This is a genomic window from Methylopila jiangsuensis (assembly GCF_027922305.1).
GTDB lineage: Bacteria > Pseudomonadota > Alphaproteobacteria > Rhizobiales > Methylopilaceae > Methylopila > Methylopila jiangsuensis.
The window spans coordinates 1-56931 of record NZ_BSFK01000013.1 but is presented as its reverse complement, the minus strand read 5'-3'; the positions used below and the strand labels follow the sequence as shown (position 1 = coordinate 56931).

The 56931-nt window shown below is 71.1% G+C and carries 47 protein-coding genes and 1 pseudogene; 31 read left to right on the top strand and 17 right to left on the bottom strand.

Annotation, left to right across the window (positions count from 1 at the left end; translation table 11 throughout):
* The first annotated feature begins 65 nt into the window (after positions 1-65).
* The 4 genes from PKE85_RS12300 (at position 66) to recG (ending at position 4491) form a co-directional block, all read left to right on the top strand.
* Complete coding sequence (locus PKE85_RS12300) at positions 66-386, top strand: hypothetical protein (protein WP_271205053.1); 321 nt, start codon at positions 66-68, stop codon at positions 384-386.
* A gap of 26 nt (positions 387-412) precedes the next feature.
* Positions 413-1357, top strand: a complete 945-nt coding sequence (locus PKE85_RS12295) for a phenylacetate--CoA ligase family protein (RefSeq protein WP_271205052.1) — start codon at positions 413-415, stop codon at positions 1355-1357.
* A gap of 127 nt (positions 1358-1484) precedes the next feature.
* On the top strand, positions 1485-2285 hold the full coding sequence (locus tag PKE85_RS12290; protein WP_271205051.1) for an outer membrane protein: 801 nt from the start codon (positions 1485-1487) through the stop codon (positions 2283-2285).
* 103 nt (positions 2286-2388) lie between these two features.
* Positions 2389-4491, top strand: coding sequence for an ATP-dependent DNA helicase RecG (gene recG, locus PKE85_RS12285; protein WP_271205050.1), 2103 nt, complete (start codon positions 2389-2391; stop codon positions 4489-4491).
* 24 nt (positions 4492-4515) lie between these two features.
* On the opposite strand, the gene PKE85_RS12280 is transcribed toward recG, so the two are convergent.
* The 3 genes from PKE85_RS12280 to PKE85_RS12270 all read right to left on the bottom strand — a co-directional run bounded on the left by PKE85_RS12280 (position 4516) and on the right by PKE85_RS12270 (position 9091).
* Positions 4516-7479, bottom strand: a complete 2964-nt coding sequence (locus PKE85_RS12280) for a bifunctional [glutamine synthetase] adenylyltransferase/[glutamine synthetase]-adenylyl-L-tyrosine phosphorylase (protein WP_271205049.1) — start codon at positions 7477-7479, stop codon at positions 4516-4518.
* Positions 7480-7550: 71 nt separating this feature from the next.
* Positions 7551-8078 carry a hypothetical protein gene (locus PKE85_RS12275; protein WP_271205048.1) on the bottom strand — a complete coding sequence of 176 codons (528 nt, stop codon included), beginning with the start codon at positions 8076-8078 and terminating at the stop codon, positions 7551-7553.
* A gap of 104 nt (positions 8079-8182) precedes the next feature.
* Positions 8183-9091, bottom strand: coding sequence for an NAD(P)-dependent oxidoreductase (locus tag PKE85_RS12270; RefSeq protein ID WP_271205047.1), 909 nt, complete (start codon positions 9089-9091; stop codon positions 8183-8185).
* Between the two features lie 157 nt (positions 9092-9248).
* On the opposite strand from PKE85_RS12270, the gene bglX reads away from it, so the two are divergent.
* On the top strand, positions 9249-11465 hold the full coding sequence (bglX, locus tag PKE85_RS12265; RefSeq protein ID WP_271205046.1) for a beta-glucosidase BglX: 2217 nt from the start codon (positions 9249-9251) through the stop codon (positions 11463-11465).
* Between the two features lie 96 nt (positions 11466-11561).
* On the opposite strand, the gene PKE85_RS12260 is transcribed toward bglX, so the two are convergent.
* The 3 genes from PKE85_RS12260 to PKE85_RS12250 form a co-directional block, all read right to left on the bottom strand.
* A complete protein-coding gene (locus PKE85_RS12260; RefSeq protein WP_271205045.1) occupies positions 11562-11906 on the bottom strand; it encodes a hypothetical protein in 345 nt (114 codons plus the stop codon).
* The gene (locus PKE85_RS12255; protein ID WP_271205044.1) at positions 11903-12589 is read right to left on the bottom strand and encodes a hypothetical protein; all 687 of its coding nucleotides are present in this window, start codon (positions 12587-12589) and stop codon (positions 11903-11905) included. Before PKE85_RS12255 ends, PKE85_RS12260 begins: the two co-directional genes overlap by 4 nt.
* A gap of 194 nt (positions 12590-12783) precedes the next feature.
* The gene (locus PKE85_RS12250; RefSeq protein WP_271205043.1) at positions 12784-13527 is read right to left on the bottom strand and encodes a DUF502 domain-containing protein; all 744 of its coding nucleotides are present in this window, start codon (positions 13525-13527) and stop codon (positions 12784-12786) included.
* An 86-nt stretch (positions 13528-13613) separates the two neighbouring features.
* Here PKE85_RS12250 and PKE85_RS12245 point away from each other — a divergent pair, with 86 nt between their 5' ends.
* Positions 13614-14045, top strand: coding sequence for a YbaN family protein (locus PKE85_RS12245; protein WP_271205042.1), 432 nt, complete (start codon positions 13614-13616; stop codon positions 14043-14045).
* Here PKE85_RS12245 and miaA read toward each other — a convergent pair.
* A complete protein-coding gene (gene miaA / locus PKE85_RS12240) occupies positions 14009-14986 on the bottom strand; it encodes a tRNA (adenosine(37)-N6)-dimethylallyltransferase MiaA (protein WP_271205041.1) in 978 nt (325 codons plus the stop codon). The two genes, PKE85_RS12245 and miaA, sit on opposite strands and share 37 nt — an antisense overlap.
* 99 nt (positions 14987-15085) lie before the next feature.
* Here miaA and serB point away from each other — a divergent pair, with 99 nt between their 5' ends.
* Together serB and PKE85_RS12230 are read left to right on the top strand one after the other, a co-directional pair.
* Complete coding sequence (gene serB, locus PKE85_RS12235; RefSeq protein WP_271205040.1) at positions 15086-15988, top strand: phosphoserine phosphatase SerB; 903 nt, start codon at positions 15086-15088, stop codon at positions 15986-15988.
* Positions 15989-16156: 168 nt separating this feature from the next.
* Positions 16157-16813, top strand: a complete 657-nt coding sequence (locus PKE85_RS12230; RefSeq protein WP_271205039.1) for a PAS domain-containing protein — start codon at positions 16157-16159, stop codon at positions 16811-16813.
* A gap of 16 nt (positions 16814-16829) precedes the next feature.
* On the opposite strand, the gene PKE85_RS12225 is transcribed toward PKE85_RS12230, so the two are convergent.
* Genes PKE85_RS12225 through PKE85_RS12215 form a run of 3 tightly spaced genes read right to left on the bottom strand, consistent with a single transcriptional unit; the run spans position 16830 to position 25128 of the window.
* Positions 16830-17786 carry a ChuX/HutX family heme-like substrate-binding protein gene (locus PKE85_RS12225; protein ID WP_271205038.1) on the bottom strand — a complete coding sequence of 319 codons (957 nt, stop codon included), beginning with the start codon at positions 17784-17786 and terminating at the stop codon, positions 16830-16832.
* A gap of 37 nt (positions 17787-17823) precedes the next feature.
* Entirely contained in the window at positions 17824-19593 is a 1770-nt protein-coding gene (locus PKE85_RS12220) for a sulfite reductase subunit alpha (protein WP_271205037.1), read from the bottom strand.
* Positions 19594-19635: 42 nt separating this feature from the next.
* Positions 19636-25128, bottom strand: coding sequence for a glutamate synthase-related protein (locus PKE85_RS12215; RefSeq protein ID WP_271205036.1), 5493 nt, complete (start codon positions 25126-25128; stop codon positions 19636-19638).
* A 353-nt stretch (positions 25129-25481) separates the two neighbouring features.
* On the opposite strand from PKE85_RS12215, the gene PKE85_RS12210 reads away from it, so the two are divergent.
* The 18 genes and pseudogenes from PKE85_RS12210 to PKE85_RS12125 all read left to right on the top strand — a co-directional run bounded on the left by PKE85_RS12210 (position 25482) and on the right by PKE85_RS12125 (position 40965).
* Entirely contained in the window at positions 25482-25931 is a 450-nt protein-coding gene (locus PKE85_RS12210; RefSeq protein ID WP_271205035.1) for an RrF2 family transcriptional regulator, read from the top strand.
* Between the two features lie 87 nt (positions 25932-26018).
* Complete coding sequence (locus tag PKE85_RS12205; RefSeq protein ID WP_271205034.1) at positions 26019-26591, top strand: carboxymuconolactone decarboxylase family protein; 573 nt, start codon at positions 26019-26021, stop codon at positions 26589-26591.
* A gap of 19 nt (positions 26592-26610) precedes the next feature.
* The gene (locus PKE85_RS12200; protein WP_271205033.1) at positions 26611-27687 is read left to right on the top strand and encodes an acyl-CoA dehydrogenase family protein; all 1077 of its coding nucleotides are present in this window, start codon (positions 26611-26613) and stop codon (positions 27685-27687) included.
* Positions 27684-28451, top strand: a complete 768-nt coding sequence (locus PKE85_RS12195) for an ABC transporter ATP-binding protein (protein WP_271205032.1) — start codon at positions 27684-27686, stop codon at positions 28449-28451. Before PKE85_RS12200 ends, PKE85_RS12195 begins: the two co-directional genes overlap by 4 nt.
* 13 nt (positions 28452-28464) lie before the next feature.
* Positions 28465-29664, top strand: a complete 1200-nt coding sequence (locus PKE85_RS12190) for an ABC transporter substrate-binding protein (protein WP_271205031.1) — start codon at positions 28465-28467, stop codon at positions 29662-29664.
* Complete coding sequence (locus PKE85_RS12185; RefSeq protein ID WP_271205030.1) at positions 29661-30449, top strand: ABC transporter permease; 789 nt, start codon at positions 29661-29663, stop codon at positions 30447-30449. Before PKE85_RS12190 ends, PKE85_RS12185 begins: the two co-directional genes overlap by 4 nt.
* Before the next feature lie 287 nt (positions 30450-30736).
* Positions 30737-31030, top strand: coding sequence for a hypothetical protein (locus tag PKE85_RS12180; protein ID WP_271205029.1), 294 nt, complete (start codon positions 30737-30739; stop codon positions 31028-31030).
* Positions 31027-31428 carry a hypothetical protein gene (locus tag PKE85_RS12175; protein ID WP_271205028.1) on the top strand — a complete coding sequence of 134 codons (402 nt, stop codon included), beginning with the start codon at positions 31027-31029 and terminating at the stop codon, positions 31426-31428. Before PKE85_RS12180 ends, PKE85_RS12175 begins: the two co-directional genes overlap by 4 nt.
* Positions 31429-31489: 61 nt before the next feature.
* Positions 31490-31660, top strand: coding sequence for a hypothetical protein (locus PKE85_RS12170; protein WP_271205027.1), 171 nt, complete (start codon positions 31490-31492; stop codon positions 31658-31660).
* Positions 31660-33087: an APC family permease gene (locus PKE85_RS12165; RefSeq protein ID WP_271205026.1), complete on the top strand. Its 1428-nt coding sequence runs from the start codon at positions 31660-31662 to the stop codon at positions 33085-33087. The genes PKE85_RS12170 and PKE85_RS12165 overlap by 1 nt, the downstream gene beginning before the upstream one ends.
* A 21-nt stretch (positions 33088-33108) precedes the next feature.
* A complete protein-coding gene (locus PKE85_RS12160) occupies positions 33109-33798 on the top strand; it encodes a hypothetical protein (RefSeq protein WP_271205025.1) in 690 nt (229 codons plus the stop codon).
* On the top strand, positions 33782-34045 hold the full coding sequence (locus tag PKE85_RS12155) for a hypothetical protein (protein WP_271205024.1): 264 nt from the start codon (positions 33782-33784) through the stop codon (positions 34043-34045). Before PKE85_RS12160 ends, PKE85_RS12155 begins: the two co-directional genes overlap by 17 nt.
* A 271-nt stretch (positions 34046-34316) precedes the next feature.
* Positions 34317-35939 (top strand): annotated as a pseudogene (locus PKE85_RS12150) (trimethylamine N-oxide permease).
* 73 nt (positions 35940-36012) lie between these two features.
* Positions 36013-36615 (top strand): dimethylamine monooxygenase subunit DmmA family protein, encoded by a 603-nt coding sequence (locus tag PKE85_RS12145; RefSeq protein WP_271205023.1) that lies wholly within the window; start codon positions 36013-36015, stop codon positions 36613-36615.
* Positions 36612-37574, top strand: a complete 963-nt coding sequence (locus tag PKE85_RS12140) for a PDR/VanB family oxidoreductase (protein ID WP_271205022.1) — start codon at positions 36612-36614, stop codon at positions 37572-37574. The genes PKE85_RS12145 and PKE85_RS12140 overlap by 4 nt, the downstream gene beginning before the upstream one ends.
* Before the next feature lie 62 nt (positions 37575-37636).
* Positions 37637-38683, top strand: coding sequence for a heme-dependent oxidative N-demethylase family protein (locus tag PKE85_RS12135; protein WP_271205021.1), 1047 nt, complete (start codon positions 37637-37639; stop codon positions 38681-38683).
* A gap of 127 nt (positions 38684-38810) precedes the next feature.
* Complete coding sequence (locus PKE85_RS12130) at positions 38811-39950, top strand: aminomethyl transferase family protein (RefSeq protein WP_271205020.1); 1140 nt, start codon at positions 38811-38813, stop codon at positions 39948-39950.
* 151 nt (positions 39951-40101) lie between these two features.
* Positions 40102-40965, top strand: coding sequence for a TorF family putative porin (locus PKE85_RS12125; protein ID WP_271205019.1), 864 nt, complete (start codon positions 40102-40104; stop codon positions 40963-40965).
* 207 nt (positions 40966-41172) lie between these two features.
* Here PKE85_RS12125 and PKE85_RS12120 read toward each other — a convergent pair whose 3' ends face one another.
* Positions 41173-41697 (bottom strand): cupin domain-containing protein, encoded by a 525-nt coding sequence (locus tag PKE85_RS12120; RefSeq protein ID WP_271205018.1) that lies wholly within the window; start codon positions 41695-41697, stop codon positions 41173-41175.
* Between the two features lie 295 nt (positions 41698-41992).
* Here PKE85_RS12120 and PKE85_RS12115 point away from each other — a divergent pair, with 295 nt between their 5' ends.
* Together PKE85_RS12115 and PKE85_RS12110 are read left to right on the top strand one after the other, a co-directional pair.
* Entirely contained in the window at positions 41993-42196 is a 204-nt protein-coding gene (locus PKE85_RS12115; RefSeq protein WP_271205017.1) for a cold-shock protein, read from the top strand.
* 680 nt (positions 42197-42876) lie between these two features.
* On the top strand, positions 42877-44229 hold the full coding sequence (locus PKE85_RS12110; RefSeq protein ID WP_428981351.1) for an Nramp family divalent metal transporter: 1353 nt from the start codon (positions 42877-42879) through the stop codon (positions 44227-44229).
* Here PKE85_RS12110 and PKE85_RS12105 read toward each other — a convergent pair.
* Together PKE85_RS12105 and PKE85_RS12100 are read right to left on the bottom strand one after the other, a co-directional pair.
* A complete protein-coding gene (locus PKE85_RS12105) occupies positions 44216-45070 on the bottom strand; it encodes a polysaccharide deacetylase family protein (RefSeq protein WP_309299080.1) in 855 nt (284 codons plus the stop codon). The two genes, PKE85_RS12110 and PKE85_RS12105, sit on opposite strands and share 14 nt — an antisense overlap.
* 146 nt (positions 45071-45216) lie before the next feature.
* Positions 45217-46695 (bottom strand): protein adenylyltransferase SelO, encoded by a 1479-nt coding sequence (locus tag PKE85_RS12100; RefSeq protein ID WP_271205016.1) that lies wholly within the window; start codon positions 46693-46695, stop codon positions 45217-45219.
* 178 nt (positions 46696-46873) lie between these two features.
* On the opposite strand from PKE85_RS12100, the gene PKE85_RS12095 reads away from it, so the two are divergent.
* Positions 46874-48043, top strand: coding sequence for an efflux RND transporter periplasmic adaptor subunit (locus PKE85_RS12095; RefSeq protein ID WP_271205015.1), 1170 nt, complete (start codon positions 46874-46876; stop codon positions 48041-48043).
* A 13-nt stretch (positions 48044-48056) separates the two neighbouring features.
* A complete protein-coding gene (locus PKE85_RS12090; RefSeq protein WP_271205014.1) occupies positions 48057-51233 on the top strand; it encodes an efflux RND transporter permease subunit in 3177 nt (1058 codons plus the stop codon).
* A 268-nt stretch (positions 51234-51501) separates the two neighbouring features.
* Here PKE85_RS12090 and PKE85_RS12085 read toward each other — a convergent pair whose 3' ends face one another.
* The gene (locus tag PKE85_RS12085) at positions 51502-51939 is read right to left on the bottom strand and encodes a cupin domain-containing protein (protein WP_271205013.1); all 438 of its coding nucleotides are present in this window, start codon (positions 51937-51939) and stop codon (positions 51502-51504) included.
* Positions 51936-52703: a hydroxyacylglutathione hydrolase gene (gloB, locus tag PKE85_RS12080; RefSeq protein WP_271205012.1), complete on the bottom strand. Its 768-nt coding sequence runs from the start codon at positions 52701-52703 to the stop codon at positions 51936-51938. The genes PKE85_RS12085 and gloB overlap by 4 nt, the downstream gene beginning before the upstream one ends.
* A 101-nt stretch (positions 52704-52804) precedes the next feature.
* Between gloB and PKE85_RS12075 the strand changes: the two genes are divergently transcribed.
* A complete protein-coding gene (locus PKE85_RS12075; RefSeq protein WP_271205011.1) occupies positions 52805-53962 on the top strand; it encodes an AAA family ATPase in 1158 nt (385 codons plus the stop codon).
* A 61-nt stretch (positions 53963-54023) separates the two neighbouring features.
* On the opposite strand, the gene PKE85_RS12070 is transcribed toward PKE85_RS12075, so the two are convergent.
* Entirely contained in the window at positions 54024-56150 is a 2127-nt protein-coding gene (locus PKE85_RS12070) for a calcium-binding protein (RefSeq protein WP_271205010.1), read from the bottom strand.
* A 313-nt stretch (positions 56151-56463) separates the two neighbouring features.
* Positions 56464-56931 (bottom strand): M10 family metallopeptidase C-terminal domain-containing protein (locus PKE85_RS12065; RefSeq protein WP_271205009.1); only part of this gene is annotated, 468 nt, incomplete at its 5' end.

Sequence of the window (56931 nt, the reverse complement as noted above, 5' to 3'; positions counted from 1 at the left end):
TCCCTTGCGCGCGGCGGCGGCGCGCCGTGATCTGGCGGCCGTCGAGTTCAGCGAGCCCGCGCGCCATGGCGATCGAAGATCTGGTCCTCAAGTTTCGCGCCGCGCTCGACGCCACCGAACGCCTGCCGCGCGCGGAGCTCGCCGCCTATCAGGGCGGGCTCGCGGCGAAGCTTCTGGCCCATGCGGCGGCCCACACCCGCGCCTATGGCGCGCGGCTGCGCGGACGCCGCCTGTCCGGGGCCTGCGACGCCGACTGGCTCAGGCTGCCGCTCCTCACGTGGGCCGACCTGCAAGACGCTCCCGAGGCCGTGTTCGCGGACGCCGTTCCGCCGTTCTGCGGCCCGGTGGAGACCGGCTCCACGTCCGGCTCCACGGCCGCCCGCTGACCTACCGGCACGAACGCCTGCTGGACGTGGCCTCCGCCGCCCAGAGCGACCGGGCCTATGACTGGTGGCGCCTCGACGGCGCGAAGAGCCTCGCCAGCTTCATGTCCACCTACGAGCCGTCCATGCGGGAGCGCGGGTCGACGCGGGGCGGCTGGCGCATCGGTCGCCCGGATTCCACCCGCCACGTTCTGGAGCTGATCGCCGACATCGGCGCCCAGGTGGACTGGCTGGCGCGGGTCCGCCCGGCCTATCTGTTCGCCCGCGGCGGCGCGCATCTTCAGGCGCTGGCGGAGGAGGCCGCGCGCCGCGACGCGCCGCTGCGCTTCGAGCGCATCCTCTCCACCGGCACGGCCATGACGCCCGAGGCGCGGGCGGCGGCGCGGCGCGCGTTCCGCTGCGACGTCCTCGACCTCTACGGCGCCTCGGAGACCGGGCTGATCGCCGCGCAGTGCCCGGATTGCGGGCTGATGCACAGCTGCGACGAGACCATGCGGGTGGAGGTGCTGCGGGACGACGGAGCGCCCGCCGCCGAAGGCGAGCTCGGCCGCGTGGTCGTCACCCCGCTCTACGCCTACGCCATGCCCATGATCCGCTACGCCATCGGCGACTACGCGATCCGCGGCCCGGAGACGGCGCCCTGCGGCCGGTCGCTGGGCTCGCTGCGCGCCGTGGTCGGGCGCGCGCGCAACCTGTTCCACCTCGCCGACGGCCGCGTGCTCGCGCCCTACGCCAACGCCTCCGGCTTCCGCGCCTTCATCGACTACCGCCAGATCCAGCTCGTCCAGACCGCCCTCGACCGGATCGAAATCCGCTACGTGGCCGCGTCCGACCGGCCAGTGGACGCCGAGGGCGCCGCAGCCTTCGTGCGGGAGCGCTTCGACCCCTCGCTGGAGGCCGAACTGGTGCGCGTGGACCATATACCAGCCGGACACGGCAAATTCGAGGAAACGCTCTCGATTTTGGCGCCATAACTGAAGCCCAATACTGTCACAAGACTCGCACTTCACCCGCCGACGCCTTGTCGTTAACCTTTGATTAAGCACGTTCGTCGATCGTTACTCCGCGCCGCCGCATCCGGCGCTTGGGGAACGACCGGACATGACCAGAACAACCGCAGCCGTCGCCGCGCTTGCGACGCTCACTCTTTTCGACATCGCGTCGGCCTCCGCCGCCGACCTCGGCGCCGCTTACGCCGAAGCCCCGAGCTGGACCGGGTTCCATGTGGGCGTGCAGGGCGGCTACCGCTGGGGCGACGTGAACGGCGAGGCCCGCTTCGACAGGGTTCCGCTGACGCCGACCACGCCGGTGAGCACGGTCACCGCGGCGGCCGTGGCGTTCAATCCAGGCTCGGCCGGCCACTCCTTCGACGTCGACAGCTTCACCGGCGGCGTGCGCCTCGGCTACGACTATCAGGCCTCGTCCTCGATCGTGGTCGGCGTCCTCGCCGACGCGGCGTGGGGCAAGGACAGCTCATCCTACGCCGTGTCCTCGCCCGTCGCCATTCCGACGCTCGCCGGCTTCGACGGCTCCTTCATCGCCTCCGGCGGCGCGCGGGTGAAGCACACCTGGGACGGCACGATCCGCGCCCGCGTCGGCTATCTCGCCACCGATTCCGTGCTGCTTTACGCCACCGGCGGCCTGGCGCTGCTGCGCGAGCAGGTCTCCGGCTTCTACGACAACGGCGGCGTCTCCGGCTCGGTCTCCAAATCCAAGACCCGCGTCGGCTGGACGGTGGGCGGCGGCGTCGAGGCCGCGCTCACCGACAACTGGCGCGTCCACGCCGAATACCGCTACGCCGACTTCGGCTCCAAGACCTACGGCTGGGACGCCGCCGGCATGAAGGCCAGGGTGGACACCAAGACCCACACCGTGCTCACCGGCGTCAGCTACCGGTTCTGACGCTCGCCCGACCCGCCGCGACGGCCCGGCGTTTCCACGACGCGGGGCCGTCGCGCGCATCCAGCCTCTTGCCTCCGGGCGGCGCGGCGCCTCCATTAGCGCCATGCGCGACTCCCGCCTCGATCCCCTGTTCGCGGAAGCGACCGCCCTGCCCGGCGTCGGCCCCAAGGTCGCGAAGGCGCTGACGCGCCTGCTCGGCGCGCCCCCCGGCGGCGACGTCCCGCGGGTGATCGACGTGCTGTTCCATGCGCCGACCGGCGGCGTGGACCGGCGCACGCGCTCGACCATCGCCGACATGCGCCCCGGCGAGACCACGCTGGTGGAGGCGGTGGTGGAGCGCCACCAGCCGCCGCGCAGCCCGCGCGCGCCCTACCGGGTGGTGGTGGCGGACGGCACCGGCGCCATGACGCTGGTGTTCTTCCGCGCCAAGGCGCCTCTCCTCGAGCATCTGCTGCCCGTGGGCGCCACCCGCTGGATCGCCGGCGCGCCCGAGATGTTCGACGGCATGCCGCAGATGGTCCATCCCGCCCATGTGCTCGACGCGGACGGGCTCGCCCGGCTGCCGCCGGTGGAGCCGACCTATCCGCTGGTGGAAGGGCTGACGCACAACCTGATCAGCCGCCTCGCCCGCGCGGCGCTGGAGCGGCTGCCCGCCCTGCCCGAATGGCTGGACGGCGCCTTCCTCGCCCAGCGCGGCTTCGCGGGCTTCGCCGCCAGCCTCAACGCCCTGCACCGGCCGGCCCGGCCGGAGGAGCTTGCGCCCGAAGGCCCGGCTCTGACCCGCCTCGCCTACGACGAGCTGTTCGCGAACCAGCTCGCGCTGCAGCTGGTGCGCGCCCACATGAAGCGCGCCAGGGGCCGCGCCAGCGTCGGCGACGACCGGGTGACGCGCGCCGTGCTCGCCGCGCTGCCGTTCCAGCTCACGGGCGCGCAGGAGCGGGCGCTAGACGCCATCCGCGCCGACCTCGCCGCCGACGCCCGCATGCTGCGGCTGCTGCAGGGCGACGTGGGCTCGGGCAAGACGGTGGTGGCGCTGCTGGCCGCCGCGGTGGTGATCGAAGCCGGGCGGCAGGCCGCGCTGATGGCGCCGACCGAAATCCTCGCCCGCCAGCATCTCGCCACGCTGGAGCCGCTGGCGGAGAAGGCGGGCGTGCGGCTCGGCCTGCTTACGGGGCGCGAGAAGGGCCGCGAGCGCGCCGCCGTGCTGGAGCGCCTCGCGGCCGGCCAGATCGACCTGCTGATCGGCACCCACGCGCTGTTCCAGGACGACGTGGCCTTCCGGGATCTGGCGCTCGCGGTGATGGACGAGCAGCACAAGTTCGGCGTGCGGCAGCGGCTGGCGCTGGCCGCCAAGGGCGCCGCCGTGGACGTGCTGGTGATGACCGCGACGCCCATTCCCCGAACGCTGGCGCTCACCGCCTTTGGCGACATGGACCAGTCCGCGCTCGACGAGAAGCCGCCGGGCCGCACGCCCATCGACACCCGGCTCGTCAGCCTCGACCGGCTGGAGGAGACGATCGCCGCCATCGGCCGGGCGATCGACGCCGGCGCGCGGGTCTACTGGGTCTGCCCGCTGGTGGAGCAGTCGGAGACGCTGGACGTGGCGGCGGCGCAGGACCGTTTCGCCGAGCTGTCTGACGCCTTCCCCGGACGCGTCGGGCTGGTGCACGGCAAGATGAAGGCGGCGGAAAAGGACTCCGCCGTCGCGGCCTTCGTGGAGGGCCGCTCCTCCATTCTGGTCGCGACCACCGTGATCGAGGTGGGCGTCAACGTGCCCGAAGCCACCATCATGGTGATAGAGCACGCCGAGCGCTTCGGCCTCGCGCAGCTGCACCAGCTTCGCGGCCGGGTCGGGCGCGGCGCGGAACGCTCCACCTGCCTGCTGCTGTGGAAGGGGCCGCTGGGCGAGACCGCGAAGGCGCGGCTCGAGACCCTGCGCGACACCGACGACGGCTTCGTCATCGCCGAGAAGGATCTTGAGCTGCGCGGCGAGGGCGAGGTGCTGGGCGCGCGCCAGAGTGGCATGGCCGTGTTCCGCTTCGCCCGCATGGAGGTCCATGGCGAGCTGGCGCGCATCGCCCATCAGGACGCGGGGCTGATCCTCGCCACCGACCCCAACCTCGCCGGCGAACGGGGCGAGGCCCTGCGGCTGCTGCTCCACCTGTTCGAGCGCGACGCCGCCGTGCGCCTGCTGCGGGCGGGGTGACGGCGGCGCGCACGCGCCCGGCGGTCAGGCGGCCTTGCCGGCCTCCGCCTTCAGCCGCGCGATCACGCGCCTGAAGGCGGCGCGGGCGGCCTTCTGGACGTCGGACAGCTCCGCCTCCAGCACCTTGAAATCGGGCGCGTTGGCCGTGCGGGCCAGAAGCTGCTTCAGACCCGCCGGCGCGTCCTGCGGGGCGAAGGTCTTGCCGACGGCGAGCCTGATGGCCTGCGTCAGATCGAGCTGCAGCTTGGCCGCGGCCTCCAGCGGTTCGAAATCGTCGGCGGGCAGCAGCTCCGCCTGCTTCAGCCGCGACAGGGCCGGCAGCACGGAGGTGTGCAGGATCTCCGGCCGCGCCGCGGCGTAAGCGAGCTGCAGCGCCTGAACCACGAACTCCACGTCCACCACGCCGCCCGGCGCGTGTTTCAGGTTCCAGACCCCGCCCGCGCCCTTTTCCCGGTCCAGCAGCGCGCGCATGGCGGCGACGTCCTTCGCCACCTTCGCGGGATCGCGCCTGGCCTGCAGCACGGCGCCGAGCGCCCGGCCCACCCGGCGGCGGAACGCCTTCGGGCCGGCGATCACCCGGGCGCGGGTCAGCGCCATGTGCTCCCAGGTCTCGGCCTCCTCCGCCTGATAGGTTTCGAAGGCCCGCAGCCGGGTCGCCAGCGGCCCGGCGCGGCCCGAAGGGCGCAGCCGCACGTCCGCCTCGTAGAGCACGCCCTCGCTGGTGGGCGCCGACAGCGCCGAGACCAGCCGCTGGGTCAGCCGGGCGTAGTACTGGCTGGGCGCGATCGGCCGGCGGCCGTCGCTCTCCTGCACGTCGTCGGGATGCTCGTAGAGCAGGATCAGGTCGAGGTCGGAGGCGGCGGTCATCTCCTCGCCGCCGAGCTTGCCGAGCGCCACCACCGCCGCGGCCCCGCCGGGCACTTCGCCATGGGCGGCGCGCAGCTCCGCCGTCACCGCCTCGAACAGCGCCGTCACCAGCACGTCGGCGATGCGGGCGAAGGCGGCGCCCGCCTCCGCGGTCTCCGCGGTGCCGCTCGCGATCCGGAGCGCGATCAGCGTGTTGAGCTCCTGCCCCACGATGCGGGCGCGGTCGAGCGTGTCCTCGTAGGAGCGGGCGTCGCCCAGCGCATGCGCCACCCGCTCCTCGATCTCGCGCCGGTCGGGCAGATGGCCGAAGAAGGCCGGGTCCAGCAGCGCGTCCAGCACCCGGGGACGGCGCGCCAGCGTCTCGCCGAGGCGCGGCGCGGCGCCCAGCACGTCGGCGAGCAGCGCGAGGATCTGCGGGTTGGCCCGGATCAGCGCCAGCAGCGCCACGCCCGCCTGGGTGCGCTCCAGCACCTTGTCGAAGGCGAACAGCGCCTCGTCCGGCCGGCCGGAGCCGGCGAAGGCGGCGAGCAGCGCCGGCCCGAGCTCGGTCAGCAGCTCCCGCGCCCGCGCGGTGCGCATGGAGGCGTAGCGGCCGTGATGCCAGCCGCGCACCATGGCCGACACCGACGACGGCTCGCGATAGCCGAGCGCGGCGATGGTCTTCAGCGTCTCCGGGTCGTCCTGCTCGCCGGTGAACACCAGATTGCCCACCTCCGCCGCAAGCGGCGGCGCGTCCTCGAACAGATGGGCGTAATGGGCCTGCACCAGCCGCAGGCGGCGGGTCAGCGCCTCGCCGAAGGTTCCGGCGCCGTCGAACCCCGCGAAGCGGGCGAAGGCCTCCATTTCCTCGGCGCTCTCGGGCAGCGAATGGGTCTGCTCGTCGTTGCGCATCTGCAGCCGGTGCTCGGCGCCGCGCAGGAAGGCGTAGGCCTCGGTCAGCTCGTCGCGGGCCTGCGCCGTGATCCAGCCCGCCTCCACCAGATGGTTCAGCCCCTCCACGGTCTTGCGCACCCGCAAGGCCGGATCGCGGCCGCCGGCCACGAGCTGCTGCGTCTGCACGAAGAACTCGATCTCGCGGATGCCGCCCCGGCCGAGCTTGAGATTGTGGCCGGCGACCGCGATCTCGCCGTGGCCCTTGTGGGCGTGGATCTGCCGCTTCATGGCGTGGATGTCGGAGATGGCCGCATGGTCCAGCGACCGGCGCCAGATGAAGGGGCGCAGCTCGCTCAGGAACGCCTCGCCCGCCGTGACGTCGCCCGCCACCACGCGCGCCTTGATCATGGCGGCGCGCTCCCAGTTCTGGCCCACCGTCTCATAGTAGATCATGGCCGCGTCGCGGGAGAGCGCGACCGGCGTCGCGCCGGGGTCGGGGCGAAGGCGCAGGTCGACGCGGGCCACATAGCCCTCCGCGGTGCGCTCCTGCAGCAGCTTGGTGAGAGTCTGGGTCACGCGCACGAAGGCGGCGGTGGATTCGGCCGGATCGGCCACCGGCGCCGTCTGCCCGTCGTAGAAGCAGACCAGGTCCACGTCGGACGAATAGTTCAGCTCGCCGGCGCCGAGCTTGCCCATGCCCAGCACGAAGAAGCCGGAGCCGGCCTCCGGATCGGCGGGGTCGGGCAGCCGCAGCCTGCCGGCGTCATGGGCCTCGCGCAGAGCGAAGCGGGTCGCGGCGCGGATCGCGGCGTCGGCGAAGGCGGAGAGCGCGGCGGTGGCCTGAAACGCATCCCACACGCCGCCCAGATCCGCCAGCGCCACCAGCAGCGCCGCCTCCGCCCGGCCGCGCCGGAGAACGGACGCGAGCTTCGCCCGGTCGCCCTCCCGCGACGCCGCCGCCAGCCGGGCGAGAACATCGCCGAGCGCCGCGTCCGGATCGTCGGAGAGAAGCCGCGCCGCGCGGGCCGGATCGCGCTCGATCAGCCCCCACAGGAAGGGCGAGCCCTCCGCCACGCGGGAAAGCAGACCGCGCGCGGGCGCCAGCGCGGCGAGGTCGGGCGCCTCGGCGAGCAGCGCGTCGAGGCGTGGCAACGGGCGCGCGGGCTCCGCCGCCAGCCGTGCGGCGAGCGCCTGCGGGTGGAGCGGCGCGGGGTCCGTCTTGAGCGCGGACAGGTCGCGTGCGGTCATGGGTTCGGTCCTCCCAAGGCCGCTTGTAGAGGGCCGGACCGCCGCGACCAAGGTTGCGAAAGGATGAGCCCTCAGCCGGCCCGGTTGTCCTTGCGCGCCTGCGCCGCCTTGGTGCGCTGGGACACTCGGCCGACGGTGGCCGGATGCACCCGCGTCTTGCGGCGCTCGCTGGTCACGGGGCGCATGCCCTTGTCCGCGGTCGGGTCGTTCTCGGGCCGACGGGCCTTGCTCGCCTGACGCTTCAGATTGAGCGCCTTGCGGGCGGCGCTCTGCAGGTCTTCGCGGGCCTTCAGCTCGTGGCGGCGGGAGATCTCGCCGTTCAGCCGCTTGATCGCCGCGCCGAACACCGCCTTGCGCCGGGCGGTCTTGCCCGCCTCGCCCGGAAAGCTGCCGCCGCGCGCCTCGGCCGAACCCTTGGACTGGCGGCGCAGCTGGCGGTGGAACGTGCGCTCCTTGCCCTGCGCCTCGCGCAACCGCTTGTTCAGGTCGATCAGCTCCTGAAAGCCGATGTCGTAGGCCTTCGGGAAATGGGACTGGGCGACGAGGTCGAACTCGTCCTTGGAGAGAACCGCGCGCTCGCTCTTGGCGGACTGGGACATGGGCGTCGTCTCCTCAACGGTTTGTTGCTGTTGAGACGGACATCTGGCGCAAGCGGCGGGGACGGCGACCCCCGTCCCCGGTCACGCTTTCGCAGGGGCCGCCGTTATCCGGGAAGCCGGTCCGGCCCCGGCGCGAGGCGCTTGCCCGTGCGCGCCTCCAGCTCCAGCAGCAGGGCGGAGTGGTCGTATTCGGCGCCGCCCATGGCGCCGATCAGCTCCGCATAGCGGGCGCGCACGTTCTCGGACAGGGGCAGCGCGGCGCCGCTCTCGGCGGCCGCGGCGAGCGCCGTGTCCAGATCCTTGAGCTGCACCCGCGACGGCGCGCCGGGCAGGAAATCACGCTCCACCATGCGCAGGCCGTGCTCCGCCAGCACCCGGCTCTCCGCGAAGCCGCCCCGGATGGCCTCGCGCACCGCGGCCGGGTCCGCGCCGCCCGCCGCGGCGAGCAGCAGCGCCTCCGACACCGCGCCGATGGTGACGCCGACGATGACCTGGTTGGCGAGCTTGGCGAGCTGGCCCGAACCGCTGGGGCCGACCCGGAGCGCCCGGCCGAGCGGCGCGAACACCGGCGCGAGACCCGCGATGGTCTCCTCCGCCCCGCCGGCCATGATGGCGAGCGTTCCCGCCGCCGCGCCGCGCGTGCCGCCGGAGACCGGCGCGTCCACATGGGCCGCGCCCAGCGCCTGAAGCCGCAAGGCGTGCTCCCGCGCGGCGGCGGGCGGGATGGAGCTCATGTCCAGCACGACCGCGCCGGGCCTCAGGCCCTCCGCCGCGCCGTCGGGCCCGAACAGCACGGCGCCGACCGCCTCGCCGTTCTCCAGCATGGTGAGGACCACGTCCGCCTCGCGCGCGGCGTCGCGGGGCGCGTCGGCCACCGTCGCGCCGGCCTCGATCAGGGCCTCGGCCTTGGCGCGGGTGCGGTTCCACGCCGTCACCGCGAAGCCGGCCCCCAGCAGCCGCCGCGCCATGGGCGCGCCCATCAGGCCGGTTCCGAGCACGGCGATGCGGGTCATGGCGGGCTCCTTGAAAAGGACGGGAGGTCACGGGCCCGCGGTTATGGGCGGGCGCGGCCGGGACCACAAGCCGGGCGCCCGGAGGGGGTTTCCAAGCGCGGCGTTCGCGGCGAGAGTGCCGCCGCCTCGAAACCGGAACAGGAGCGCGAACCGCCCCATGCCCGTCACTCCCCGTCCGCTCGCCGCGCTGGTCGCCCTCGGCCTCGTCGCCGCCCCCGCCCCGGTCTTCGCCGCCGAGCGGCGTGAACGGGTGGAGACGCTGATCTCGGAGATGACGCTGGAGGAAAAGGCCGGACAGCTCAACTTCGTCTCCATCGTGCCGGTGCTGGAGCCGGCCTATGAGGACGTGACCCGCCGCATCGCGGAGGGCTCGGTCGGCGCCCTGTTCAACGTCTACGGCGCGGAGCAGACCCGGACCCTGCAGGAGATCGCGGTCACGAAGACCCGGCTCAAGATCCCCATGATCCTCGCCATGGACGTGATCCACGGCTACCGAACCGTGTTCCCGACCCCGCTGGCCCAGGCCGCGAGCTGGGACATGGCGGCGATCGAGAACGCCGAGCGGGTGGCGACGGTGGAGTCGACCGCCGCCGGCGTGAACATGATCTTCACCCCCATGCTGGACGTGGCGCGCGATCCGCGCTGGGGCCGCGTGGTGGAAGGCGCCGGCGAAAGCCCGTGGCTCGGCGCCCGCATCGGCGAGGCGCGGGTGCGCGGCATCCAGGGCGCGGACCTGAAAAAGCCGGACAACGCCGCTTCCTGCGTCAAGCATTTCGGCGCCAACGGCGCGGTGGAGGGCGGGCGCGACTACTCGGCTCAGGACCTCTCGCCCCGCGCGCTGAAAGCCGCCTACCTGCCGCCGTTCGAGGCCGCGTCCCGCGCCGGCGTGCGCTGCTTCATGGCCGCCTTCAACGCCACCGACGGCCGGCCCACCATCACCAACCGCCATCTGCTCACTGACGTGCTGCGCGGCGAATGGGGCTTCACCGGCGTCGTCACCAGCGACTTCCAGGCCATCAAGGAGCTGCCCGAGCACGGCACCGCCGCCGACCTCGAGGATTCCGCCCGGCAGGCGCTCACCGCCGGCGCCGACCTCGACATGGAGTCCCGGGCCTATGTGAAGGAGATCCCGAAGCTGGTGCAGGCGGGCAAACTCGACGTGGCGGTGGTGGACGAGGCCGTGCGCCGGGTGCTGACGCTGAAGGACGATCTCGGCCTGTTCGAAGACCCCTATCGCGGGACGACCCCGGACCGCGAGAAGCGCGAGATCTTCACCGACGCCCAGAAGGCGGCGGCGCAGGACATGGCGGAGAAGTCGTTCGTTCTGCTCAAGAACGACGGCGTTCTCCCCTTCGGCCCGGACGTGAAGCGCGTGGCGCTGATCGGCCCGCTCGGCGACGCGCGCGCCGACGCGCTCGGCCCCTGGGCCGCCCGCGGCGAGCCGAATGAGACCGTCACGCTGAAGGAGGGCCTGGAGCGCCGCCTCGGCGAGGGCGGGGAGGTGCTCGCCACCCATGGCGGGGCGGTGGAGGATTCCACCGACGAGGAGATCGCCGCCGCGGTCGAGACCGCGCGCCGGTCGCAGGCCGTGGTGCTGGCGGTGGGCGAGCGCTTCAACCAGTCCGGCGAGAGCGCCGCGCGCTCGGAGCTCGGCCTGCCCGGCCATCAGGAAAAGCTGGTGCGCGCGGTGCTCGCCGCCGGCAAGCCCACCGTGGTGGTGGTGTTCGCCGGCCGCCCGCTGGCGCTGAGCTCGCTTGCGGAGCGGGCGCCCGCGATCCTCTACGCCTGGCAGCCGGGCACCATGGGCGGCCCCGCGCTCGCCCGCGTGCTGATGGGCGACGTGGACCCGAAGGGCCGCCTGCCCATGAGCTTCCCGCGCTCGGTGGGGCAGATCCCGATCCATCACGACGCGCTGCCCACGGGCCGCCCGGCGGAGACGCCGACCAAGCCCTTCACCACCGGCTATGGCGATTCGACCTACGCGGCGCTCTACCCGTTCGGCTATGGGCTGACCTACACCTCCTTCACCTTCGGCCCGCCGAAGCTCGACCGCGAGCGCCTGGCCAAGGGCGAAAGCGCCACCGTGTCGATCTCCGTGCGCAACAACGGCCGTCGCGACGGCGAGGCGGTGGCGCAGCTCTATCTGCGCCCGAGGGTCGCCGAGGTGTCCCAGCCCCTGCGCGCCCTGCGCGGCTTCGCCCGGGTGGCGCTGAAGGCCGGCGAGACGAAGACGGTGGAGCTGCCGGTCACGGAGGCGGATTTCAGCTACTGGAAGAGCGCGACCGAGTTCGGCGCCAGCCCGGGCCCGATCGACGTCATGACCGGCCCCGACGCCGCCAACGTCCAGACCACGACGCTGACCTACGCGCCGTAAGCCCTCAGGCCTCGGAGGCCGTCAGGTCCCGTGACCCGGCGGCCTGTCCGGGGAACGGCGCGCCGGGGCGCCCACGTCATGCAAACCGGGACCGCTTCACGGAAAGCATTTGATCTCGGCCTCGGCCTGGGCGCGGCGCATGTTGGCGACGATGTCCCGGAACATCCCCGTGTTGCGGAACACCTCCGAGGACTGGCCGGCGATCTTGTTCATGCGCAGGATCGTCTCGGCCTCCTCATACTCCTTGTAGGGCAGGATCTCGGCGATGGTGTCGATGGAGCAGGCGCAGTGCTCCAGCGCCTGCCGGGTCTGCCCGTTCGCGGCCATGCAGCCGATGATGTAGTCGGCCTTGTCGACCGTGGAGTAGTCGTCGCCGACGCCGGCGAGCGCGGGACAGGCGCCGACGCCAAGCGCCGCGACGATCAGAAGCAGCCGGCTCACTTCGCGTCCTCCCCGGAGGTCACGCCTGAAAAGGTCAGGTTCTCCACCAGCAGCGGGGTCTCCGCGCTCTTGCGCGGCGTCACCGTCACCAGGCTGTAGAGGCCGCCCGGCACCGCGTCCGAGAAGGTGAGCTCGTAGGAGCGGTCGGCGAAATCCTTCAGCTTGTCGCGCTGGGCGTCGCGGGCGAAGGGCTTCAGCGTCACCTTCCACCCGTCCACGGGCTTTCCGGCGAGCTCGAACCGCACCGGCTCCACCCGTTCGCCGGCGTTGATGGCGTCGCGCATGCGGTTGCGGATGTAATAGGGACTGCCGCCGAGCAGCTTCTGCATCTCGCGCACGTCCTGCTCCAGCACGGCGATGATCACCGGATTGCCGTCCGCCGACAGCGGCCCGTAGCTCTGGGCGCGCGCGCCGGTGAACATGGCGACGGTCGCCGCTTTCCCGCCGCCCTCCGCCGCCGTCACCACCAGCTTCACCTCGTCCTGAAACGCCGGCGCCAGCGTTTTGTCGTCCGTCTCGCGCGCGAAGCGGTAGGACAGCGTGGCGCCGGGCGCGAGCGTCTTGAGCCCGCCGCTCTCGAACACGAGCTGGACGGCGGTCGGCGCGGCGAAGGCCGCTCCGACGCCGAGAACGCTTAAGGTGACAGCGCCGGCGGCGGCCAGCCGGCGAACGAACATGGTCATAACGACGCCTTCCTCGCAAAACGGGCTTCTTGGGACGCGCGGGGCGTCCGCCCGCATCTGCGGGCGACCCTTATGAAACCATTATGCAGGCCTCGTCCGCCCACGCCAAGACGGCGCAGCCCGCGCCCTTCCGAAGGGCGCCGGACAAGCGCGCCGCGACCATGCGTGCGGGCCGCGCGGGGGTGGAAGCCGGCTCAGGCGCCCGCCGTCTCCACCTCCGGCCGCGCCGGCAGGTTGGGCGCGGGGAGCGGCGCCGCCACGGGGGCGGAGGCCGGCTGGATGATGCCCATGGACATGATCAGCTTGAACGCCTCGTCGGTGGTGACGCCCACCTCCGTGATCTTCGCGGCCTCCATCATCACCAGATAGCCGGTGGTGGGGTTCGGCGTGCAGGGCACGAACACGCAGACATGCTCGCCCTCCGGCAGGCCGGCGGCGAGAGCGCCCCGCGCCGGCTCGGTGATGAAGCACAGCGACCACAGGCCCGGCCCCGGCCACTCGATCACGCCCACGCGGCGGAAGCTGGTGCCGTCCTGCTTGAACACGGTCTCGAAGATCTGCTTCACGCCCTTGTAGAGGCTGCGCACGATCGGCATCCGGTTCAGAACCTGCTCGCCGGACTGCACGATGGTGCGGCCGACGAGATTGGCGGCCAGGAAGCCGAGGATGGTGAGGCCGATGAAGGCCGCCAGCACGCCGAAGCCGGGCACCGCCACCGGCAGGTAGCTGTCCGGGTTCCAGGCCGGCGGAATGAGCGGCTTCACCCAGCCGTCGATCAGCCCGATCAGCCACAGCGTGAGCCAGATGGTGATCGCGACCGGCCCCGCCACCACGAGGCCGGTGAGGAAGTAGGTGCGGATGCGCGCCGAGGCGCTGGGTTTGGGGGCGGGCTGGGGCTGGCCGAGGGAGCCGAGCGTGGAGTCGAACTGATCCGTCATCGCGCGGGCGGCGCTCCATGGCAGCGGGCCGGCTTGCCGCAAACCTTTTCGCGGCGCACAACCCGACCATAGCATGTGGAGCGACGATGCGGCGAAACGAGGGAGACGGAACCGGGCCGACCGATGAAACCGGCGAAACGCGCCCCGGCCGGTTCGCCCGCGCGCTCTGGCTCGCCGCCGGCCTCGCGGCGCTCGGGCTCGGGATCGTCGGCGTCATCCTGCCGGTGATGCCCGGCACCGTGTTCCTGATCCTCGCCGCCGCCTGCTTCGCCCGCGGCTCGCCGCGGCTGGAGCGCTGGCTGCTCGCGCATCCGACGCTCGGCCCCGCGGTGGCGGCGTGGCGGCGGGACGGCGTGATCCCGCCCCGCGCCAAGCTGTTCGCCTTCGCCGGCATGGCCGCCTCGATCGTGATCGTGGCGCTGTCCGACGCGCCGCCGGTGGCGCTTGCCGCAACCGTCGCGCTGGTGGCGGCCGGCGCGCTCTACGTGGGCACGCGCCCGTCGCGGCCGAAGGGCTGAGCCGCCGGGACGTCGAGCCCCCGCCGGCCGATCTCCGCCAGCGCCAGCGCCTCGGCGTCCTCCGGCGCCACGTGAAGCCAGTCCGGCATCCGGTTCCGGAACCAGGTGGACTGCCGCTTGGCGTATTGCCGCGTGCCGATGCGCGCCCGCTCCAGCGCCGCCTCGCGGGACAGGTCGCCGCGGGCGTAGGCCGAAAACGCCGCGACGCCGATCGCCTTCAGCACCGGCTGGTCGGGGGCGAGGCCGCGCCGCTCCAGCGCCACCGCCTCCTCCGCCGCGCCGGACGCGAGCATCGTCTCCAGCCGGCGGACGATGCGGGCGTCGAGAGCCGCCCGGTCCGGGGCGAGCGCGATGCGCAGCGCGCGGGAGGCGTCCAGTTTTCCCCTGGCGGGCGCCTTGCGCCAGTGGGCCAGCGAGCGGCCCGTGCTCTCAATCACCTCCAGCGCCCGCATCAGCCGCTGGGGGTCCGACGGCCGGAGCTCCGCCGCCATCACGGGATCGCGCCGGGCGAGCTCCGCATGAAGGTCGGTCTCCGGCCCGGCGCCCCGCCAGCGGGCGCGGATCGCCGGGTCCACCTCCGGCACGGTGGAAAGCCCCTTGAGCAGCGAATCGAAATAGAGCCCCGTGCCGCCGACGATCACCGGCAGGCCGCGCGCGCCGGCGAGCAGCGGCTCCACGTCGTCCAGCCAGCGGCTGACCGCATAGGGCGCCGCGCCGTCCACATGGCCGTAGAGGGCGTGCGGCGCGGCGGCGAGATCGACTGCAGGCGGCCGCGCGGTGAGCACGTCGAGGTCGGCGTAGACCTGCAGCGCGTCGGCGTTCGTCACCACCCCGCCGAAGCGCCGCGCCAGCGCCAGCGCCAGCGCCGATTTCCCCGAGGCGGTGGGCCCGGCGATCAGGATGGCGGCGATGGGCGCCTCGCCTTCGGCGCGCTCGGTCATAGTTTCGGTCCGTCCGTTCGTTCGCGCTTCTGTCGCGCGCCCGCCCGTTATAGACGGGAGCGCGCCGCGCGGGAGCGGCCCTCGCCGATGGAGTGTCCCATGCCGCCCGTGCTCGCCGCCGTGCTGATCGCCAACCCGCTGGAGCCGGCGGTGGACTCCGCGCTGGTCATGACGGCGGCCCAGGCGGTGATCGGGGCCGAGGTGCGCATGCTCCACGGCGGCGTCGCGGCCGAATTCCTCGTCAGCGGCGAGACCGACCCTCAGGCCCTGCGCCGCCGGCTGCAGAGCGCCATCGGCCGCGCGCCGGTGGACGTGGCCGTGCTGCCGGCGGAGGGCCGCCGCAAGCGCCTGCTGCTGGCGGACATGGATTCGACCCTGATCGCCCAGGAATGCATCGACGAGCTGGCGGACGCGGTCGGCCTCAAGCCGCAGGTGGCCGAAATCACCGAGCGGGCCATGCGCGGCGAGATCGCGTTCGAGCCGGCGCTGAAGGAGCGCGCGGCGCTGCTGAAGGGCCTGCCGGCCGCCGAGACCATCGCCAAGGTGCTCGACGAACGCATCACCCTCACCCCAGGCGGCCAGACGCTGGTCGCCACCATGCGCGCCAACGGCGCCCGCGCCGCGCTGGTCTCGGGCGGCTTCACCGCGTTCGCCGACGACATCGGCCGCCGGCTCGGCTTCGACGAGGCGCGCGCCAACACGCTGGAGATCGACGGGGCCGGCCTGCTCACCGGCCTCGTCTCCGAGCCGATTCTGGGCCGCGAGGCCAAGCTCGCGGCGCTGAAGGAGCTGGCGGACGCGCAGGGCCTCGCGCTTGAGGACACGCTGGCGGTGGGCGACGGCGCCAACGACCTCGCCATGGTGCAGGCGGCGGGCCTCGGCGTCGCCTTCCACGCTAAGCCGGCGGTGGCCTCCGCAGCCCAGGTCCGCATCGACCACGGCGACCTGACCGCCCTGCTCTACCTGCAGGGCTACGCGGAGCAGGATCTGGTCGAGGGCTGAAAGCCGGTTTGAAACGCCAGCACGCTTCGGCGACGTCCGGGCGGAACGGAACCTGAGCGTATTCTTTCGGCATGCCCGGAAACGAGGCGTTAACCCTGTTCGCGGTCTGATCGGAGCGCGGCGGCGTCTCCGCGCCGCTCTCCCCTTGCGCGAAAGGGCCTTCCGCCGATGTCGTCCTCCTCCGGCGCGCCGATCGACCTCGGCGACTACGCGCTCAGCATCGGCGCGCGCATCGACGGCTTCCTCTATCGCGGGCTCAACAGCGACGACTACGCCATGGTCTGGGTCTCGAACGGCTTCGAGGCGCTGACCGGACTTGACGCCCGGCGCTTCGTCGACACCCGCGCGGCCTTCAGCGACCTGATCCACCCCGAGGACGTGGCCGCCGTGAACGCGGCGGTCGCGGAGGCGCTGGCCACGCAGGGCCGCTGGCAGATCTCCTACCGCCTGAAGACGCCCGGCGGCTGGCGCTTCGTGCACGAGACCGGCGGCGGCTGCGCGGCCGATCCGGACACCGGCGAGGTTCAGTATCTCGACGGAATCATCCTCGATTCCAGCCGCCTGACCGACCTCGCCGAGCGGCTCGATTCCGGCCGGGAATCGGTCACGCTGATGCATGCCGCGATCACGGAGATCTTCGCCACGCTGAAGACGCTGCGGCTGCTGGCGCTGAACGCCCGCATCGAGGCCGCCCGCGCCGCCGAACACGGCGCCGGCTTCAATGTGGTGGCGCAGGAGATGAGCGCGCTGTCGGCGACCGGCGAAAGCGTGATGAAGCGGATCGAGACCGAGCTTTCCCGCCTGACCGACGTGGTCAAGATCTGACGTCGACCTGCACGTCTCACACCTGCAGCGGCGGCAGGTCCTCCACCGCGCGGCGCCAGAAGCGGGCGAGGCGCGGGTCGTCGCCGGTCTCGGTGATCTGCGCCACGCACTGGAAGCCCCAGTCGTAGAACTCCACCATCAGCCCCGCGCGGCCGCGCTCGTCGTAGCGCGAGACCCAGACCTCCTCGACCTCGGCCATGTCGAGCGAGACCGAGCACTCGCCGGCGCAGAGCCGCAGCCGGTCGCCGGAGCGCCGCACGTCGTCGAACGCGCCCACATGCATCTGCGCGAAGGCTTCGTTCGGCACCACCAGCGTGACCGGCATGCGCGCCTCGGTCAGCAGGCCGAGCAGATGGACCGCGATCTCCGGGTCGATCCGCCACGCCTCGTCCCGGCCCCATCGGGGCAGCAGCGCGCGGCGGCGAAGCCCGCCGTCGCCGAACAGGCTGTCGATGTGGAAGGCGAGCCCCCGGCGGCTCCAGCCCTGGGCGTCGGGCGTCCGCGGCTCGCCGGAGGCGGCGCTCTCCGGCTCAGCCTCCTCCGGCGCGACCCAGTCCGAGGCCAGCTCGGCGAAGGCGTAGTCGTCGATCAGCGCGGACAGGAACACCTTGTGCAGCGCACCGCCCTCGGCGGTGAAGAACCGCACCGAGCACGGCGCCCGCCCGCAGGCGGCGCGCTCCACCGCCAGCGCCGCGTCGACGCTCTCAGGGCGCAGGCGCAGCGCGGCCCCGGATTTGGGCGGCGCGAACCGCCCGCCTGCGCGCGACGCCGGCGGCAGTTCGCCGATCTGCGTCATCACCGCGGCCGGGTTCGACGTGACGGCCACCAGCCCGTCCATGCCGCGCAGGTCCCGCGCGACGCGCTCGAACGAGGCCGCGATGGTGGTGGCGAAGACTCCCGGCTCCGCGAGCAGGATGTCGCGTTCGCTGAACCTGCGGTTCTGACAGCCGCCGCCGCGGCAGGGCTGGGGCATGGCGCGTCGATCCCTTGGCGCGGTTTCGGGGGGCGGTTCAGTACACGTCGCGCAGGTAGCGCTTGGCCTTGCGCAGATCGTCCACGTAATCCGCCGCCGCCTCCGGCGAACGGGCGCCGTGGACGCGGATCACGTCGTGCAGCGCGTCGTCCACGTCCTTGGCCATGCGGCTGGCGTCGCCGCAGACATAGACCGAGGCGCCGTCCTCCAACCACGCGAACAGGTCGGGGCCGTTTTCGCGCATGCGGGTCTGCACATAGATCTTCTCGGCCTGGTCGCGGGAGAAGGCGAGATCGAGCCGGGTCAGCACCCCGTCGCGGCTCATGGCGCCGAGTTCGTCTTCATAGGAGAAGTCGTGGGCGCGATGCTGGTCGCCGAAGAACAGCCAGTTGCGGCCCCTGGCGCCGGTAGCCTGCCGCTGCTGCAGGAAGGCGCGGAACGGCGCGACGCCGGTGCCCGGCCCGATCATGACCATGGGCGCGTTCGGGTCCGCCGGCGGACGGAACGCCTTGTTGGGCGACACGAACACCCCGACGCGGCCGTCCGCGTCGACGCGATCGGCGAGGAAGGTGGAGCAGACGCCGCCGTGATCGCGGTGCTCGGAGCGCCAGCGCACCGCGGCGACCGTGAGATGCACGCTGTCAGGATAGACCAGCGGGCTCGACGAGATCGAATAGGCCCGGTGCTGCAGCGGGCGCAGCAGCGCCGCGAAGCCTTCGGCGTCGAAGCCAACCGACGGGTTGATGGCGAGCAGGTCCAGCACGTCCTTGCCCCACAGGAAGGCGTCCAGAGCCTCCTTGTCGCCGTGGCGCAGCACATGGGTCAGCGCCTCGTCGCCGGCGCGGGCCTCCACCGCCGCCACCAGATCCCGCGACGGCGTGCGGATTTCGAACGCGGCCCCCAGCAGCTCGCCGAGCGGGCGGTCGTGGCCCGGAACCGGGGCGTCCGGCTTCAGGCCGAGCCGGGTCAGCAGCGCCGTGACGAGCGCCGGGTCGTTGGCGGGGACCACGCCCAGCGCGTCGCCGGCCTCGTAGGTGAGGCCGCTGTCGCCGAGCGCGAACTCCAGATGGCGGATGTCCTTGGCGGAGGCCGGAGAAGACAGCCGGCGGTTGACCGAGAGCGCCGCCGGATAGGGGTTGCGGCGGCTCCAGGCGGCCCTGGCCGCCAGCGCCGCGGCGGGCGCGGGCGCCGGCGCGGCCGCCGCGACCCCGGCGCCCTGGGGCAGCGCCGGCACGGCCTCGTCGATCCAGCTTGCCGCCGGCGTCTCGTAGTCCACGTCGCAGTCCACCCGCGCCGCGACCCGCTTGGCGCCGAGCTGCTCGAGCCGCGTGTCGATCAGCTTGCCCGCCTGGCAGAAGCCGTCATAGCCGGTGTCGCCCAACGCCAGCACCGAGAAGCTCATGTGTTCGAGCCGGGGCGCGGTCTCCGCGGACAGCGCCTTCCAGAACAGATGGGCGTTGTCGGGCATTTCGCCCTCGCCATAGGTGGAGCAGACGATCAGGACCCGCTCCGCGCCCGTGAAGCGCGCCATGTCCACGTCGTCGAGCCCGAGCACCTCGGGCGCAAGGCCCAGCGTCCGCGCCTTGGCGGCGGCGTCGTTCGCCACCGCCTCGGCGTTGCCGGTCTGGGTGCCGTAGAGCACCAGCAGCGGCGCGCCCTGCGCCTCGACCGCGGCCGAGACGGCGGCGCCGGCGACCGGCGCCGCGCTCTCCAGCAGGCGGGAGTTCAGGCCCGCGAGGAAGCCGGCGAGCCAGACGCGCTGCTCGCCGGAAAAGGGCGCGTCGTCGGGAATGTGCGGAATGGACATGGGCGTGGGCGACCGGATCGGCGAGGGGTTGGCGTTTCGGGCTCAGGCCCGACCGGCGAAGGCGGCGACGTCCCGCACCGAGGCGCGGGCGAACAGCTCCTCGTAGCTCGGCAGGCGCCCGAGCGCGGCGCGGTTCTTCGCGCTCTGCTGCAGGATCCAGCCATAGACGCCGGGGCTGTCCATGGAGAGCACGTTGCGCAGGCTCAGCGCCGCCCGGTAGTCGGACAGCCGCTTGTCCGCCACCAGCGCCGCGAGCTCCTCGTCGCCATAGGCGGACAGGGCCTCGCGGGCGTGGCGCTGGATTTTCTGCATCAGCGCGAAGTCCTCGGTCAGCAGCAGCTTGCGCACCGCGGCGGCGACCGCCGGATGGGCGACGTCGCCGACGCCCGGCAGCCGGGCGAGCGCCAGCTGCTGCGCCATGGCGAGCACCGCGTATTCGTTCAGCAGCCGCAGGCCCGCCTCGGCGCCCACGTCGCCCTCGGACGGGATCGCCCCGCCGGCCACCACGCGGCGGTCGCGATAGGCCAGCTTGAACTTGCGCACCTGCCAGGAGGCGGAGGCGAGGCTCAGCTCCTCCAGCAGGTCCTTGCGCGGCTTCGCCTTCAGGATGGCGTCCGCGTCCTGGTACTGCAGCAGCGCGGCGGGCAGGCCGTAGACGAAGTTGGAGCGCTCGGTCTCCCAGTTGTCCAGCAGCCAGCGGGCCTTGGGCGATCCGGTCTCCTCCAGGTGCCACTCCAGCATCAGCCGCACCGCGTCGGCGTGGAAGCCGGCGTCCGGCCCCGTGACCGGGAACAGCAGGATCGAGTCGTGGCTCGCCTTGGCGGGCAGGTCGCCATAGGGATCGTACTGGTAGACGAAGCCCCCGCTCATGCCGTTGCCGAAGCCCTTGCCGAAGGCCCCGAGGTTCAGCACCGCGCCGTTGGTCATGTATTCGCAGCAGAAGTCGCCGACGCCCTCCACCACCGCGGTGGCGCCGGAGTTGCGCACCGCGAAGCGGTCGCCGGCCTGGCCCCCGATGAAGGCGCGGCCGCCGGTGGCGCCGAACAGCGCGAAGTTGCCGACCAGCACGTTGCCCCCGGCCTCGTCCGAGCCGCCGCCCGGGCTCGTCACCGCGATCACGCCGCCGGACTGGCCCTTGCCGACGCCGTCGTTGCACACGCCCACATGGCGCATGGCCATGCCGTCGTTGCAGAACGCGCCGTAGGACTGGCCGGCCGAGCCCCAGGTGGAGACGGTGAGCGCGCCGGGGCGCAGGTAGCGCCGGCCGCGATCGTCCTCCAGCACCGCGGGAAGCGCGCGGGCGACTTCGGGCGCGAGCGTGTGGTTGAGCAGGCGCTCGATGTCGACGCCGAGCCGTCCGCCCACGCTCTTGTCCCGGTTGCCGATGCGGCGCCCGGCTTCGAGCGCGAGCTCGGCCCGACCCTCGGCGACGAAGGCCTGTTCGGCGGCGACGCTCCAGGCGTCGTCGAGCTCGTACTCGGCCTCCATGTAGACCGGCGCGTCGACGATGACCTCGTCCGCCGGGGTCAGCATGGCGCGCAGGTCGAGCCGGCCGACGCTCGCCGGATGGTCGAGCAGGTGCAGCAGGTCGGAGCGGCCCCGCGCCTCGCGCAGCGACCTGAGCCCGAGCACCGCGAGGATCTCCCGCGTCTCGTGGGCGATGTTCATCAGGTATTGGGCGAGCGCGCGCGGATCGCCGTCGAACAGTTCGGAGTTGGTGGTGAGGCCGGCCGGGCACTTGATGTTGCAGTTCTTGGCCATGACGCATTTCAGCATCATCAGCGCCGTGGTGCCGAACTCGAAGCTGTCGCCGCCGAGCAGCGCGGACTTCACCACGTCGCTCGCGGTCTGGTGCGCGCCGGAGCAGCGCAGCGTCACCTTCTGGCGCAGGCCGTTGGCGGCGAGGGCCTGATGCACCTCCGCGACGCCGATCTCCGCCGCGCGGCCGGTGTACTTCAGGCTGGTGACGGCGGCGGCGCCGGTGCCGCCGGTGGCGCCCGCGATGTTGATCACGTCCGCGCCGGCCTTGGCCACGCCGACCGCGATGACGCCGACGCCTTCGGAGGACACCAGCTTCACGATCACCCGCACCCGCGCCGCCTTGCAGTCGTGGATGAGCTGGGCGAGATCCTCAATCGAATAGGTGTCGTGGTGCGGCGGCGGCGAGACCAGCTCCACCCCCGGCGTGCCGCCGCGGGCGGCCGCGATCTCCACCGTCACCTTGGCGGCGGGAAGCTGGCCGCCCTCGCCGGGCTTGGCGCCCTGCCCGATCTTGATCTCCAGCTCCTCCAGCATCGGATCGGCCAGATAGCCGGCCCAGACGCCGAAGCGGCCCGAGGCGAGCTGCTTGATGCGCGACGCCCGGATGGTGCCGTAGCGCGACATGTGCTCGCCGCCCTCGCCGGAGTTCGACAGGCCGCCGACCATGTTGGTGCCGTGCGCGACCGCCTCGTGAGCGGGCGCGTTCAGCGCGCCGTGGCTCATGGCGCCGGAGGTGAGCAGGGCCGTGATCTCGTGCGCGGGCTGCACCTCCTCCAGCTCCACGCTGTCCGGCGCGGCCTGCAGCAGCGACAGCCAGGCCAGCGCCTCGCCCTTCGCCTTGAGCGCGAGCCGCCCGCCCTCGACCCAGTGGCCGAGGATGTCGGCCTTGAACCGCTGCACCAGCGACTGGCCGAGCGCGGTCAGGCGCCCCGGATCGGCGCCGAGCGGCCCGGTGAGGTCGAGCCGGAACTCGTCCGCCCCGACCCGCTCCGGGGTCAGGCCGCGGGCGAGGACGCTCACATTGCCGAAGCGGGCGAAGCGGCCGAGCTCGCGGCGGAAATCGTCCGCGTGGGTCAGGAAGGTGACGTCCGCCGGCATGGCCAGCACGTCGCGGAGCGCGGCCGGGCGGCGCATGCGCTCCTCCGCCATCATGCGGCTGAAGGCGCGATAGCCGGGCGTGATGCGGAAGGCGTCGATTTCCTGCGGGCTGCGGCGCTCGAAGCTGGTGCGCTTGTAGGCCTCCTCGTCGAGGCCGAAGGCGTCGGCGAGCCGCGTCAGCGGCAGCAGGCGCAGCGCGTCCGCATCCGACCCGGCGTCCGGCGCCTCGAAGGCGATCGGCTCCTCGGTCATGTCCACGAAGCCGCGCACGGCGGCGACGCCGAAGGAGTGGCCCGCGCCTTCCGCGCGCTCCTTGAACAGGCCGAGCAGCGGGATGTCGTCCTCGCCGCGCACGTCGAGCGCCTTCCGGTGCCAGTCGGCCGCCGCCTGGGCGATGACCTCGAAGGTCACGCCGCCGACCGGCGTCTTCACGTTGGGGAACCAGCGCTTCAGCGGGCCGTCGTTGGTGTCGAGGAAGTTGGGCTCGAAGAACTCGCCGCCGATGTAGCTCTCGGCGGTGCAGAGGCCGACCTTGCCCATGGTCTTCATCAGCGACTTCTCCGCCGCCTTTGCGAAGCGCTTGAAGGCCTTGTCGGCGTCGGCGCCGTACTTCTCCTCGGCCCGGAACTGGACGCCGAGCGGATAGACCGCCGACGCCCCGAAGCCGAGCGCGGTCGCCACATGGTGCGAGGAGGCGATCTGCCCGCTCTCCGCGATCAGCGACACCCGGAGCCGCAGCCCCTGCTCGATCAGGCGCTGGTTCACCGCCGAGATCACGATGATCAGCGGCAGCGCCGCGCGGTCGCGCGCCACGTGCCGGTCGGTCAGCACCGCGACGCCGCCCTTCTCGCGCGCGAAGGCCTCGACCTGATCGCACACCGCCTCGACCGCCGCCTCGATGGCGCGGGCGGCGCCGGCCGGGTCGCCGAACACGGGGACGTAGAGGATGTCGAACCGCTGCTTCGGCGTGGCGCCCTGCTCGCGGATCTTCAGCATGTCGAGATGGCTGAGCACCGGCGAGCGGATCACGATCTGCGGCGCCGAGGGCGCGCCGATGTTGGGCTTGGCGCCCAGCGCCACCCGCAGCGTCATGCCGTCCGCTTCGCGCAAGCTGTCCAGCGGCGGGTTGGTCACCTGCGCGAAGCGCTGGGAGAAATACTTGGCGACGCCGCCTTCCTGATCGGAGAGCGCGTTGATGGCGAGGCCGTAGCCCATGGCCGCGATCTTCTCGGACCCGGTCTGCAGCATCGGGTCCATCAGGAACTTGAAGCTTTCCTGATTGTGCGAATAGGCGACGTAGCGCTGGTGGCGCTCCAGATCGCCGTTGTAGCGCAGCGGCGACCCCTGAGCCTCCGCCGGGATGTCCGGCAGGGCCTCCAGCGTGACGCGGGCGGCGTCCAGCAGGGTCTTGTAGTCGCGGGCGCCGGCGAGCTTCTCCAGCGCGTCGGCCGTGCCGTAGGACCGCGCCTCGCGGTGGTCCCAGTACAGCATGCCGCCGGCCTCGATGCGGCCGCGGCGCAGGACCGTCTCGGCCGGAAAGCGGATCTGCCCCGCCTCCGACATGACGCACAGGTACTCCGCCGTCTCCACCGAGCGCAGCGGGCGCAGGCCAAGCCGGTCGAGGCGCGCGCCGATGATCTCGCCGTCGCCGAAGACGAGGGCCGCCGGGCCGTCGTTCTTCTCCTCGTAGAGCGAGAAATACTCGAACATCGCCCGCACCTGGGGGGAGAGCGTCGCGTCGTTCTCCCAGGCCGGCGGCATCATGGAGACCACCGCGGTCACGAGGTCGAGCCCGTCCTCCATCACCCGGCTCTGCAACGTCTGGTCGAGGCGGCAGGAGTCCGACTGGCCTTCCGGCGACACGATGCGGCCGTTGCGGGCTCGGGCGATCGCGGCCTCCGACAGGCGGTTCTTCTTGTCGGTGTTGAGCTCGCCGTTGTGCGCCATCAGCCGGAACGGCTGGGCCATGGAGGTGCGCGGGTCGGTGTTGGTGGAGAACCGCGTGTGGAAGAACAGGGTGTGGACCGCGTGGGCCGGGTCCGTCAGGTCGCGGAAGTAGGGCAGCACCTCGTTGGAGTTCAGCCGGCCCTTCAGCACCTGGGTGCGGGCCGAGAACGACAGCGGATAGAAGCCCTTCAGCGCGGGATCGGAATAGGCGTCGGCCTCGATCGCCAGCAGCGCGCGGTTGATGGCGCGGTCGAAGGCGGCGAGGTCCGGGGCGCCGTCCGGCGCGGCGAACACCCACTGGCGGATCGGAAGCTGGCGGCGCACCGCGGCGGGCCGCAGCACGCTCGGGTCGACCGGCACGTCGCGCGTGAGCAGCACGGCCATGCCCTCGTCGGCGAGCGCCGCCGCGATGATGCGGCCGGCGCGCTCGTGCTCGGCGGGATCGCGCGGCAAAAACACGTTGCCCACGCCGAAGCGGCCGGGCGTCAGGTCGGCGCGGCCGGTGAGGCTGCGGAAGAAGCCGAGCGAAAGGTCCACGGACACGCCGGCGCCGTCGCCCACGCCCTCCGCCGACATGCCGCCGCGATGGGGCACGGCGCAGAGCGCTTCATGGGCCTTCGCCAGCACGTCGTGGGTCTGGACGCCGTCCTTGCGGGTGATGAAGCCGACGCCGCAGCTCGAACGTTCTTCGGCGTCGTCGAAAAGACGGTAAGTCTCGGCAGCGGACAACGGCGTCGGACCTGAATTCGCGAGGGGCCAAGACCCGGCGGACTCACTGTTTTTAACGCTTAAAAACGGTCAAAGCTCCGGGACAGAAGGGTCGCTTAGCGCCATCGCCGCCGATGTTCAATATAGACTCTCAACATTGAACTTTGAACAATTTCAAGAACTACGCCTGCGCCTTGAAGATCAGGCTCCGACGCCGCGGGGGAAGCGGACGTCATCGCGCATCGCATGGCCGCCCGGCGTCGGCTCGGCGCCTTGACCATAAAATCTATTCAATCTATGTAATTAAAAAATCGCGCACCGCTCGGGGCCGTCGATTCCTGACGCCCCGCGCCCCTCGCCGGCCCGAGTTCCGCATGCTGACGAAGAAAGCCAAATACGGCCTCAAGGCCATGATCGACCTGGCCTCGCTGCCGCCGGGCCGCTCGACTTTCGTGGCCGAGATCGCGGAGCGCAACGGCATCCCCAAGAAGTTTCTCGACGCGATCCTCGGCGACCTGCGCAACGCCGGACTGCTCTCCAGCAAGAAGGGACGTCTCGGCGGTTACATGCTGGCCCGCCCCTCCGACGAGATCAGCGTGGGCGAGATCGTGCGCACGCTCGACGGGCCGCTGGCGCCCCTGCCCTGCGCCAGCCGCTCGGCCTATGCGCCGTGTCAGGACTGCGAGGACATCACGCGCTGCGAGGTGCGGATGATGATGCTCGACGTGCGGGAGGCGATCGCCGACGTTCTGGACCACCGCACGTTGACGGAAATGCGGGATCTGGGCGGCGACGGCATGGCGAGCTTCGTCTACCAGATTTGACGTCCAGCGCCGGAACGCCATCCTTCCTCCGCTGAGGCGCGGCCTTCGACTGCGGCCTCAACCACCAGAGCATGAAAGGGCCCGCTCATGTCCCGTCTCCCGCTCCGCGCCGTCGACGACGCTCCCGAAGCCGCGAAGCCGTTCCTGACCGCGGCGGAGAAGGCCAACGGCTTCCTGCCGAACCTGCTTCGGGTGCTGGCTAACGCGCCGGTGGCGCTTGAGACCTATCTCACCGTGGGCGGGCTGAACGGCCGGGCGTCGCTGCCGCTCGCCGAGCGCGAGGTGGTGCAGCTCACCGCCGCCGCCACCCATGGCTGCGGCTTCTGCGTCGCCGGACATACGGCGGTGGCGTTCAAGAAGGCCGGACTCGACGAGGCCAGGGTGGACGCGCTACGCGCGCTGCGGCCCACCGGCGACGCCCGCTTCGACGCGGTGCAGACCTTCACCAGCGCCGTGATCGCCACCCGCGGCCGGGTGTCGGACGCGGAGCTCGCGGCGTTCAAGGCGGCCGGCTTCGACGACCAGGCGGCGCTGGAGGTGGTGCTGGGCGTCAGCCTCGCCACGCTCTGCAACTTCGCCAACAATCTCGGCCAGCCGCCGCTGAACCCCCAGCTTGAGGCCTACCGCTGGGACGGGCCGCAGGCTGCGGCCGCGGAATGACGGCGCGCGCCTGACCGCCATGGCCCTCTCCCCCATCCTCGCCGGCTGGCTCGATGCGTCCGCCGCCGGCCTCGACGCCGGCGCCGTCGCGCCGTCGGAGCTGCTGCCGCGCCTCGCCGCAGCGGACCTGTTCCGCATCGGCGCGCCCGCGTCGCTCGGCGGCGCCGGCGGCGGAACCTTCGACGTGGTGGAGACGATCGCCGCCGTGTCCGAGCGCTCGCTCGCGGCGGGCTTCGTGTTCTGGGGCCATCGCGCCTATGTGGAGTATCTGCTCCAGAGCCCGAACGCCGCCCTGCGCGACCGCCTGCTGCCGGACCTGTTCGCTGGCCGCGTCGCCGGCGCCACCGGCCTGTCCAACGCCATGAAGTTCCTCGCCGGACTGGAGGAGCTTCAGGTCTCCGCCCGCGCCGAGGGCGGCCGCTTGCGGCTGGACGGCAAGCTGCCCTGGGTGACCAATCTCCGGGCCGAGGGCTTCCATGTGGCGGCTGCGGTTTCGGGCCCGGACGGGCGCCCGTTCGTGGCTTCCGTCGCCCATGACCGGGCCGGCGTGATCCGGTCGCCCGATCTCGACCTGATGGCGCTGCGCTCCACCAGCACGGCGGCGCTGCGCTTCGAGGACGTGAACGTCGGCCCCGACGAGGTGATCGCGCCCGACGCGCTGGACTGGTGCCCGAAGGTGCGCCCGGCCTTTCTCGGCTTCCAGATCGGGATGTCCATCGGCCTCGCCCGTCGGTCGCTCGCCGAGGCGCGCTCAGCCGCCGGCGCGGGGCGCCACGCGCTCGGGACCGAACTGGACGCGACCGCCGAGCGGCTTCAGGCGGGAACGGACGCCCTGCGCAAGGGTCTCGCCGAGGGCGCCTTCGTGGCCCGCCCCGCCGAGCTGTTCCGCATCCGCATCGCGCTGGCGGAGGCCGCCAACGACGCGGTCGGGCTCGAACTGCAGGCGAGCGGCGGCAAGTGCTATCTCGCCGGCCCCGGCGAGGGCTTCGCCCGGCGCTGGCGCGAGGCGGCGTTCCTGCCGGTGATCACCCCGAGCCTTGTCCAGCTCAAGGCCGCGCTCGCCGCGCAGGGCGAGCCCACAGGGCGCGCCGCATGAGCCAGCCCGCGCTGGAGGCGAAGAACGTCGCCATCCGCTATCCGGGCGCCGCCGCCCCGGTGCTGCGCGGCTTCGACCTCAGCGTCGCCCCCGGCGAGGTGGTGGCGGTGCTCGGCCCGAGCGGGGTCGGCAAGTCCAGCCTGCTGCGGGTGCTGGCCGGCCTGCAGCCGCCGAGCGAGGGCCATGTGGCGGCCGGCGGCGTGACGCTCAACGCCCCCCACCCCCGCGTCGCCATGGCGTTCCAGGACCCGAGCCTGCTGCCCTGGCTGTCGCTGGAGGACAACGTGGCCTTCGGGCTCGACTTCAAACGCCAGCCCCGGCGCGCCCGCGCCGAGCGGCAGGCGCTGGTGGACGCGGCCATCGCCGAGGTCGGGCTCGACGCCGCGCGGCGGCTGAAGCCGGCGGCGCTCTCCGGCGGCATGGCCCAGCGCGCGGCGCTCGCCCGCTGCCTCGCCCGCCGGCCCGACGCGCTGCTGCTGGACGAGCCGTTCGGCGCGCTGGACGAGGTGACCCGCGCCGGCATGCAGCGCCTGCTGCTGAAGATCGTGGCCGACCACGGAACCGCCGCGGTGCTGATCACCCACGACATCGACGAAGCGCTTGGCCTCGCGGACCGGGTGGTCCTGCTCGGGGGCCGGCCGGCGCAGGCCATCGGCGTCTGGACCGTCGCCCTCGCCCACCCCCGGGACGACGCCCTCGCCGAACTGGGCGCGCTGCGCCTCGACATCCTCACGGCGCTGCGCGCCGCCCTCCGCCCGCACTGATAAGGCCCCCGCCATGCCGACCGACGATTTCGTGTTCTCCCGCCGCGACGCGGTGAAGCTCGCCGGCCTGTTCACCGCCGCTGGCGCCGCGCCGCTGCTGCGGGCCGCGGAGGCCCGGGCGCAAGCCGCGGGCGCGGACCAGCCGGTGCGGATCGGCTATCTCCCCATCACCGACGCCACGCCGCTGCTGGTGGCCCACGGCAAGGGCTTCTTCGACCGGGAGGGCCTGAAGGCCGAGAAACCGGTGCTGTTCCGAAGCTGGGCCCAGATCGTGGAGGCCTTCATCTCCGGCCAGGTCAACGTGGTGCATCTGCTGTCGCCCATCACCATCTGGGCGCGCTACGGCTCCAAGGCGCCGGCCAAGGTGGTGGCCTGGAACCACACCGGCGGCTCGGGGCTCACCGTCGGTCCGGATGTCACCGACGTGAAGCAGCTCGGCGGCAAGACGGTGGCGGTGCCGTTCTGGTACTCGATCCACAACGTGGTGCTGCAGGCGCTGCTGAAGGAGAACGGCCTCACCCCCGTCACCAAGAAGACCGGCGCTCCCGGTCCGAACGAGGTGCAGCTCGTGATCATGGCGCCGTCCGACATGGTGCCGGCCCTCGCCGCCAAACAGATAGCCGGCTACATCGTGGCCGAGCCGTTCAACGCCGCGGCGGAGGCGCTCGGCGTCGGCAAGGTGCTGCGCTTCACCGGCGACGTGTGGAAGGACCACGCCTGCTGCGTGGTGTTCATGCAGGAGCGCGATCTCGCCGAGCGGCCGGAGTGGTCGCAGAAGGTGGTCAACGCCATGGTGAAGGCGCAGCTCTGGACCCGCGACAACCGGGCGGAGACCGCAGCCCTACTGTCCAAGGACGGCGACAACCGCTACACCCCCCACGCCAAGGCGGTGCTGGAGAAGGTGCTGGCGCCGGCGGAGAGCGACGCCGCGGCCTATGCGGCCTCCGGCGCCATCCGCAACCCGGACTGGCGCGAGCGCCGCATCGACTTCCAGCCCTACCCGTTCCCGAGCTACACCGAGGAGCTGGTGCGCCGGCTGAAGGACACCGCGATCGAGGGCGACAACCGCTTCCTCGCCGATCTCGACCCCGCCTTCGCGGCCCGGGACCTGGTGGACGACAGCTTCGTGCGCAAGGCGGTGCTGGAGGCCGGCGGCCTGACCGCCTTCGGCCTGCCGGAAGGCTTCACTCGCACGGAAACCATCTCGGCGTGAGTCCCGGGCCGTCCGTCTCCGGGGCGCGCGGACGCGCCGCGGGCCACGCGGCGCTGGGCCTCGCGGGGCTTGGCGCGCTGGTGGCGCTGTGGTGGGTCGCGACCGATGTCGTCCCGGCGCCGGGCTCCTTTGCGCGCCTGTTCGCGCCGGGCCCCACCTTCGCAAGCCTCGCCGAGCTGGTTCAGGGCCGCGACCTGCCGCTGCATGTGTGGACCAGCCTCAGGCGGATCGCGATCGGGCTGATCGCGGCGCTCGCGGTGGGCGTGCCGCTCGGCCTCGCCATCGGCGCGAGCCCGAAGCTCGAGGCCGCGACCACGCCGGCGTTCCAGTTCCTGCGCATGATCTCGCCGCTGTCCTTCATGCCGATCGCGGTGATGGCCTTCGGCGTAGGCGACGCGCCGATCCATTTCCTGCTGTTCTTCGCCGCCGTGTGGCCGATCCTGCTCAACACCGCGGCCGGCGTGCGCCAGCTCGACCGGCGCTGGCTGCTGCTGGCGGAGAGCCTCGCCGCCACGCGGTTCGAGACCCTGCGCCGGGTGATCCTGCCCGGCGTCGCCGCCCATGTGCTGACGGGCCTGCGCCTCGCCATCGGCGTGTCGTGGATCGTGCTGGTGCCGTGCGAGATGCTGGGCGTCTCCGCCGGCCTCGGCTACTTCATCCTCGACACCCGCGACCGGCTCGCCTACCCGGAACTGATGGCGACGGTGGTCGTGATCGGCGTGATCGGCTTCCTGCTCGACGCCGCCGCCCGCGCCGCCCACAGCCGCTTCGCGCCGGGGCGGTGAGGCGGCGGCGGGAGCCTCGAGTCTTCAGATCGCGGATGCGCCATGACCAGGCTTGGGCATGACGGGGTTCCGGGTTTCCTGTTTCGCCAACGTTCCGTGGGGTTCGACACTTTCGTCGCATTGGCCCCTCTCCTGGCCCGCAACCTATGGCAGAATGTCGCACCGCTCCGTCGAATTGACGCGACGCACAAGAACTAGGCGATTGACGATCCAAATTTAGGCATTCAGATTTCCTTCCAATACTAAAAATATCTTCGCAAGAAACCGCGAAGGGGGAGGAGATCGGCATGGCGGAACAGGATCCCCGCGTACACAGCATGTTCCAGAAGGATTGCGGCTGCGCGCTTCTCGCGGTCGCGTCCGTCTGGGCGATCTACGCCTTCACCTACTGGATGATGGCCCCGGCCTTCGCCGCCGTGGGCGTCCAGTGGCTGATGGCGCTGCTCGGCCTCGTGGTGCTGCTGCTGAACGCGGCGGCCGTGGCGGCGCTGCTGCGCCATTACCGCGACGACAAGGCGGCGATCTACGGCACCGACATCTATTACCTCGACCAGCTCGCGGCTGAGCGGAGGGCGCCATGAGCCGCCCGCCCTACGAACCGCCGGCGCAGTCCCTGACGGGACAGATCGTCGACGCCCTGCTCGTGCTGGCGATGGTGGTGGTCACGCTCTACCTGCCGCTGCTGCTGAAGCTGTCGGGCGCCGGCGTCACCAAGGCCGTGCAGGCCGCGCCCACCTGGGAGTCGCTCGGCCAGAACGCGGTGATGGCGGCGCAGTGGGAGAAGCTCGGCTTCGACCCCGCCAAGGCCGCGGAGATCATCGGCTCCCGCTTCGACTACAGCTTCTCCTGGGGCGCGCTGGCGCTCACCGCCCTCGTCATCGTCGGCTACTTCGTCGTGATGCTGCGCTGGTCGGACAGGGAGTACCGCGACGTGATCGCCGAACGCTTCGGCGACGATCGACCGCCGCGCCGCCGCTAGAGGCGAGGCCGGGCCCGCCCGCCCTGATCCCATAACCCGCAGCCCTTCGAGGACATGCGCCATGATCGCGTTTCTGAACCTTGGCGCATGGGCGGTCTCGGCCGCGCTCGCGCTCTGGATGCTGATCGACCTCGTGCGGACCAACCGGTCCTACAGCGAGGACTACCTGACCTCCTCCGCCGAAGGCGACATCATCGACGCCGAGACCGGCGAGACCGCGGCGAGGCAGTGATGACCGACATCACCCCGCAGAACCTCGCCGGCGTCGCCGCCCCCGCGGCCGAACCCGTCGCCCGCCGCGTCGCCCTGAAGCGCGTGCTCGGCCCCGCCCATGTCTGGGGGCTGGGCGTCGGCATCGTGCTGGTGGGCGAGTTCATGGGCTGGAACTTCGCGGTCGGAAAGGGCGGCGCCATCGCGGCCCTCACCGCCTGCTGGCTCGCCGGCATCCTCTACACCTGCGTGGCGATGATCGATTCCGAGATCACCTCCACCGTCGCCGCCGCCGGCGGGCAGTACGCCCAGGCCAAGCACATCATCGGTCCGCTCGCCGCCTTCAACGTCGGGCTCTACCTCGTCATGGCCTACACCATGCTGGAGGTGTCGAACGCCATCGTCACCGGCGACCTGATCGAGGCCTTCACCCACAACATGGGGCTCGTGGGCGAGGTGGACAAACGCGCCTTCATGGTGCTGACGATCGTGTTCCTGGCCTGGCTCAACTACCGGGGCGTGCTGGCCACGCTGACGCTGAACCTCGTCATCACCGCCATCGCCTTCGCGGCGATCGTGACGCTGTTCCTCTATGTGCGCCCCTGGGCGCCGGGCGAAACGCTGAAGCACGGCGACCTGCTCACCGGCCTGCCCTACGGCGGGCTCGGCATTCTCGCCGCCATGCATTTCGGCCTGTGGTTCTACCTCGGCATCGAGGGCACCACCCAGGCGGCGGAGGAGGTGCGCTCGCCCGCCCGCGCCCTGCCGCTCGGCACCCTGACCGGCGTGATGACGCTGCTGATCGCCGCCACCATCACCTGGTACGTGGGCACGGGCCTGATGCCGTGGGAGTATCTCGGACAGGCGGTCACGCCGCTCTACGACGCGGCCCGGCTCACCGGCAGCGCGCCGCTGGAGGTGTTCCTGTTCTTCGGCACGCTGTTCGCCACCATCGCCTCCGCCAACGGCTGCATCAACGACGCCTCCCGCGCTTGGTTCGCCATGGGCCGCGACCGCTACATGCCGGTGTGGTTCGGCGCGGTGCATCCCCGCTATCACACGCCGTTCCGCTCCATCGTGTTCTTCGTGCCGATCGCCATCCTGTTCGCGGTGTCGACCCCGCTGGACCAGACCATCACGCTGTCGATCCTGTCCGGCCTGCTCGGCTACACGCTGATGGCGCTGAGCGTGGTGATCTTCCGCCGCAAATGGCCGCTCGGGACCATCGACCGCGGCTATGTGCACCCGCTGCATCCCCTGCCGGCGATCCTGCTGCTGGCGCTGTGCGCGGTGACCTATGTGGCGGTGTTCCTCGGCTATGGCTCGCAGCTGCTGGCGATGATGGCCTTCTTCATCGTGGCGTCGCTGTGGTTCGCCCTGCACCGCTACAAATACGTCCGGCGCGGCGACCAGTTCACCATGCGCTGGCCGAAGCCCAACGGCTACTGAGCGCCGCGGGGGATGGCGCCCATGGCCGCGCTCCTGCTCGTCGCCGCCTGCGGCCTGACGGCCGCCGGCGGCGCGATCCTGCTGCTGAGGGCCGCCCAGCGCCGGGCGGCCCTTCAGCACGCGTTCCTGGCCGAAGGCGTGGCGCTGCTGGAGGGCGGGCGCATCGCGCCGACCCCGAGCGGCTACGGCGTCTTGCGCGGGCGCTGGCGCAGCCACGAGGCGGCGCTGACGCCGATCGCCGAGGCGCTCGCCTTTCGCCGCCTGCCCCAGCTCTGGATCGTCGTGACGCTCAAGGCCGACGCCGGCCTCGACGCCGCCTTCGAGGCCCTGCGCCGTCCGACCGGGGCGGAGTTCTTCGCCGCCGGCGGCGGCCTGCCCCGCGCCTTCGCGCCGCCGCCGGACTGGCCGCAGGACACCGCGCTCCGGGGCGAGCCCGAAGCGGAGAGCGCCCTGCCCCGCATCGCCGAGGCGCTGGCCCCGACGCTGGCCGAACCCCGCTGCAAGGCTCTGCTCGCGGGGCCGAGCGGCGTCCGCCTCGTCTGGCAGGCGGCGCAGGGGCGGCGGGGGGCCTATCTGCTGTTCCGGGACCTGCGGTTCGACATGGAGCGCCTGCCGGCCGGCGAAATCGAAGCGTTGCTCGACAGGGCTCTCGGCGTCGCCGGCGCCATCCGCGCCGCCAGCGCCGGAGGCGACCATGCGCAGGCCGCCTGACCCCCGCCTCGTCCTGCTGGCCGCGGCGCTCGCGCCGGGGGCCGGCCATGTCCTCATCGGCCGCGCCGGGCGGGGCCTCGGCTTCGCCTTCTTCACGCTGCTGCTCGGCTGGCTATCCACCAGGATCGCGCCCGAAGACGCCTCCTTTCTGGGCCGGCACGCCGCCGGCGCCTTCGTCTGGGCGCTGTCCCTGCCCGACGCGTACCGCGCCGCGGCGCTGGACCGCCGGGACGCGCTCCGGCGGTGACGCCGCGACGTCCCGCCGCAGATGGCGCCTACTTTTTCCTCACGGGAAAAACTTTTGACATCGACGTTAAAGCCTGCATGATCCGTGGCGCAGGCCGGACGGAGACGCCCGGCGGAGCGTCTTCGGAACGGCGGCCAAACACGCCGGCCAAAGGCGGACGGACCTGAAAAGCAGTTGAAAAAAGAGCAGCCGCCGGGGCGGTCCGCAAACCGGCGTGACGAGGAAACGCCGGGACGCGCGCGCGCCCGTGGGTGATGAAACGGGGACGAGCATGAGCATAGCAGCCACGGGAGGCGCGGCCGCGGACAGCGGCCAGCAGCTTCATCGCAGCATTTCCTGGACCGGCGCCTTCTGGGTCGCGAGCGGCGTGCCGCCGCTGGTCCTGTTCTCCATCGGCGGCATCGCCGGCACCACCGGCACGCCCGCCTTCGCCATCTGGACGGCCTCCATGCTGATGGGCCTGCTCCAGTCCTTCGTCTACGCCGAGATCGCCGGCCTGTTCCCGAACAAGTCCGGCGGCGCCTCCATCTACGGCGCGGCGGCCTGGGTGCGCTACGCCAAGCCGATCGCGCCGCTGTCGGTGTGGTGCAACTGGTTCGCCTGGACGCCGGTGCTGTCGCTCGGCTGCTCCATCGCGGCGGCCTAAATCCTGAACGCCATCGCGCCGGACACGACCTCCGTCCTGCGCACCTGGACGCTCGCCTCCGGCACGCTTGGCCCGGTGTCGTTCTCGCTGAACTCCGCCTTCTTCATCGGCGCGGCGCTGATGCTCGGCACCTTCGCGGTCCAGCATCGCGGCATCCTCTCCACCGCGCGGGTGCAGAAGTACATCGGCCTGCTGGTCATCATCCCGCTCGCCATCGTCGGCGTCGCGCCGCTGCTGCAGCACGGCGTGAACTGGTCGAACTTCTCGCCCTTCGTGCCGCTGGCCGAAGCCTACAAGCCGGAGCCCGGCGCCTGGAACATCCCGGGCTGGACGCTGGTGCTCGGCGGCATGTTCATCGCCGCCTGGTCGACCTACGGCTTCGAGACCGCGATCTGCTACACGCGCGAGTTCAAGAACCCGAAGACCGACACCTTCAAGGCGATCTTCTATTCGGGCCTGCTCTGCACCGCGATCTTCGTGATCGTGCCCTTCACCTTCCAGAGCGAGCTCGGCCTCACCGGCATGCTCGAGACCCCGATCGTGGACGGCTCGGGCGTGGCGGCGGCGCTCGCCCACATGGTCGGCGGCGGCCCCATCGTCGAGAACGCGCTGGTCATGCTCATGATCCTCGCGCTGATGCTGTGCCTGATGACGGCCATGGCCGGCTCGTCGCGCACCCTCTACCAGGGCTCGGTGGACGGCTGGCTGCCGCGCTACCTCAGCCATGTGAACGACCACGGCGCGCCCACCGCCGCCATGTGGACCGACCTCGGCGTCAACCTGGTGCTGCTCGCAATCGCCTGCGCCGACGCCACGTCGTTCTTCTTCATCCTGGCGGTGTCGAACTGCGGCTACATCATCTTCAACTTCCTGAACCTGAACTCGGGCTGGATCCACCGCATCGACAACGGCCACATCGAGCGGCCCTTCCGGGCGCCCACCTTCATCATCGCGCTCGGCGGCGTGTTCGCCTTCGTCAACGCGGTGTTCATGGGCGCCGGCGCGAAGGTCTGGAACCCGATGGCGCTGTGGGCGGGCCTCATCACCGCGGCCCTGATCATCCCGGTGTTCTTCTACCGCCACTACGTGCAGGACAAGGGCCACTTCCCGGCCCAGATGCTCGAAGATCTGAAGGTGGGCGGAACCGGCGCGCTGAAGGCCGACCGCAAGGCGGGCATGCTGCCCTACCTCACGCTCGCCGCCGGCGTCGCCACGGTGCTGATCGCCAACGCCATCTTCCACTTCTGACGACGATCGCCCTGGCGCGGAGCTTGCCTCCGCGCCAGGGCACGACCTGAAGCAGCCGGAGACCTTGCCTGAGATGTTGGCCGCGACCATCAAGAGCAGACCGATCTACGAGGGCCTGAGGCTGGACGGGAGGGCGAAGCGCCACCTCGTCGCGGCGGAAGGCGAAGGCGCGCTCGCCGTGCTGGACATGCTCGCGGGCGAGGACGCGGCGCTCGCCCGCGCCACCCTGCTCTACGCGCCCGGCGGCTCGGCGGGACAGGAGCATGGCGCCAAACTCGCCGCGCTCCGCCCCGACGGCTTCCACCCGCTGCCGACGCAGCCCACCCTGCTGAACCGGCTGGAGGTCATCCTCCAGACCGCCACCATGGGCACGCGCATCTACGTGGCCGGAACCGAAGGCTTCATCGGCAAGGTGGTCGCCCTCGCCCAGGCCCACGGCGTCGATCCGCAGTCGGTGCGCACCGAGCACCGCGGCTCGCTCGCCCGGCGCGTCCAGTGCGTCCACTGCAAGGGCATGACCGAGAACGTCACCGCCTCCCCCTTCGTCTGCTCGCATTGCGGGCTCAACCTGTTCGTGCGCGACCACTATTCGCGCCGTCTTGGAGCCTTCCAGGGCGTCTGCGTGGACGCCGAGGTTCCAGGCGAGATTCCCCCGGCTGAGGAGCTGTTCCGATGAGCGGCGGCATCGAGATTCCCGTGCGCGTGGTCGAGATCGAGCAGGCGACCGCGACTGTGAAACGGTTCCGGTTCGCGCCCGTCTCGGGCGAGCCGCTGCCGCCGTTCTCCTCCGGCGCCCATGTGGTGGTGCTGATGCCGGCGGCGGACCGCACCATCCGCAACGCCTATTCGCTGATCGACCGGGCCGAGGACGGCTCCAGCTACCGCATCGGCGTGCTGCGCACGCCCCAGTCCCGGGGCGGCTCGGCCTTCATGCACGAGCAGGTCACGGTCGGAACCGAGCTGAAGATCACCATGCCGGTGAACCTGTTCCCGCTGGTCCACGCCGGGCGCAAGCACCTGCTGATCGCCGGCGGCATCGGCATCACGCCGATCTTCGCCATGGCGGAAGAGCTGAGGCGCACCGACGCGTCCTACGAAATCCATTACGCCATGCGCAACACGTCGAGCGGCGCCTTCGTGGACGAACTGCGCGCCCGCCACGGCGACAAGCTCAAGCTCTACCGCGACGATTTCCAGGAAACGCTCGCGGTGGACGCCATCCTGCCCAACCAGCCGCTCGGCGCGCATCTCTATGTCTGCGGCCCGGCGGGCATGATCGAGGCGATCCTCGAAGGCGGGCGCGAGGCCGGGTGGCCCGAGGAGAACCTTCATTCCGAGCGCTTCCAGGCGCCGCCGACCGGCGAGCCGTTCTCGGTGCGGCTCGCGAAGGCCGGCATCGCCTGCGAGGTCCGCGGCGACCAGAGCCTGCTGGAGGCGCTGGAGCAGGCCGGAGTCGACGCGCCGTTCCTGTGCCGCGGCGGCGCCTGCGGCCAGTGCGAGGCGGCGGTGATCGAGGCGGACGGCGAACTCGTCCACAACGACCATTACCTCACCGAGGCCGACCGGGCGTCCGGCGCCAAGATCATGCTCTGCGTCTCGCGCCTCAAGGGCCGCGAGCTGGTTCTGGACCTTTGACCGCGCCCCTTCTGTCCCGGCCCCGGCCTTTCAGAATTGCCCCGAATTGAACGGAAACGCCCATGACCATCCAGTTCAAGCAGGAAACCTTCCGCGACGACTTCACCTTCTCGAACAGCCCGGAGGCGATCCGTCGCTTTCCGTTCCCGTTCGACAAGGACGAGTACATGTATGCGGTGAACATCGAGCAGCACATGCCGGGGCCGGTGAAGTCCCCGTTCGAGTTCCCGATCGACATCGACGAGCATTACGTCTCCGAGATGCGCGACCGGGCGCTGGTGCTGAAGGAGGACCCGCTGCGCTGCCAGTCCCTGCCGCACATGATCACGGCGGAGTGGGACCTGCTGGAGCTCCTGATGGAGTCCATGGCGAAGAACTATCCGGAGCACTTCACCCTGACCCGTGACGGCGACCGCTGGCATTGGATCAACCGGCCGCTCGGGATCGACCAGGCCTTCACCTTCGGCGACGTCTCCACCCTGCCGCAGCCGCCGATGGAGTACGTGACCCGCCAGTGCCAGGGCGACTTCGCGCTGCTGGACCAGCGGCTCGACAATCTCTGGATGGACGCCGGGATGATCACCACCCAGGCGGACTGGTCGCTCGACTTCGACATCGGCATGAACTTCATGGAATGGCACGCGCCGGTGCCGCTGGCCCATGACATGGGCATCTTCGAGCGGGCGCTGAAGTTCCTGCTGAACCTGCAGCAGGGCCGTCCCGTGCGCCGGCTCAACTGGACGATGACCGTCAATCCGCGGCTCGACACCAGCCCGGAGAACTACCACAAGTGGGGCGCGGACCGGACCACGGTCACCCCCGAGAACGTGGGCGACAAGGTGCATCTGCGCGTGGAGCTCCAGGCGCTGTGGCGCCTGCCGCGCTCCAACGCCATCGTATTCTCGATCCGCGCCTACATGATCAAGATGAACGAGCTCGTCACCATCCCCAAATGGGGCCGGCGCCTGCACCGCGTGCTGCGCGACCTGAAGCCGGAGCTCGCGGACTACAAGGGCCTGACGCGCTACCGCGCCGACACCGTCGCCTATCTCGCGAAACACGACGACGGCGCGCCGACCTCGCCGGGCTTCTTCCCCGATCCCGAATGACGGCCGGCGGCCTCCACGGGCCGCCGCTTCCGCCGGACATGACGTTTCGGGCGGCCCGGACGGACCGCCCGCGGGCCGTCGCGCCCATCGCCCACCCCCTTCCGTGCCCACATGAGGAAACGCCGCAATGGCCACCACCGCCGACGACTTCCCCCGCAAGAACGCGCTGTTCTCCCGCCACCGGGCGCTCGGCTCCGCGCTCGACAGCGACTGGAACGGCATGCCGATCCCGCAGAACTACGACAGCGACCCCTATGAAGAGACGACGATCGTCCGCTCCAGGGCCGGCCTGTTCGACGTCTCGGGCCTGCGCATGGTCAACGTCTCCGGACCGGATGTGGTGAAGGTCCTCAACCACATGCTGACCTCCGACGTGGACACGCTGAAGCCGGGCCAGTCCGCGATCTCCAACATCGTGGACGAGAACGGCGCGCTGATCGACGACGTGCTGGTCTATCGCGACGGGCCGACCGAATTCCGCCTCAGCCACGGCGGCGGATCGCTGGAGGACGTCATCGGCGGCTTCTTCGAGGGCGCGGACGCGACCTGGGCCAAGGACGACGACGTTCACATCCTGTCGCTGCAGGGTCCGCTGGCGCTGGACGCGCTCGCCCCGCACACGCCGTTCGACCTGCCGAAGCTGAAGTACTTCGAGCACGCGCCGACCGAGCTGTTCGGCAAAAAGGTCTCGCTCGCCCGCGGCGGCTACTCCGCGGAGCGGGGCTACGAGGTGTTCTGCTCGGCCGCGGACGCTCCGTTCCTGTGGGACGCGATCCTGGAGGCGGGCAAGCCGTTCGGCGTCGTCCCCGCGTCCTGGTCCTGCCTGGACATCGTGCGGGTGGAGGGCGCGCTGCTGTTCTTCCCGTTCGACATGCCCCAGGGCGACACCACGCCGTGGGAGGTGGGCGCCGACTGGACGATCGACATGTCCAAGCCCGACTTCCACGGAAAAGCCGCACTTGCTGAAAAAAAAGGCAAGGAGCGCGTCGCACAGGTGGGCATTGAAATCGACGCCCATGAGGCGATCGAGCCGGGCGCCAGAATCGTCAAGGACGGAAAAGACGTCGGCTCAGTCAACAGCACGACGTACAGCCGACATCTGATGAAGTCGATCGGGCTTGCTCATGTGGAGCCCTCGCTCAAGGGCATCGGAACAGCGTTCGACGTGGTTTCTTCAGCCGGAACATTTTCGGCGCATGTGGTCCGCACGCCGTTTTACGATCCGCACCGCCTGAGGACGCACCCGCTGGACGAGCGCACGTCATAATTTCGTCACCCTGAAACAACAGCTGTGGCGCAAAAGCATCAATCGTCCAAATGGCGTGCGTCGCACAAAAATCAGGCTCGACTTCAGGCGGCCGCTCGTCGATTTTGACTAGCAACCGCCTGACGTTTCACGGGAATCGGGGAATTAAGAGATGATGAAGTTTTCGGGTATCGCAGTTGGTACGCTGATTTGCGCCACTGGTCTTTCGGTTGCCGGCGCCGCGTCCGCCGCGGACCTGGCGGCTCCTGAGGCGGCCATTATCGAGACGGCGCCTTCGCCGATCGACGTCGCCTTCGGCGTGAAGTTCACCTCGGAGTACGTCTTCCGCGGCGTTCAGCAGGCCGACAAGGGTCCGGCGGTGCAGGGCTACGCCGAAGTTCAGGCGTTCGACTGGATCTACGCCGGCGTGTGGGCCTCCAGCGTCAAGTTCCCCCAGGGCTACGGCTTCTCCGACCCGGCGGCTGAGATCGACGTCTACGGCGGCCTGCGTCACACCTGGGACGCCATCACCATCGACATCGGCGGCCTGTACTACTGGTACCCGGGCGAAGCCAACCTCGCCTTCGTCGGCGGCGTGCCGATCAAGCCCGCCCACACCGACTACTGGGAAATCTACGCCAAGCCGTCCTACGCCTTCGGCGACCTGGGCAGCATCGGCGCCACCGTGTTCTGGACCGCCGACTGGGTGAACAGCGGCGCCGACGCCACCTACGCCTCGGTGGTCGGCAAGCTGAACGTGCCGTACGAGATCTATCCGGAAATCGGCATGTACGTGTCGGGCGAGTTCGGCAAGCAGTGGGCCGGCAAGACCGACGGCGGCTTCAACCTGCCGAACTACCTGACCTGGAACGCCGGCATCGGCTTCACCTACAAGGCGATCACGGTCGACTTCCGCTACTCCGACAGCGACCTGTCCAAGCGCGAGTGCGCCGGCTTCTCCGGCGTCAGCACCTGGTGCGGCGATCGCTACATGGTCGGCGTCTCCTTCGACACCGCCCTGTCCAAGCTGAAGTGATCCCGGTCCGCCTTTCGGGCGGATCACAAGGTCAAACGGGAAACCCCGCGCCGGTGGCGCGGGGTTTTTCGTTTGGCGACACGCTGGGGCGCTGATCCGACGGGGGCTGATCCGACGCGCATCGCTTTCCATGGAGCGACGCGCGCCCGTTCGCCCGGCCTGCGCGGCCCCGCCGCCCCAGAGGGCCCCGCAGCCCGGCGCGGCCGCTCAGGCCGCCCACAACCGCCGCAGGCCGCCTTCCGCGCCGAACACGGGATCGGTGGCGGGTCGGGGCGCGGCCGCGATCCTGTCCCGCGCCGCGTCATTGCCGTCCGCGCCGCGCAGCTCGTCGTAGGGCTGGTCCGGCGGATAGGCCCCGACCAGGAGGACGTCCGCGCTCGCCGATTCGCGGCGATGGCCGACGCCCGGCGGCAGCACGGCCACGTCGCCCGCCGCAAGACGCACCACCCTGCCGCCTTCTCCGCCCAGCCGCACCTCGGCCCAGCCCGACGCCACGGCGAGGGCCTCCGAAGTCGCGGAGTGGTAGTGATCGTAAGGGTACATCCCGCCACGCCAGCAGCCGCCCCAACCGTTCGCTCCGAACAGCGCCTCGGCCGCGATCGCGGCGTCCTCGCCGTCGGCGGCGACCGCCGCGCGATAGATCAGCGCCGGCCAGCGGGGGTGGTTGGGGATCACCCCGTCATCGACGAAAGTAAGAGCCTCCGTCACCGGCTCGTCATCTGCTGACTTCAAGCCCTTGGTCTCCTTGGAAGGGTGCGCCGCGGCATCTCCTTGAACGATTCCACCGCGTTCAAGTTCCAGCGCCGGGGGGCTTCCGAAGCTCCCAACCCGGCTTGACGAGACCCGGCGCATATGCGCCATTGTCGCGTCAGCAATCAGATGTTTGGACGCTTTGTCTGGCTTGCATGCGGCGCCCGCGCCGAAAGCTACTGCCTCTACGACACGAGCCAAATTCGGATTGCGCACGATCGGCGTCCGCCGGGCGCCGGTTTTTTGCGCACAAGCGCTTGCTCATGTGGAGGCGATCATGCCGAGCGGCACCGTCAAGTTCTTCAACACCCAGAAGGGTTATGGCTTCATCCAGCCGGACGACGGCTCGAAGGATGTGTTCGTGCACATCTCCGACGTCGAGCGTTCCGGCCTGCACACCCTCGTCGAAGGCCAGAAGGTCGGCTTCGAAGTGGTGATGGAGCGTGGCAAGACCAAGGCTGCGAACCTGCGCGCCGAGTGATCCGAACGGGCCCTCGCGGGTCTCTCGATCGATGAAAATGAAAACGGGGCGCTGAACAGCGCCCCGTTTTTTATGCTTTTGCGAGGCTGCGCCGCCTTGAGCGCTGCGGCGGGCGAGCGGCTTCAGAACGCCCCGATGACGATGGCGCCGATGACCGCGACCGCGGCGGCCAGCGCCATCATGTCAAAGTTTTTCACAACGCCCATATGGGGTTCTCCTCATTCCACTCCCATATAAACTCTATTCTTTTTCTATACAATGAGAATGATGGCCGACATCCGCCTCTCCCCTCCTCTCGAGTCCTGAGAGCCGGTTCGGCGTCAGGCCCGAGCGTGGTCCTCGGGCCTCCACGACGTGAACGTTCAAGAGTTTCCCGGCGAAAAATCGTGAATGCCCGCGCGTTCCGCGCGGTCAGGACGGGAGTCTCAGCCGCACGCTTCCGCCTTGTCCAAACGGGTTCTGACTGTTCCCCGCCGTTCCGGCCGGTCCCCCGCCTGATCTTGGAGCCGGACCTGCAAGCGAGACGGCCCGTCTTGGCCTGCGAACGGCTCCCTCGCCCTTGCCCTGCCCGCTCGGCCCCGCGACGCCGCAGCGCAAAATTGCTTCTGCGAACCACTTGCAATTATCTCCGTTGCGAACGACACTCAAAAGCGTTCCAGACTCCGAGCAAGCGCGGCCCGATGACCCAAGCCTCCGACACGATGCCCGACACGCCCTTCTCCGGCTGGCGGGGGCGCCCCGGCGAGGCTTCGCTCGCGGAGGTCAACGCGTCGGTGCGCGTCGGCGGCCGCTCGCCGCTGAGGCGCTTCCTCGCCTTCTTCGGCCCGGGCTATCTGGTCGCGGTCGGCTACATGGACCCCGGCAACTGGGCGACCTCGCTCGCCGGCGGCTCCCAGTTCGGCTACACGCTGATGGCGGTGGTGGCGCTGTCGAGCCTGATGGCGATCCTGCTGCAGGCGCTGTGCGCGCGGCTCGGCGTCGGCGCGGGCCGCGATCTGGCGCAGGCCTGCCGCGACGCGTTTCCGAAGCCGGTCGCCTTCGTGCTCTGGGTGCTGGCCGAGGCCGCCATCTGCGCCACCGACCTCGCCGAGGTCATCGGCACCGCCATCGGCCTCAACCTGCTGTTCGGCATACCGCTCGAGATCGGCGTGATCATCACCGCGCTCGACGTGTTCCTGGTGCTGATGCTGCAGCGGATCGGCTTCCGCTGGATCGAGGCCTTCGTCATCGGCCTGCTGCTGGTGATCGCCGCCTGTTTCGCGGTCCAGCTCGCCATGGCGGATCCGGACTTCGGGCAGGTGATCCGCGGCCTCGCCCCCACCACGGAGCTGGTGACCAACCCGGCCATGCTCTACATCGCGCTCGGCATCGTGGGCGCGACGGTGATGCCGCACAACCTCTACCTGCACTCCTCGGTGGTGCAGACCCGCGCCTATGGCCGCGACGAGGCGGGCAAGCGCGAGGCGATCCGCTTCGCGACGCTCGACTCCACCGTGGCGCTGTCCTTCGCGTTCCTGATCAACGCCTCGATCCTGATCCTCGCCGCCGCCGCCTTCCACATGAACGGCCGCACCGAGGTGGCGGAGCTCGGCGAGGCGCACACGCTGCTCGGGCCCCTGCTCGGCGGGGCCATGGCGGCCACAGCCTTCGGCGTGGCGCTGCTGTGCTGCGGGCTGAACTCCACCATCACCGCCACGCTCGCGGGGCAGGTGGTGATGGAGGGCTTCCTGCGCATCCGGCTCGCGCCGTGGCTGCGCCGGCTCATCACCCGCGTCATCGCCATCGCGCCCGCCATCGCCGTCACGCTGCTCTATGGCGAAAGCGGCACGGCGAAGCTGCTGGTGCTGAGCCAGGTGGTGCTGAGCCTGCAGCTGCCCTTCGCGGTGATCCCGCTGGTGTGGTTCACCGCCAGCCGGTCCAAGATGGGGGCCTTCGTGGCCCCGCGCTGGATGAGCGCGCTGGCGGCGCTGGTGGCCGCGATCATCGTGGCGCTGAACGTGAAGCTGGTGATCGACTTCCTCAGCGGGGCGTGACGGGCGCCATGGACGGCGCGACGGGCGGGCCGGGCCGAGGCGCTCCCACGGGAAGCTTCGGCGCAGGCCTCGCCGCCACGGCGCGGGGCCAGCCGGCGCCGCCCGGCGTCGGGGCGCCGTCCCTCTCGGTGGCGGGCAGGTCGTTCAGCCGCACGAACCTCGTCCCTTGCGCCTTCAGCGCCCGCACGCCCTCCACCACGCCGGCGCCGGCGGCGCGTTTCGGCTGGTTCATATGGGCGATGATGACGTCGCCGTGGCGGGCGCCCGCGATGCGGCGGGCCACCGTGGCGGCGGGCAGCGAAGCGCCCATGTCGCCGTTGAGCGAAAAGCCCGCGATCCGGTAGCCGTCGGCGCGGATGGCGGCGAGCGCGTCGCGGCTGTAGCGGGCGGTGGCGTCGCGGTACCAGCGCGGCCGGGCGCCGGTGGCGGTCTCGATCGCCCGGGCGCCCCCCTCCACCTCCCGCCGCACCGCTTCCAGCGAGCCGGCGGTGGGAATGCCGAACATGGCCGGCGCGTCGGTGATGGCGGGCACGTGCCGGTCGCCGTGGTTCTCGATCTCGAACAGGTCCGGCCGCGCCCGGATGCGGGCGAAGGCCTCGCCGTTGCCCATCAGCCAGCGGCGGGTGACGAAGACCGTGGCGGGCACGTTGTCGGCGATCAGGGCGTCGAGCACCCGCAGGTCGGTGGCGCCCGAACAGGCGTCGAGCGTCAGCGCCACGGTGCGCGGCCCGGCGGCCGGAACGTCAAGGGTGAGCCGCGGCTCGTACTCCTCGGCCGCGCGCGCGACGGACGGCGCGGCGAGCGCCAAGGCCAGGACGAGAGCGAAACCGGTGCGCATCATATGGCTGAGCCTTGGAGCAACGGCCGCGATCCGGCCGCACGCCGCGCTTTACGCGGCGCCGCGCCATGCCGTCGAGCCCCGCCCGGCGCGGACCTCCGCGACGGCGGCGCATGGCTCGGCGGCGCGCCTTATCGCCCCGTCCCGGATCAGGTGCCGCAGAAGGTGCGGTAGGGGCCGAAACTCTCCGGCGGCGGATCGGCGTAGGCCGCATGGGCCGGGCGGTCCTCGTAAGGCGCGGCGACAGCCGCCAGCAGGTCGCGGAACGGGGCGAAGTCGTCGCGCTCCACCGCCGCCTCGATCATGGCCTCCACCTGATGGTTGCGGGGAATGATCGCGGGGCTGACCCGCCGCATATGGGCCGCGACCTCGCCCGGCGCCCGCCCCTCCGCCGCCAGCCTCGCCCGCCAGCGCGCGAGCCAGCCGTCGAAGCCGGCCGCGTCGGCGAAGCTCGCCCTGAGCGCCGCGTCGCCCTCGGGGCGCTCGGCGGCGCGGGCGAGCCGGCGGAAGGTGAGCGTGTAGTCGGTCCGGTCCCGCGCCATCAGGTCCAGCAGGTCCTGCGCGAGCCTGAGATCCTCCTCTCGCGCCTCCGCAAGGCCGAGCTTGGCGCGCAGGCCGTCGAGATAGGCCACGTTGAACAGCTCGGGATAGCGCTTGAGCGCGCCCCGCGCCTGCTCCAGCGCGGCGTTCGGGTCGGGGTCCATCAGCGGCAGCAGGGACTCGGCGAGCCGCGTCAGGTTCCACTGCCCGATGTTGGGCTGGCTGGCGTAGGCGTAGCGGCCGAACTCGTCGATGGAGCTGAACGACGCCGCCGGATCGTAGGCGTCGAGGAAGGCGCAGGGACCATAGTCGATGGTCTCGCCCGCGACCGACATGTTGTCGGTGTTCATGACGCCATGGACGAAGCCCACCAGCAGCCATTTGGAGATCAGCGCCGCCTGCCGGGCGATCGCCGCCTCCAGCAGCGCGAGATAGGGCCGCTCCGCGTCGCCTGCCTCCGGATAATGCCGGGCGATGGCATGGTCGGCGAGCGCCCTGAGGCCGGACACGTCGCCTCTCGCCGCGAAATACTGGAACGTGCCGACCCGGATGTGGCTCGACGCCACCCGTGTCAGCACCGCGCCCGGCAGCACGCGCTCGCGGATCACCGCCTCGCCGGTCGAAACCGCCGCCAGCGCACGGGTGGTGGGGACGCCCAGCGCGTGCATGGCCTCGCTGACCACGTACTCCCGCAGCACCGGCCCGAGCGCCGCCCGTCCGTCGCCGCGCCGGGAGAAGCGCGTCAGCCCCGCGCCTTTGAGCTGGATGTCGCGCCGCGCGCCGCGGCTGTCGATCACCTCGCCCAGCAGGATGGCGCGGCCGTCGCCGAGCTGGGGCGAGAACCCGCCGAACTGGTGCCCGGCGTAAGCGGCCGCCAGCGGCTCCGCGCCGTCGGGAACCGCGTTGCCGGAGAAGATCTCCGCGCCCTCCGGTCCGTCGAGCGCGTCGGCGTCCAGCCCCAGCTCCGCGGCGAGCGGCCGGTTCAGCGCGATCAGCCGGGGCGTCTCCACCGGCGTCGGCGCCACCTTGTGATGGAACGCGTCCGGCAGCCGGGCATAGGAGTTGTCGAACCGGATGGAGATGGGCAAAACGGCGCCTCGCGGATGCAGAGATCAAGGGACGGCCCTTCAGCTAGGCGCGCCCGGGACCAAGGTCGAGACCCAATGTCGCGTTTCAGCGACGACATCGTGATCTCGTCTTTTCGCGCGATCATCTACTTTCGTATCGGCGCGGCCCCCCGCCCGCGCGAGCTTGGGAGGCTGTCGCATGCGGACGGTTCGCGTCCTCGGAGCGCTCTGCGTCGTGGCTTTGGCGGGGGCGGCCGCCGTCTACGGCCTCGGGCGCGGCGGCTCCTCCACCGCCCAGACCGCGGCCCCTCCCCCGCCGGCGGTGACGGTGGCCACGCCGCTGGTGCGGCAGGTGACCGATTATGACGAGTTCACCGGCCGGTTCGAGCCCACCGCCACCGTCGAGGTGCGCCCGCGGGTGTCGGGCTATCTCACCGAGATCAACTTCACCGACGGCGCGCTGGTGGAGGCGGGACAGGTGCTGTTCGTCATCGACAAGCGCCCCTACCAGACCGCGCTGGCCCAGGCCGAGGCCCAGCTCGCCGGCGCCAGGGCCCAGCTCGCCTTCGCCGAGGCCGACGCCGAGCGCAGCCAGAAGCTCGTCACCAGCTCCAACATCTCGGTCGCGACCCACGAGCAGCGGGTCCAGCAGCGGCAGGCGGCGGACGCGACGCTCAAGGCCGCCGAAGCCGCCGTCGCCCGCGCCCGGCTCGATCTGGAGTTCACCGAGGTGCGCTCGCCGGTGAAGGGCCGCGCCTCCGACCGGCGGATCGACATCGGCAATCTGGTGGTGGGCGACGGCGCCTCCACGGTGCTGACCACCGTGCTCGCCGAAGACCCGCTCTATTTCGTGTTCGACATCTCCGAAGGCGACCTGCTCGCCCGCCAGCGGCAGGTGGGCGGCGCGGCGCGGGCGACCCAGGGGCTGCCGGTCAGCGCCCGCCGGGACGGCGAGGAGGGCTGGCCGCGCCAGGGCGCGCTCGACTTCCTCGACAACCGCCTGCAGACCGGCTCCGGCACCATCCGCGCCCGCGCCACCTTCCAGAACGCCGACGGGGCGCTGACGCCGGGCCAGTTCGGCCGGGTGCGCGCCCCCCGCGGCGAGGCCTACGAGGCGCTGCTGGTGCCCGAGAGCGCCGTGCTCAGCGACCAGATCGAGAAGGTGGTGCGCGTGGTCGACGAGAAGAACGTGGTGCGGCAGCGTCAGGTGCGGCCGGGGCCGGTGCAGCCGGACGGACTGATCGTGATCCGCGACGGACTGGAGAAGACCGACCGCGTGGTGATCAAGGGCCTGATGCAGGCCCGCGTCGGCGCGACCGTGCGGCCCCAGCCGGGCGCCATCGACCCCGCGGCCCCGCCCGCAAGCTGACGAGGCGACGCCGATGCGGCTTGCGCATTTCTGCATCGACCGGCCGATCTTCGCGGTGGTGCTGTCGATCCTGATCACGCTGATCGGCGCGGCGAGCTTCTTCTCGCTGCCGCTGTCGCAATATCCGGAGATCGTGCCGCCGACGGTGGTCATCCGCGCCAACTATCCGGGCGCCTCGGCGCAGGTGGTGAGCGACACGGTGGCGACGCCGATCGAGCAGCAGATCAACGGCGTCGAGGACATGCTCTACATGTCCTCCCAGGCCACCGGCGACGGCCAGCTCACAACCACCGTCACCTTCAAGCTCGGGACCGACCTCGACAAGGCCCAGGTGCTGGTTCAGAACCGGCTGTCGCTGGCCCTGCCGCGCCTGCCGGAATCCGTGTCGCGGCAGGGGCTAACCGTGCGCAAGTCCTCGCCGGACCTGCTGCTCGCCGTGCACATGCGCTCGCCCGACGGCTCCCGCGACCAGCTCTACGTCTCGAACTACGTCAACCTCGCGATCCGCGACCGGCTCGCCCGCATCGAGGGCGTGGGCGACGTGCGCATGCTGGGCGCGCAGGACCTGTCCATGGTGATCTGGCTCGACCCGGACAAGGCGGCGGCGCGCAACCTGACCGCCGGCGAGATCGTGGCGGCGCTCAGGGCCCAGAACGCGCAGATTTCCGCGGGCGTGGTCAACCAGCCGCCCACCGCCACCTCCCGCGCCTACCAGCTCAACGTGGAGGCGCTGGGACGCCTCACCGATCCGGCGCAGTTCGGCGCCATCGTGATCAAGAGCGAGAACGGCCGCGTGACCCGCGTGCGCGACGTGGCGCGGGTGGAGATCGCGAGCCAGACCGTCACCGACCGCACCTACATCAACGACGCGCCGGGCGTCGGCGTCGGCGTGTTCCAGCTTCCGGGCGGCAACGCGCTCGCCACCGCCGACGAAGTGCGGGCCACCATGGCGGAGCTCGCGAAGGATTTCCCGCCGGGGATCGAATACGCCATCAACTTCGACCCCACCCGCTTCGTCTCGGCCTCGGTGCACGCGGTCTACGCCACCATCATCGAGGCGGTGATCCTGGTGGCGCTGGTGGTGCTGCTGTTCCTGCAGCGCTGGCGCGCGGCGATCGTGCCGATCGTGGCGATCCCGGTGTCGCTGGTGGGCACCTTCGCGGCGCTCGCCGCCTTCGGCTACTCGCTCAACACCATCTCCCTGCTCGGACTGGTGCTCGCCATCGGCATCGTGGTCGACGACGCCATCATCGTGGTCGAGAACGTGGAGCGGAACCTGGAGAACGGCCTGACGCCGAAACAGGCCGCCCACGTCACCATGGACGAGGTGGGCGTGGCGCTGATCGCCATCGCGCTGGTGCTGATGGCGGTGTTCGCGCCGTCCGCGCTGATGCCCGGCATTCCGGGCCAGTTCTTCGAGCAGTTCGCCATCACCATCTCGGTCGCGACCCTGATCTCGGCCTTCGTCTCGCTCACTTTGTCGCCGGCGCTCTGCGCCATCCTGCTGAAGCCGCACGCCCATGGCGAGGCGGCGCGGTCGCGGTTCTGGCCGGCGCGGGCGCTGCAGTGGTTCTTCCGCCGCTTCAACCGCGGCTTCGACTGGCTGTCGGACCGCTACGGAAAGCTCACCGCGCGGCTGCTGCGGGTGTCGGCGCTGGCGCTCGCGGCCTATCTCGGGCTGGTGGGCCTCGCCGGCTGGCAGCTCATGCGCGCGCCCACCGGCTTCATTCCCGATCAGGACCAGTCGCTGCTGGTCTCGATCGTGCGCCTGCCGCCGGGCGCGGCGCTGGAGCGCACCGACGCCGTGGTGGTGGAGATCGCCGAGCGGCTGAAGCGGCTCGACGGCGTGCAGGTCGCGGTGTCGAGCAGCGGCATCGACGGCGCCACCGGCTCCAACGCCTCCAACGTGGGCCGCGTCTTCACCGTGCTGCGGCCCCATGAGGAGCGCGCCGCCAAGGGCCTCGATCTGGCGACCATGCGGGCGAAGGTCACCGCCGCGCTCGCCGACATCCAGGACGCGCAGATCGTGACCGTGCTGCCGCCCTCGGTGCGGGGCATCGGCTCCACCGGCGGCTTCAAGATGATGGTGACCAGCGAACGCGGCGCCTCGGCTGAGGAGATCGCGGCGGTCGCGAACGAGCTGGTCGCCGCCGCAAACGCACGGCCGGAGCTGGCGCGCGCGTTCACGCCGTTCGACACCGGCACGCCCAAGATCTTCGCCGACATCGACCGCGTGAAGGCGGAGATGATCGGCGTGCCGGCCGACCGGGTGTTCGAGACGCTCGAGGTCTATCTGGGCTCGGCCTATGTGAACGACTTCAACCTGCTCGGCCGCACCTACCGGGTGGCGGCGCAGGCGGACGGGCCGTTCCGGCAGGACGTGGACGCCATCGGCCGCTACCGCACCCGCAGCGACAGCGGCGAGATGGTGCCGCTGAGTTCGGTCGCGAGCTTCAGCGAGATCACCGGCGCCTACCGCGTGCCGCGCTACAACCTGTTCCAGGCGGCGGAGATTCAAGGCTCCGCGGCTCCCGGCTTCTCGTCCGGAGACGCCATGACCGCCATGGAGCAGGTGGCGGCGGAGACGCTGCCGCCCGGCTTCGGCTTCGAATGGACCGAGCTCAGCCTGCAGGAGAAGCTCGCCGGCAGCGCGGGGCTTTACCTGTTCGCGGCCTCGGTGCTGCTGGTGTTCCTGCTGCTGGCCGCCCAGTACGAGAGCTGGACGCTGCCGCTCGCCATCATCCTGATCGTGCCCATGTGCCTGCTGGCGGCGGTGTCGGGGCTCAATATGCGCGGCATGCCGGTCGACATCCTGGCTCAGGCGGGCTTCGTGGTGCTGATCGGGCTCGCGGCCAAGAACGCGATCCTGATCGTGGAGTTCGCCAAGCAGAACGAGGAGCGCGGACAGGGCCGCGCCCGCGCCGCGATCGAGGCCGCCAAGACCCGCCTGCGGCCGATCCTGATGACCTCGCTCGCCTTCATCCTCGGCGTGCTGCCGCTGGCGCTCGCCACGGGCGCCGGCGCCGAGATGCGCCAGTCGCTCGGAACCTCCGTGTTCTACGGCATGATCGGGGTCACGATCTTCGGCCTGATCTACACGCCGCTGTTCTATGTGGCCTGCCGGGCGCTGGCGCGGGACAAGCTCGCCGAAGGCGCCACGCCCGAGGGCAAGCTCGCCCCGGCGGAGTGACGTGGCGTCGAGGAGCGGCTGAGGCGCTCGATCCAGGCGGTCAGGCCCGGGCTTGCGTCATCACTGTCCGGCCCCGCACAGCTTGATCGTGACGCCATTCTCCCCCTCACCCGGCCCTTCGGGCCGACCTCTCGCCGCCGGGGAGAGGTCGGCCCGAAGGGCCGGGTGAGGGGGAGCGATGAGCCCAGCAAAGACCGCGCGATCGACAGAACGCCAGACCGGACACCTGTGGGACACGCTCGAGCCTGACGGCTTGCTCCGAGCGTCGTCAGGCGCCCGCGGGCGCCCAGCCGGGCGGGGCCAGCTCGAAGCCGGCGAAGTCGAAGGCGGGGGCCACCGTGCAGCCCACAAGCGTCCAGTCGCCCAGCGTGCGCCCCGCCTGCCACCAGCCTTCCGGCACGACCGCCTGCGGCCGCTCGCCAGCGGCGAGATCGACGCCGAGGCGGAGGCGCTCCACGCCCTCGCCCGTGGACAGGCCAAGCTCCAGCGGAGCGCCGGCGTAGTGGTGCCAGGTCTCCACCGCGTCCACCCGGTGCCAGTGCGACGACTGGCCGGCCTTCAGCAGGAAATAGATGCAGGTGGAGCGGGAGCGGCCGGCGGCGTCCGTCGCGGGATCGCGGAACGTCTCCCGGTAGAAGCCGCCTTCCGGGTGCGGCTCCAGTCCCAGCAGCGCGACGATCCCGTCCGCGTCGAGGGCGGCCGTCATCCCCGGTTCTTCCGCTCGCGCAGCGCCGCGAAGATCGCGGCCGGATCGCCGCCCGCGAGGCCCAGCGCCGCCGCCACCCGGTCCTCGCCTGCGCGCAGGAACAGGTTGGTGGCCCGCTCCGCGCCGATGGTGCTCGGCACGGTGGGCTCGCCCGCCGCGCGCTTGCGCTCGATCTGGGCGAGCCGGGAGGCGACGGCGGAATCCTCCGGCAGCACGCCCGCCGAGAACCTGGCGTTGGAGAGCGTGTACTCGTGGCCGCACCACACCCGCGTCTCCGCCGGCAGCGCCGCGAGCTTCGACAGCGAGCGCCACATGGCCTCCGGCGTGTCCTCGAACAGCCGGCCGCAGCCCATGACGAACAGGGTGTCGCCGGCGAACAGCCAGCCCTCGCGGGGCTCGTGATAGACGATGTGGCCCCTGGTGTGGCCGGGCGTCGCGATCACCTCGAACCGCCACGGCCCCGCCTCCGCCACGTCGCCCTCGGCGAGCTGGACGTCGAGGCCCGGAATGGCGTCCGCTTCCGCCTTCGGGCCGAACACCTGCGGGTGAAAACGCTCGATCAGGGCCGGCAGGCCGTCGATGTGGTCGGCGTGCTTGTGGGTGATGAGCACATGGGTCAGCGCCCAGCCGCGGGCGTCCAGCGCCTCCAGAATCGGCCCCGCCTCCGGCGCGTCCACCAGGACCACGGCGTTCGACGCGGAATCGGCCAGCAGCACGGCGTAGTTGTCGCTGAGGCAGGGAATGAGGACGATCTCGGCGGACATGCGCGCTCCGGGCTCTCGATGGGGCCGAGAGGCTAGCGGCGGGGACCGGCGGGTCAAGGGCGGGCGCTGACGGCGCGCCGCCGACGGGCTACAACCTCGTCATGATCACCCGCCTCTGCGTCTCCGGTTACCGCTCCTTACGCGACCTCAGGCTCACGCTCGGCCCGCTGAACGTGGTCAGCGGCGCCAACGGCGCCGGCAAGTCCAGCCTCTATCGGGCGCTGCGCCTGCTGGCGGAGGTGGCGCAGGGGCGCGCCGTGGCCTCGCTCGCGGCGGAGGGCGGGCTTGCCTCCACGCTCTGGGCGGGGCCGGAACTGTTCGCCGCGGCGGTGAAGCGGGGCGAGGTCCCGGTGCAGGGCCTTTCCAAGCGGCAGAAGACGGTCGGCCTGCGGCTGGGATTCGCCGGCGACGATTACGGCTACGCCATCGATCTCGGCCTGCCGCAGCCGGACGCGGGCTCCTGTTTCAACGCCGATCCGGAGATCAAGGCCGAGGCCATGTGGACCGGCGACCGGCTCGGCCGCGCCAGCGCCTTCGCGCTCCGGGCCGGGCCGTCGGCGCGGGTGCGCGACCGGGAGGGCGCCTGGCGGCAGGCCCTGACCACGCTCGCCCCCTTCGACAGCATGATGACCCACTGCGCCGATCCCGATCAGGGCTTCGAACTGCTGGCGATGCGCGAACGGATGCGGGCGTGGCGGTTCTACGACCATCTGCGCGCCGACCGCGACGCCCCCGCCCGCCGGCCGCAGGTGGGCGTGCGCACGCTGGCGCTGGCCTCCGACGGGGCGGATCTGGCGGCCGCCGTCCAGACCATCCGCGAGATCGGCGACGACCGGGCCTTCGACGACGCCGTCGCCGACGCCTTTCCGGGCTCCGCGGTCGAGATCGACATCCGCGACGGCTATTTCGAGCTGGCCATGGCCCAGCACGGCCTGCTGCGGCCGCTGAAGGCCGCCGAGCTCTCGGACGGCACGCTGCGCTACCTGCTGCTGGCGGCCGCTCTGCTCACGCCCCGGCCGCCGCAGCTTATGGTGCTGAACGAACCGGAATCGAGCCTGCATCCCGATCTGCTGGCGCCGCTCGGCCGCCTGATCGCCCGCGCCTCGGAACGCTCGCAGATCATCGTGGTCTCCCACGCGGACGCGCTCGCCCGATCGCTGCGCCAGGAAGGCGCGGAGAGCGTCGCGCTGCGCAAGGCGCTGGGCGAAACGCTGGCCGACGGCCAGGAGGCGTTTTCGTGGACATGGCCGGAGCGCTGACGCGCCCATAACCGCGCGGACGACGGGCGCGGCCGAGACCGCGCCCGTCGTCCGCGCAACCTTACGACACGAAGATGTCGGACGCCGACAGCGTCGGGTTCGAGGTGAGCGTCGCGATCTTGATCGCGGCGATGGAGCCGGTCCCGTCCGCGTCGTAGAGCAGCGAGCCCGACGCGCCGTCATAGATCAGGCGGTCGGCGGCGTCCGCCGCCGCCGTTCCCAGATGGAACGCGCTCGCCGCCAGCGCTCCCGCCGCAAGCCCTGTGAACACCGCGCCGTCGAAATCGAGCCGGTCGACGCCGTGCTCGAAGTCCGCGACCGTGTCGGCTTGCGCCGCGCCCGTCGGAATGTCCGAGAACCGGAAGGTGTCGGCGCCCTGTCCGCCACGCAGCACGTCCGCCCCGGCGCCGCCGTTCAGGATGTCGTCGCCCCGGCCGCCGTTCAGCTCGTCCGCGCCCTCATAGCCCCTCAGCTTGTCGTCGCCGTCACCGCCGAACAGGATGTCGACGTTTTTCGTGCCGGTGACGTTCAGAGCGGCGGAGGACGTGTTGAAGATGAAGTCCGACGCCGTCAGCAGATCGATCGGGATGTCCTTCACCAGGATCGACTCGCGCAGGCCGTGCCAGCCGAGCGTGATCAGCGTTCCGCCGGGCGTGTCGGTCATGTAGGGCTTCAGCGTGTCGAAGTCGCCGACGTTCAGCTTCGCGACCGAGATGCGCTCTCCCGCCTCGAAATCGTCAATCACGTTACGGCCCAAGGCACGATCGAAAACGACGAACGTGTCCACGCCCGCGCCGCCGCGCAGGATGTTTTCGCCGGACGACATGTAGAGCGTGTCGTTCCCCGCGCCGCCGTTGAGCTCGCCGCCGCCGCCATACAGTGTGTCGTCGCCCCTGCCGCCGAACAGGACGTCGCCGCGGCCGGCGCCGCGCACGTTCAGCGCTGCGGTCGAAGCGTTGAAGATGAAGTCCGACGCCGTCAGCGAAGCCGCCGACACGCCCTTGATCAGGATCGACTCCGCGGCGTTCTCCCAGCCCAGCGTGATCTTCGCGCCGTCCGCCGTGTCGGAGATGTAGGGCTTCAGCTGGTCAAAGCCGCCGACGTTCAGATAGGTGAGGGATATACGGTCGCGCGCGCCGAAGTCGTCGATCACGTCGACGCCGAAGCCACGCTCGCGGTAGGAGAAGATGTCCGCTCCGGTCCCTCCGCGCAGCAGATCATCGCCCGCGCCGCCAACCAGGATGTCGTTGCCGGCGCCGCCGTTGAGATCGTCATGGCCCTTGAGGCCGAGCAGCGTGTCTTTGCCGTTGCCGCCGAACAGCACATCCCGGGCGTTGGTCCCCTCGACGGTCAGCGGCGAGACCGACGTGTTGAAGATGAAGTCCGACGCCTTCAGCGAGGCGGACGGAACGCCGTCGATCCGGATCGTCTCGCTGTAGCCGTTCCAGCTCAGCGAAATGCGCGTGCCGCCTTCCGGCGTGTCCGTGAAATAGGACTTCAGCGTGTCGAAGTCGCTGACGCCGAGATAGGTCAGCGAGATGCGGTCGCCGGAGCCGAAGTCGAGGATCGCGTCATTGCCGAAGCCGCGCTCGCGGTAGGAGAAGATGTCTTTGCCGGCCCCGCCGCGCAGGAAGTCGACGCCGGCGCCTCCGACAAGGATGTCATTGCCGGCGCCACCGTTCAGCTCGTCCCGGCCGCCAAGACCGAACAGCGTGTCGTTGCCGGCGCCGCCGAAGACCACGTCGTCTCCCGCCGTGCCCGTGACGGTGAGCGCGGCCTTCGACGTGTTGAAGATGAAGTCCGTGGCCTTCAGCGCGTTCGCCGACACGCCGCTGATCAGGATCGACTCGTTGTAACCAAACCACCGCAGCGAAATCCTGGCGCCGTCCGCCGTGTTGGTGATGTAGGGCATCAGATCGTTGAAACCGCCGATGCCCAAATAGGTCAGCGAGATGCGATCGCCGGCGCTGAAGTCGCCGATCACGTCGTCGCCGAAACCCCGTTCGCGGTACGAGAAGATGTCCCGATCCGCGCCGCCCAGCAGCTGATCGTCGCCGCGGCCGCCGATCAGCGTGTCGTTTCCGCGGCCGCCGACCAGCTTGTCATCGCCGCCGAGACCGCTGAGGGTGTCCGCGCCGCGGGTGCCGATCAACGTCTCCGGATCGTTCGTTCCCGTCCTCGTCGCCATCGCCTTCCATCCTGTAAAATTCCAACCTTGCCGGCGCGAGCCGTCAGGAATGATTTATTTCGCGACGCGCTGGCGGTGTCTACGTAAAATACTTCACCCAAATTCATAAGGCGTAACAATCAAACCCTCTTTGCTCAAGACGGCCCGCCATTTATACGAACGCTCACCGTTTTAGGAGGCGGACACACGTTTACCGGCTCGAGAAACAAATGAACGTCCGCCTGAACAGGCCGGGCATCCAGCCCTGCGCCCCATGTCGGCCTGGGCCGACATGGGGCGCACTCCCGAGGCTCGCGCGAGCCCGATCGGCCCCTTACGACACGAAGATGTCGGACGCCGACAGCGTCGGGTGCGAGCTCAGCTCCGCGATCTTGATCGCGGCGATGGAGCCGGTCCCGTCCGCGTCATAGAACAGCGAGCCCGATGACTTGTGGTAGATGAGCCGATCCGACGAGTCCGACGCCGCGGCGCCCAGATGGAACGCGCTCGACGACAGCGTCCCTTCCGCAAGCGCCGTGAAGGCGGCGCTGTCGAGCTCGATCCGGTCCACGCCATGCGCGAAGTCGACGATGGTGTCGAAGCTGGAGCTTGACGTAGGCTTGTCCACGAACCGGAACGTGTCCGCGCCCAGTCCGCCGCGAAGGATGTCGGCGCCGCTTCCGCCGATCAGCGTGTCGTCACCCCGGCCGCCGTTCAGCTCGTCGTTGCCGCCAAGCCCGCTCAGCGTGTCGTTGCCGTTGCCGCCGAACAGCACGTCGCCGCTGTAGGTCGTCCCCGTCAC

Excerpts from the sequence above, each read along its gene's own strand:
- PKE85_RS12090 (WP_271205014.1), top strand. The coding sequence starts at position 48,057 with ATGCGGCTTGCGCATTTCTGCATCGACCGGCCGATCTTCGCGGTGGTG.
- PKE85_RS12275 (WP_271205048.1), bottom strand. The coding sequence starts at position 8,078 with ATGTCCCAGTCCGCCAAGAGCGAGCGCGCGGTTCTCTCCAAGGACGAG.
- PKE85_RS12160 (WP_271205025.1), top strand. The coding sequence starts at position 33,109 with ATGGCCGCGCTCCTGCTCGTCGCCGCCTGCGGCCTGACGGCCGCCGGC.
- PKE85_RS12135 (WP_271205021.1), top strand. The coding sequence starts at position 37,637 with ATGACCATCCAGTTCAAGCAGGAAACCTTCCGCGACGACTTCACCTTC.
- PKE85_RS12125 (WP_271205019.1), top strand. The coding sequence starts at position 40,102 with ATGATGAAGTTTTCGGGTATCGCAGTTGGTACGCTGATTTGCGCCACT.
- PKE85_RS12075 (WP_271205011.1), top strand. The coding sequence starts at position 52,805 with ATGATCACCCGCCTCTGCGTCTCCGGTTACCGCTCCTTACGCGACCTC.
- bglX (WP_271205046.1), top strand. The coding sequence starts at position 9,249 with ATGCCCGTCACTCCCCGTCCGCTCGCCGCGCTGGTCGCCCTCGGCCTC.
- PKE85_RS12170 (WP_271205027.1), top strand. The coding sequence starts at position 31,490 with ATGATCGCGTTTCTGAACCTTGGCGCATGGGCGGTCTCGGCCGCGCTC.
- serB (WP_271205040.1), top strand. The coding sequence starts at position 15,086 with ATGCCGCCCGTGCTCGCCGCCGTGCTGATCGCCAACCCGCTGGAGCCG.
- PKE85_RS12110 (WP_428981351.1), top strand. The coding sequence starts at position 42,877 with ATGACCCAAGCCTCCGACACGATGCCCGACACGCCCTTCTCCGGCTGG.
- PKE85_RS12280 (WP_271205049.1), bottom strand. The coding sequence starts at position 7,479 with ATGACCGCACGCGACCTGTCCGCGCTCAAGACGGACCCCGCGCCGCTC.
- recG (WP_271205050.1), top strand. The coding sequence starts at position 2,389 with ATGCGCGACTCCCGCCTCGATCCCCTGTTCGCGGAAGCGACCGCCCTG.
- PKE85_RS12115 (WP_271205017.1), top strand. The coding sequence starts at position 41,993 with ATGCCGAGCGGCACCGTCAAGTTCTTCAACACCCAGAAGGGTTATGGC.
- miaA (WP_271205041.1), bottom strand. The coding sequence starts at position 14,986 with ATGACCGAGCGCGCCGAAGGCGAGGCGCCCATCGCCGCCATCCTGATC.
- PKE85_RS12255 (WP_271205044.1), bottom strand. The coding sequence starts at position 12,589 with ATGACCATGTTCGTTCGCCGGCTGGCCGCCGCCGGCGCTGTCACCTTA.
- PKE85_RS12270 (WP_271205047.1), bottom strand. The coding sequence starts at position 9,091 with ATGACCCGCATCGCCGTGCTCGGAACCGGCCTGATGGGCGCGCCCATG.
- PKE85_RS12230 (WP_271205039.1), top strand. The coding sequence starts at position 16,157 with ATGTCGTCCTCCTCCGGCGCGCCGATCGACCTCGGCGACTACGCGCTC.
- PKE85_RS12095 (WP_271205015.1), top strand. The coding sequence starts at position 46,874 with ATGCGGACGGTTCGCGTCCTCGGAGCGCTCTGCGTCGTGGCTTTGGCG.
- PKE85_RS12155 (WP_271205024.1), top strand. The coding sequence starts at position 33,782 with ATGCGCAGGCCGCCTGACCCCCGCCTCGTCCTGCTGGCCGCGGCGCTC.
- PKE85_RS12165 (WP_271205026.1), top strand. The coding sequence starts at position 31,660 with ATGACCGACATCACCCCGCAGAACCTCGCCGGCGTCGCCGCCCCCGCG.
- gloB (WP_271205012.1), bottom strand. The coding sequence starts at position 52,703 with ATGTCCGCCGAGATCGTCCTCATTCCCTGCCTCAGCGACAACTACGCC.
- PKE85_RS12130 (WP_271205020.1), top strand. The coding sequence starts at position 38,811 with ATGGCCACCACCGCCGACGACTTCCCCCGCAAGAACGCGCTGTTCTCC.
- PKE85_RS12220 (WP_271205037.1), bottom strand. The coding sequence starts at position 19,593 with ATGTCCATTCCGCACATTCCCGACGACGCGCCCTTTTCCGGCGAGCAG.
- PKE85_RS12195 (WP_271205032.1), top strand. The coding sequence starts at position 27,684 with ATGAGCCAGCCCGCGCTGGAGGCGAAGAACGTCGCCATCCGCTATCCG.
- PKE85_RS12200 (WP_271205033.1), top strand. The coding sequence starts at position 26,611 with ATGGCCCTCTCCCCCATCCTCGCCGGCTGGCTCGATGCGTCCGCCGCC.
- PKE85_RS12085 (WP_271205013.1), bottom strand. The coding sequence starts at position 51,939 with ATGACGGCCGCCCTCGACGCGGACGGGATCGTCGCGCTGCTGGGACTG.
- PKE85_RS12190 (WP_271205031.1), top strand. The coding sequence starts at position 28,465 with ATGCCGACCGACGATTTCGTGTTCTCCCGCCGCGACGCGGTGAAGCTC.
- PKE85_RS12210 (WP_271205035.1), top strand. The coding sequence starts at position 25,482 with ATGCTGACGAAGAAAGCCAAATACGGCCTCAAGGCCATGATCGACCTG.
- PKE85_RS12070 (WP_271205010.1), bottom strand. The coding sequence starts at position 56,150 with ATGGCGACGAGGACGGGAACGAACGATCCGGAGACGTTGATCGGCACC.
- PKE85_RS12105 (WP_309299080.1), bottom strand. The coding sequence starts at position 45,070 with ATGATGCGCACCGGTTTCGCTCTCGTCCTGGCCTTGGCGCTCGCCGCG.
- PKE85_RS12145 (WP_271205023.1), top strand. The coding sequence starts at position 36,013 with ATGTTGGCCGCGACCATCAAGAGCAGACCGATCTACGAGGGCCTGAGG.
- PKE85_RS12250 (WP_271205043.1), bottom strand. The coding sequence starts at position 13,527 with ATGACGGATCAGTTCGACTCCACGCTCGGCTCCCTCGGCCAGCCCCAG.
- PKE85_RS12140 (WP_271205022.1), top strand. The coding sequence starts at position 36,612 with ATGAGCGGCGGCATCGAGATTCCCGTGCGCGTGGTCGAGATCGAGCAG.
- PKE85_RS12175 (WP_271205028.1), top strand. The coding sequence starts at position 31,027 with ATGAGCCGCCCGCCCTACGAACCGCCGGCGCAGTCCCTGACGGGACAG.
- PKE85_RS12225 (WP_271205038.1), bottom strand. The coding sequence starts at position 17,786 with ATGCCCCAGCCCTGCCGCGGCGGCGGCTGTCAGAACCGCAGGTTCAGC.
- PKE85_RS12245 (WP_271205042.1), top strand. The coding sequence starts at position 13,614 with ATGCGGCGAAACGAGGGAGACGGAACCGGGCCGACCGATGAAACCGGC.
- PKE85_RS12290 (WP_271205051.1), top strand. The coding sequence starts at position 1,485 with ATGACCAGAACAACCGCAGCCGTCGCCGCGCTTGCGACGCTCACTCTT.
- PKE85_RS12205 (WP_271205034.1), top strand. The coding sequence starts at position 26,019 with ATGTCCCGTCTCCCGCTCCGCGCCGTCGACGACGCTCCCGAAGCCGCG.
- PKE85_RS12180 (WP_271205029.1), top strand. The coding sequence starts at position 30,737 with ATGGCGGAACAGGATCCCCGCGTACACAGCATGTTCCAGAAGGATTGC.
- PKE85_RS12300 (WP_271205053.1), top strand. The coding sequence starts at position 66 with ATGGCGATCGAAGATCTGGTCCTCAAGTTTCGCGCCGCGCTCGACGCC.